Source organism: Mesorhizobium sp. M0938 (assembly GCF_040319125.1).
GTDB classification, from domain to species: Bacteria; Pseudomonadota; Alphaproteobacteria; order Rhizobiales; family Rhizobiaceae; genus Mesorhizobium; species Mesorhizobium robiniae.
In genome coordinates this window covers 341342-396842 of the sequence record NZ_JAMYNS010000006.1, presented here as the reverse complement: position 1 = coordinate 396842, position 55501 = coordinate 341342, and the positions used below count along the sequence as shown (strand labels likewise).

The window sequence follows — 55501 nt, the reverse complement described above, 5'->3', positions numbered from 1 at the left end:
TCCGATCCGACTGTCAATTTTAACGTCGTCGGGCCGTTCGGCGCCGCGAAGCGGGAATTCGACAGTGAGCCGCTGGCGCAGTTCCTGACCCAGCGCGCACTCGAAAAGGAGCAGCAGCGGGTCGAGGCCATGCAGGCGGCACTGCTTGAAAAACAGCGATTGCGGCGCGAGGTGCGTTACTACGCCGCCCTGCAGGCCGAGCGCGATAGAGCAGCCGAGGAATTGCGCAAGCGGCAGGAAGCGGCGCGGCTGCAAGCCGAAGCAGATGCCAAGGCGAAGGCTGAAGCCGAGGCAAAGGCCCAAGCCGAAGCGGAGGCGAAGGCCAAGGCGGATGCACAGGCCAAGGCGGATGCGCAGGCGAGAGCTGAGGCCGAGGCCAAGGCCAAGACCGAGGCGGACGCAAAGGCCAAAGCGGATGCCGAAGCGAAGGCTATGGCGGCTCAAAGGGCCGCCGAAGAGGTGGCGAAGGCCGAAGAACAGCAACGCCGGAAGGCGGAAGAGGCGATGCGGATCGCTTCAGAAGAAAAGGCAAAGCTCGAGGCCGAACGCAGGGCCGCCGCGGCGCGGGCCCAGAATATGGAGCGCGCGCCTCAGCCGCCGGCCAATGACAACCCGCTGCCAGCAGAATCCGCACCAAAGCCCAAGCTTGAACCTTCGTCGATCGACAATCTGCTGAAGTCGCTGGGCGGGGGGTAGATCTACCTGTGGCTACCTAGAGCCCATGCCGATAGGATCGGGACGCTGACGCGGACCTTCGGTTCGGGATCATGGTCTACAAAGAACCTTTTATCCCTTGCTTCGCCCATTCCAGGACGTAGAGCCTGAGCGCCGATGACAGGTTGGCATCGCGCGGCCGGGCCCCGTCGATTTCGGCGACGAGGGCGGCGAGCGTCAGTTTGCGAGCAGCCGCGATGGCGACGAGATCGTCGAAAAACGGTTTTTCGAGCGAATAGCTGGTGCGATGGCCGCGAATGGTCACGGAGCGTTTCTCGACCGGGCTCACCGGACCTGACTCATTCCATTTCAAGCATCGGATTTATCCGGAAACCGCGGCGCAGTTTTCGGCGCGATGCTCGGCGAAGCCGGATCGTTCGAGACTTCGCGGCGATGGCCGGCGACGAATTTTTCTGACTTGTCGGCGATCAGACTGTCACGCTCCCGGTCGGCCTTGGAACGGCCGTGCAGCGTCCGGTTCTGTTCGGCCAGGCGCTCCTTGTCGGCTCGTGCTTTCTGCTTGCGGGCCTGGCGAAGATTGACGATGTCGGCCATGTCGCGCGGCCCGTCGGATTACTTCTTGCGGAAGGCGTCGAGCGACACCACTTCGGCGCCCTTGGCGGCGGCGTCGGCCGCGGCAGGCTTCTTTTCGGCCTCAGTGGCCTTCTTCTTCTCCGGCTTTTTCTCGGCGACGATGGCCAGAGGTTCGGAAGCGGGCTGGCCGGCCAATTCCTCATCTGCCGAGGTCTCCGTCTTCACGTCGAATTCGAGCTCGAAATTGACGGACGGGTCGTAAAAGCCGCGCACGGCTGAGAACGGGATTTCCAGCTTTTCCGGCACGTCGGAGAAGGACAGCCCGACCTCGAAGCCGGTGTCGGTCACCTTCAGGTCCCAATACTGGAACTGGATGACGATGGTCATCTGTTCGGGATAGCGCTCGCGTAGGCGCGATGACACGCGCACGCCCGGGGCGCCGGTCAGGAACGTGATGAAGAAATGATGGTTGCCAGGGAGGCCGGTGCGCGCGACCTCGGCCAGGACCTTGCGCATGACGCCGCGCAATGCCTCCTGGGCCAGAATGTCGTAGCGGATGTGGTCGTCGGCCATGTAGCTGTCGGGTTCCGTTGAATCGTCCGCATAGCTGTAATCAAGCTTGAGCGCGGCGTAAACCGGATATAGACGCCGGCAGCGCAGATGCGAGAGGACATGCCTCAGATTTGATCACTCAGGCGCTGGTGACCGCGCTTTGTTTGCTCGCATCCGCCGGCTGCCGCTTGCCGAAGGCGCGTAGGAAGGTGCGCACGCCATGTGTCGCCGATTGCAGCACCTCGTCGTCATCAGGCGTGCCGCCGAGCATGAAGGTCGTCTGCAATTCGGCATTGGCAAGGGCCAGGAATTGGCGAGCCGCAACATCGGGATCATCAATGTCGAGGAAACCGGCGTGGGCGAGGCGGGCGAAACGGGCGGCGATTGCCGGCCATGTCCTGCCCGGTCCCTGTTCGCGCCATTCCGCGAAGAGTTCAGGGTAGCGTTCGCCCTCGGTCTGGATCAGCTTGCGCAGGAATTTTCCGTCGCGGTTGCAGATACAGTTGCGGTTCATGCGCACGGCGAAGCCGATCAGATCGGCTTCAAGATCCTTCGGCTGATCCGGAAAGGTGGAAATGGTGGCAAAGATGCCGGCATTGCAGCGGTCGGTGAGGTCGCGGACGATGGCGACGAAGAGTTTCTCCTTGTCGCCGTGGTGGTTGTAGATCGTCTGGCGCGAAACGCCGGCTTCGGCGGCGATCATGTCGATGTTGGCGCCGGCGAAGCTTTCGCGGCAGAAAACCTCGCCGGCAGCGTCCATGATGGAGACGCGCTTGGCCTCGTGGCCGCGTGGCGGGATGGTGTCAGGAGAAACGTTGACCTTCATAAAAACCATATAGAGGTGATTGACGAATTGGACAAGAGTGTCTAAATTTATGGACTTAATCGAAGAGGTTCCCGCCGCAGAAGAAGTCGGAATTCCAGGGGATGGAACGTCCTAGGATTACACGCCGGTCGGCGGCAAACCAGATTTGAAAGAACCTGCTACCATGAATCCCCAATTCCTCCGCATCGCGGTCGTGCTCGGCCTGTTGTCCGCGATCGGCCCGTTCGCCATCGACATGTATCTTCCGGCGCTGCCTTCGATCGGCGAGGATCTGCAGGCCAGCACCGCTGCCGTGCAGATGAGCCTGCTGATCTTCTTTCTGTCCATGGGTTTTGGACAGATCGTCGTCGGACCGATCTCCGACATGGTCGGGCGCAAGCTGCCGCTCTATGGCGGCCTCGCGCTGTTCATGGTCGGCGGCATCGGCTCGGCGCTGGCGCCCTCTGTCGAATGGCTGATCGCCTTCCGTTTCCTGCAAGGGCTCGGCGCCAGTGCAGGCATGGCGGTGCCTCGCGCCATCGTGCGTGACCTTCATACAGGCACCGACGCTGCCAAGCTGATGTCGCTCTTAATGCTGGTGTTTTCGGTGTCGCCGATCCTGGCGCCGCTGACCGGTAGCGTCATCATCGAGAATTTCGGCTGGCGTGCCGTGTTCTGGACGGTGACGGGTGGAGCGGTGCTTGCCACCGTCCTGCTGGCGACCTCGCTCAAGGAGACGCGGCCGGTCGAGGCGCGTGCAAGCAGTTCGTTCGGCACCGCGCTCTCCGCCTATCGCTTCCTGATGGGCGACCGCAACTTCCTTGGCCTGGCGTCCATCGGCGGCTTCGGGATCGCAAGCTTCTTCGTCTATCTGTCGAGCTCCTCCTTTATCCTGATCGATCATTACGGGCTGTCGCCGTCGGTCTACAGCGTGTTCTTCTCGATCAACGCGGTTGCCTTCATCGGCATGTCGCAGTTGACGGGGGTGCTGTCCGACCGGTTCGGGCTAAGGTCCGTGGTGCGGGTCGCGGTGGTCGGCTATGCGACGACAATGGTGGTGCTGTTCGCGGTGATGGCGTCCGGCGTCGACCGGCTCGACGTGATGGCGGCGCTTCTGTTCATCGGCTACGGGTTCCTCGGCCTGGTGATCCCGACGACTTCGGTGCTGGCCATGGAGGAGCATGGCGCGATCGCCGGCACGGCCTCGGCTTTGATGGGCACGCTGCATTTCGCCATCGGTGCGGTTGCCATGGGCATCGCCGGCATCTTCTTCGACGGCACGCCGCTGCCGATGGTGGCCGGCATCACGCTTTGCGCGGTGATCTCCTTCATGCTGGCTAAGGTTACGCTCGGCCGTGGGCGGGAGATTGTCGAAGCGCCTGCCGAATAAGCAATTGCTATCGGCGACAGCTAAGGCCGGGTCATTCCCGGCCTTTTTGGCGTCTGAGATCAAGCGTCAAGCCTGCCTCGGCGAAGATAAATCGCAGTCGCGCCTCGACGGGCGCCAAGGGCAACGGGACCAGTTCATAGCCCAATTCCGTGTAGACTTCGGCCAGCGCATGATAGGTGCGTTCCGCCTCGTCGAGGGTCTGCTTTCGTTCGCTGTCCTGCCGAAAAATCTCTGGCCAGGGTGGTGCGATGAAGACATGTCTGGCGTAGCGGAAGCGTCCGGCGGCGTTCCTGATATGGTCCGGCACCGGCAGTCCGGTGAGCCTGATATAGCCAAGCGTGTCCGGCACGCCACGATCGAAGAAGACGGGACCGTTCTGTTCGAGCGCAGCGTGATATGAACGCATCTCCCATGACAGCATCAGTTCGGCGAACAGTGCCGGATCGCGCCAGGGCAGGGCCGGCCCTCCTGTCGCCAACTGGTCGCGGATGATGCCGCGTCCTGCTTCGGCCGAGGTTGCAAGGCCGGCGGACCGCAAGGCTTCGATCAATGTGGTCTTGCCGGAACCCGGGCCGCCGGTCAGCACGAAGAATCGATCGGAATCGTTTTGCATTTTCAGTCCTTTTGGTGAATGCACGGTCGCTTTGCCAGCAAGACAGCTTCGCGGCTGGGCGCAGGGCAAAGACATGCGGCCGGCAAGTCTGCTGCCGTTACATATCGAAGGGGAGAAAAAGTGGGGGATCGAAGGGGAGAAATGGAGGTTTCTGTTGCCAGGTACCTCCGAACCCCGCCTAGAAGTGCGAACCACTAGGGCTTGAATTGAAGCTATCGCACCGCTTACGCGGCGAGACGTGCTTCCGCATAGTTGTCGTTGGCAACTATAAGTTTAGCCCGATAACGGTGGTACAATGCCGGGCAAAAGTACGATCTTTACACCTTCGTCGATCCTATTTCGCCCCCAGCAAAAGCCGCTCTTCGACAAGAGCGGTTTTTGGTGGAGGCGCCGGGTACCGCCCCCGGGTCCGAACGGCTTATTTCATCGCCTGTTTATCGCCATAGTCGGTCGAGCCGACGAAGCGAATATAGGGACTGGTCGTGGAAAATGAAAGGCCGGAATGGCGGTTTTGTAGCCGTGTCAAACTGCGCGTTGGAGGGTTGACTCGGAAGCGGTCTCAACCGAAGCTTTGCGGTGGTGAGGAGTTACCGACTAGCGCATATCTTGCGGCAGCGCGCCACAACCCTCATCACCGGATCCGTGGCGCCGACGAGGGGAAATTTGATGGCCGATTATCTCGCAGACGTGAAGAAATACGACGCCGCGGCAAATGCCGACGCGGTCGCCAAGATCGTGAAGCATTTGGGCATTGCGCTCAGAAATCGGGATTCCTCGCTGGTGTCCTGCACGGATCCTAAGGAACTCGATCGCGTCAAGGCCAACTGGGTTGCCAAAAAACTCGGCATCACCGACGGCAGCAAGGCGGACGCGGCCATCGAAAAGACCTGCAAGGCGATGGAGGCAGACAACACCAAGAGCCGAGTGACCTTCTACTACCTGGTTGCCAAGGACCTGGGGAAGCTCGGCGCGCTCTGAACAATCGTCCCGCATCAGTCGGAATGCTGGCGCGATTTTCGCGCCAGCCCGTAGCCGCAGGTATCTTGTCCGAACATTCTGCGCTTTGATATGTTCGGCCGGCAGCTAGTCGGTTATGGTGGTTGGTAACCCGAATCGAGCCGAAGCCGATGCGCCAATATCTCGACCTCCTGAAGCACGTGCTTGAAAACGGCGCCGATCGCGGCGACCGCACCGGTACCGGAACGCGCTCGGTGTTCGGCTACCAGATGCGCTTCGACCTTGCGCGCGGCTTTCCGGTCACCACCACCAAGAAGCTTCACCTGAAGTCGATCGTGCATGAACTTCTGTGGTTTCTGGCCGGCGACACCAACATCAAATATCTTAACGATCACGGCGTCTCGATCTGGGACGAATGGGCCGACGAGAATGGCGACCTCGGTCCGGTCTATGGCAAGCAATGGCGCTCCTGGCCGGACGGCCATGGCGGCGCCATCGACCAGATTGCCAATCTCTTGAAGGAGATACGCAAGAATCCTAATTCCCGACGGCTGATCGTTTCAGCGTGGAACCCGGCCGAAGTGGAAGCCATGGCGCTGCCGCCCTGTCATTGCCTGTTCCAGTTCTATGTCTCGGAAGGCAGGCTTTCCTGCCAGCTCTACCAGCGTTCCGGCGATATCTTTCTCGGCGTGCCGTTCAACATCGCTTCCTATGCGCTGCTCACTCTGATGGTGGCGCAGGTGACGGGGCTGAAGCCCGGCGATTTCGTCCATACGCTAGGCGACGCCCATCTTTACGCCAACCATTTCGAGCAAGCGCGCGAACAGTTGCGGCGCACGCCCAAGGCGCTGCCGACGCTGTGGATCAATCCGGAGGTGAAGGACCTCTTCGCCTTCCAGTTCGAAGATTTCCGGCTGGAAAACTACCTCGCCGATGCGACAATCAAGGCGCCGATCGCGGTGTGAGCCGCAAACATCGAGCTTTAATCGACCCTGTCTTGAAATTACTCGGTTGCTGTCCGCCCGTCGATGTCCACAACATCCGATTGTTTTGACCCACGGTATCGGCCTGTAGCGTCGCGCTGTATCCACCTCAATTGATCGCGAGCGGTGGCAACAACACGCAATGCCATTGGCCGGGCCATTATCCGGGCCAAGTCTGGCAGAAAGCCTTCCCTTGTTATATTCATGTGGATATATCGATTTGCAGACTCGCTGATCGAATTTTCAAAACCGGGGAGAGTTTCATGCTGGTGCGCAAGGGTTTCGGATTGAAGGCGGCCGCCATTGGCGGTTTCACGATGATGTTGATCGCCGCTATGCCGGCTGCCCACGCGGATGACAGACTAATCGTCTTCGCCGCGGCAAGCATGAAGAACGCCCTGGACGCCGTGAACACCGCCTGCCTGGCCGATGTCGGCGAGACGGCAACCATTTCTTATGCGGCAAGCTCCGCATTGGCCAAGCAGATCGAGGGCGGCGCGCCAGCCGATGTCTTCATCTTAGCCGACCTCGACTGGATGAAATATCTGTCCGACAAGAAGCTGACCAAGCCGGGTACGGAAGTGAAGTTGCTCGGCAACGAGATCGTGCTGGTGGCGCCGAAGGATTCGATGGTCGAAACTAAGATCGAAAACGGTTTTGATCTTGCTGGGCTTATCGGCGACGGCAGGCTTGCCATGGGCGATTTCAAGGCGGTGCCGGCCGGCAAATACGGCAAGGCGGCACTTGAATCGCTCGGCGTCTGGTCCTCGGTGGAAGGCAAGGTGGCGCAGGCCGAGAATGTGCGCGCCGCGCTCAAGCTGGTTTCGACAGGCGAAGCAGCACTCGGCATCGTCTACGCCACCGACGCCCATGCCGAGCCCGGCGTCAAAGTGATCGGCACCTTCCCGGAGGATTCGCACCCACCGATCGTCTACCCGGTTGCCCAGACGACGGATTCGAAGGACAAGGATGCGCCGGCATTCCTGAAGTGCCTGCAGTCCGCCAAGGCTGGCGTGCTCTTCAAGGCGCAGGGTTTTACGGTTCTTACGCCGAGCAACTGAGGCACGACGCCGAGAGATGAATTGGTTGCTGGACCTCACTCCCGACGAATGGAATGCGGTCCGGCTGTCTATCAAGGTGGCGACGGTGGCGATGATCGCCAGCCTGCCGCCCGGCATATTGATCGCGCTTGTGCTTGCCCGTGGACAATTCTGGGGCAAGACGCTGCTTAACGGGCTGGTGCATCTGCCGCTGATCCTGCCGCCGGTGGTTACCGGCTATCTGCTGTTGCTGTCTTTCGGCCGGCGCGGCCCGGCCGGCGCCTTCTTCGCCGAGCATTTCGGCATTGTTTTCTCTTTTCGCTGGACGGGTGCCGCACTCGCCTGCGCCATCATGGGCTTTCCCTTAATGGTGCGGGCGATCCGGCTGTCGATCGAGGCGGTCGACCGCAAAATTGAGGCGGCGGCCGGAACACTCGGCGCCAATCCGCTGTGGGTGTTTGGGACCATCACGCTGCCGCTGATCCTGCCCGGGCTGATCGCCGGTGCGATCTTGTCGTTCGCCAAGGCGATGGGCGAATTCGGTGCGACGATCACCTTCGTTTCCAACATTCCCAACGAAACGCAGACGCTGCCGTCGGCGATCTATACGTTCACCCAGGTGCCGGGCGGTGATGCCGGTGCGCTCAGGCTGACGCTTATCTCGATCGTCATCTCGATGGCAGCTCTTGTCGCATCGGAGGTGTTGGCGCGGCGCGTCGGCAAGCGGATGGACGTCGAATGACTGTAATGGTCGACATCAGCCATCGGCTTGGTGATTTCGGGGTCGATGCCCGCTTTGAGAGCTCCGGGCGGTTGACCGCGCTGTTCGGGCCTTCGGGCTCCGGCAAGACGTCGCTGATCAATATGATTGCAGGTCTGATCCGGCCCGACAAAGGGCGGATCGAGGCTGATGGCCGTGTGCTGGTCGATACGGATGCGGGCCTGTTCGTGCCGAAGCACAAGCGCCGCATCGGCATGGTGTTCCAGGACGCGCGGCTGTTTCCGCATATGAACGTGGCCAGCAATCTGCGCTACGGCCGCTGGTTCACGCCGACGGCAGAACGCTATGCGGATATAGATTCGGTCGTCGACCTGCTCGGCATCGGTCCTTTGCTTGACCGGCGGCCGGCAAAGCTCTCCGGCGGCGAGAAACAGCGCGTGGCTATCGGCCGGGCGCTGCTCGCCAGCCCGAAAATGTTGCTGATGGACGAGCCGCTGGCTTCGCTCGACGAGGCCCGCAAGGCGGAGATCCTGCCCTATATCGAGCGGCTACGCGACGAGACGAAAATCCCGATCGTGTATGTCAGCCATTCGATCTCGGAGGTGGCGCGGCTGGCAAGCGAAGTGGTGGTGCTGGCGCAAGGTAAAGTCGCTGCTTGCGGCCCGACCGGCGCGATCATGCAGCGGCTCGACCTGTTGCCGGCGGAAGAGCGCGGCGAGGGCGGCGCGGTGCTGGACACCGCGGTGCTGCGCCACGACGAAGTCTTTGGCATGACCGTGCTTGGCTCGGCGGCGGGCGAGATCCGCGTGCCGCGTCTGGCAACTCCGGTTGGCGCGCCGGTACGCATCCGCATCCGTGCCCGTGACGTGATGATCGCCACCGAACAGCCCACTGGCCTCAGCGCGCTCAACATCTTGCCGGGCACGATCGTGGCGATAGAGCCGGGCGGGGGACCTACGGTCGAGATCGGCATCGACTGCAATGGCGCAACCGTGCTTGCCCGAATCACCGAGCAATCGCGACAGACGCTGAAACTTCGGCTCGGCCGAAAGGTCTACGCGGTGGTCAAGACGGTAAGCTTCGACCGGGCGAACACGAGCGCCGGCCTGCCTGTCGAGGCGGAGGGATGACCGGCTGATGACCGTCGCTATATCGATTTGGAATAGCGGTATTGCTGGAGAGGTTCTAGTATGGCTGCGGCGTGACTGCGGAGGAGTGGAATGCCGTCGCTGAGCTTGCGGATAAACCTCGATCCAGACGGACGCATCGGGCCGGGCAAAATCGAGCTTCTGGAGCAGATAGCCGCCTTCGGCTCGATCTCGGCAGCGGCGCGCGGTATGGAAATGTCCTACAAGCACGCCTGGGATCTGGTCGAGGACATGAACCGCGTGTTCGGCAAGCCGCTGGTCGCGGCGCAGACCGGCGGGAAAAAGGGCGGCGGCGCCCAGTTAACCTCGGTGGGGCTTGCGGTGGTCAGCCGCTTTCGCGCCATCGAACGGGCTGCCGCTTCGGCGGCGGAAACGCATATGGAGGCATTACAGGCGGAAATCGACGCGGGGTGAGGTTGGTGGAATTTGTACCGGCCGGGCCTTCTACTCTTCCGGCTCGCCGAGCTTGCGCAGCAGATACGTATCCATGATCCAGCCCTTTTTCCGGCGGGCTTCCTCGCGGGTCTTTGCGATTTCGTCGCCGACGTCGCCGAGGCGGCCGGAAATGAGGATCTCGTCGGGTGTGCCGAGATAGGCTCCCCAGTGGATGACGAGGTCCTTGTCGTCCAGCGTGTTGAAGGCGCATTTGCCGTCCAGCATGACGACGGTGCTGCCGGCATTTTCGGGCAAACCTTCCTCGGTGAGCCGGCGGCCGGTGGTGAGCAAGACGGAGTCGCCGATGCGGTTCAGCGCCATTTTGTGGCTGGCGGCGAGCGCCTGGACGGCGGTGATGCCGGGAATGACGTCCAAAGCGAATTCGACATTGCCCCTGAGGCGCACGCGCTCAAGGATGCGCAGCGCGCTGTCATAGAGCGAGGGATCGCCCCAGATCAGGAAGGCGCCGCAGCCATTTTGCGAAAGCTCGTCGCGGATCAGGCCCTCATAGATCGCGGCGATCGCCTCGTGCCAGTCATCGACGGTCGAGCGATAGGAGGGCGCCGGCTCGGCCCGCGCAGGCACGTCGAATTCGACGCGACGCGAGTTTGGATTGGTGACGAATCGGTCGCAGATCTGGCGGCGCAGGTCGGCGAGATCGTTCTTCTTCGCGCCCTTGTCGGGAATGAACAGCACCTCGGCGCGGTTCAAGCCGTCGATGGCCTGCACGGTCATATGGTCGGGATTGCCGGCGCCGATGCCGATGACGAGAAGCTTGCGCATGGGCGAACTCCTGCCCGATCCGAACGTCGGTGTCCAGATAAGTCATGGCTGTGCGCAAGCGCGGAAGGGCTTTGAAGCGCGACATCGAAACGGCTAGAGTCATGCCGGTATCTCGCCAAGGGAGCTTTCATGTTCCGTTATGTCCTGACCGCAGCGCTGGCGCTCCCGGCCACGCCCGCATTCGCCAATGATTCGATCGCCGAATTGGGAACGGGCGGCCTGATCCTGTCGCGCAGCGACGCCGTCGCCATGGAGAGCGAATATCTCTACATCTCGCCGGAAAAGGTGACGGTCGACTATGTCTTCCGCAACAACACCGACAAGGACGTCGAGGCGATCGTCGCCTTTCCGATGCCCGACATCGAAGGCGACCCCAACGAGATGCCGGCGATCCCCGACGGCCAGAGCGACAATTTCCTCGGCTTCGAGGTGACGATCGACAGTGTGGCGGCAAAACCGCAGCTCGAGCAGAAGGCGTTTGCGCTCGGCATCGACATCGGCGCCGATTTGAGGGCGCAAAACGTGCCGTTTTACCCGTTCGGCGACGCGGCCAAGGCGGCATTGGCAAAGCTGCCGCAAGCGGTTGCCGACGACTGGGTCGATCGCGGCCTCATCATCGAGGACACCGCCGACGACGGTTCCGGCATGAAGACCGTTTATGTGCCGTTCTGGCAATTGCGCTCGACCTATTGGTGGCGCTCGACCTTTCCAGCCAACAAGGCAGTCCGCGTCGCCCACCGCTACAAGCCGAGCGTCGGCGGCACGTCCTCGGTCAGCTTCTTCTATGACGGCCAGTTCCAGGGCCAATATGCCGCCTACAAGACCCGCTACTGCATGGACCAGACGTTCGAGAATGCGACCCGCAAGGCAGCGAAGGGCAATCCCGATGGCACTCCGAAATATTTCGAAAACCGCATCGCCTATATCCTGACCACTGGCGGCAACTGGGCGACGGGCACGATCGGCAAATTCAAGCTGACCGTCGACAAGGGCGATCCGAAGAACCTGGTCTCGTTCTGTGGCGAAAACGTCAGGAAAGTCGGGCCGACGCGTTTCGAGATGACGGCAGAAAATTTCTATCCCGAGCGCGACATCGACATTTTGCTGCTGGTGCCTACCGGCGGCGATGGCGGGAGCGGCGGCTGATGGATGTCGCGATCTATGTCGCCATCGCCGAAAACGGCGTGATCGGGCGCGATGGCGGGTTGCCGTGGCGGCTTTCCAGCGATCTCAAGCGGTTCAAGGCCGACACGATGGGCAAACCTATCGTCATGGGTCGCAAGACCTACGAAGGCATCGGCCGGCCTTTGCCCGGAAGGCTCAACATCGTGGTGACCCGCGACGAGGCCTGGCGCGCCGAGGGTGTCGAAGTCGTGCATTCGCTCGACGACGCGATCAGTCTGGCGAAGGTGCGCGGACGCTGCATGGCCGGCGCCGACGAAATCTGCGTTATCGGCGGCGGCGAGATTTATGCCCAGGCGCTGCCGCTGGCCGACCGCTTGCATGTCACCCATATCCTTGCCGAGGTCGACGGCGACGCGCATTTCCCGCCGATCGACCCGGATTCGTGGCGCATCGTCCGCTCGCAGGACGTTCCTGCCGGTGAAAAGGACAGCCATGCGACACGCTATTCGGTTTACGAGCGACGCGGCGACGTGCATTGAGGGACGATATAAGGGTCGCGACGGTCCAAAAGGACGGCGACGACGACCGATCGCGTTGAAAGCGTGCCCTCGCATCCCTATAGAAGAACAACACTGGATTTTGCGTCGTCAGGCCGGCGCGTGAGGGAGCGAAAGGACATTCATGCCCTGGAATGACAAAAGCGGCGGAGGCGGCGGCCCGTGGGGCGGCGGCAACAATCCAGGACCCTGGGGGCAGGGACCGAAGGGGCCCAGCGGTCCGCAGGGCTCGCCTCCCGATCTCGAAGACATCATCCGGCGCGGCCAGGACAGGTTGCGGCGTGCTTTGCCGGGAGGCGGTGGCGCCAGCCCAGCCGTGTTCGGGCTGATCGCGGCAGCGCTCGTCGTGCTGTGGGCGTTCAAAGCCGTCTATACCGTGCAGCCGGACGAGGTTGCGGTCGAACTCAGATTCGGCGTGCCAAAGGCGGAGCTCTCGCAGCCCGGTCTGCATTTCCATTGGTGGCCCATCGAAACGGTCGAGACAGCCGTCATCGCCGAACAACTCGTCGATATCGGCGGCGGCACGACCTCCGGCAACGGTTCAGGCCTGATGCTTTCTGGTGACCAGAACATCGTCAATGTCCAGTTCTCTGTCGCCTATCAGGTCTCCGATCCGAGAGCCTATCTGTTCGATGTGTCCGATCCCGACGGCATGCTGCGGCAGGTCGCCGAAAGCGCCATGCGCGAAGCCGTCGGCCGTCGGCCTGCGCAGGACATCTTCCGCGATGATCGCGAGGGCATTGCGGCTTCCGTGCGCGAAATCATCCAGACGACGCTGGACGGCTATAAGGCCGGCCTGAACGTCAATGCGATTTCGATCGAGGATGCCGCGCCGCCGCGCGAAGTGGCCGACGCCTTCGACGAAGTGCAGCGCGCCGAACAGGACGAGGACAAGTTCGTCGAGCAGGCCAACCAGTATTCCAACCAGAAACTCGGTCAGGCGCGCGGCGAGGCCGCACAGATCCGCGAGGACGCGGCCGGCTATAAGAACCGGGTCGTGCAGGAGGCCGAAGGCGAGGCGCAGCGCTTCATCTCGGTCTATGACGAATACGCAAAGGCGCCTGACGTGACGCGCCAGCGGCTTTATCTGGAAACGATGGAGAGGGTTCTGAAGGATTCCAACAAGGTCATCGTCGAGCAAGGCAACGGACAGGGGATCGTTCCCTATTTACCGCTGCCGGCATTGCAGCAAAAGGCGCCGGCGCCGGTCCTCGGAGGAAACCAGTGATGGCCAACCGTCTTCCCATCATTGCCGTCATCGCCGCGGTTCTCCTGTTCCTGCTCTATTCGTCGGTTTTCGTTGTCAATGCTCGCCAGCAGGCGCTGGTGCTTAGGTTTGGCGAGATCGTCGACGTCAAGAGCCAGCCGGGCATCTATTTCAAGGCGCCGTTCGCCTTCTTCGATGCCGATAGCGTGCAGTTGATCGAAAACAGGGTGCTGCGCTTCGACCTCGACAACATCCGCGTCCAGGTTTCGGGCGGCAAGTTCTATGAGGTGGACGCCTTCATCGCCTATCGGATCTCGGATCCGCGCGTGTTCCGCTCCGCGGTGTCCGGTCAGATCGAGCTGGCCGAGGCACGGTTGAGGACGCGTCTCGACGCCGCCTTGCGCCGTGTCTACGGTCTGCGCGACTTCGAGGCAGCGCTCTCGGAAGAGCGAGCCGTGATGATGCGTGAAGTGCGCGATCAGCTGAGGCCCGACGCTACATCGCTCGGCCTGCAGATCGAGGATGTCCGCATTCGCCGTACCGATTTGACGGCGGAAGTCTCGCAACAGACATACGACCGCATGAAGGCTGAGCGTCTGGCCGAAGCCGAGCGGCTGAGGGCGCGCGGCAACGAGGCGGCGCAGCGCATCAGGGCTCGCGCCGACCGCGAAGTGGTGGAGATCGTCGCCGAGGCACGGAGGGAGTCTGAAATCCTGCGTGGTGAAGGCGAAGCTCAACGCAGCGCCACCTTCGCGAACGCCTACCAGCGCGATCCGGCCTTCTTTGATTTTTACCGATCGATGAATGCCTACGGCACGGCGCTGAACAGCACCGGAACGACGATGGTGCTGTCGCCGAATTCGGAATTCTTCCGTTTCTTCCGCAATCCCGCCGGCGGGGATACGCCGCCCGCGGCACCTGCTGCACCGGCAGCGCAGCCAGGCACCGGCCAGTAACGGCCGGTGCAGGATTTTCTGGCAGCAATAGGCCTGGTCCTCGTCGTAGAGGGCCTGGTCTATGGCGGCTTTCCCAACCTTGCCAAGAAACTTGCCAGCGAAGTTCTGACAACGCCGGAGAATGCGCTGCGGATCGCCGGGCTGGTCGCAATCGCCGTTGGCGTCGGCCTCGTCTGGCTGGTGCGCGGCGGATAACGTGATCGGTCTATGATTTCGGGATAACGCAGGATTTATCCTATGCCGATAGCCATAGCCGCAAACGTGCCGTATTTCTTGCCAACATGGCTCGACGCTGCGTTTTCGGCGAGGCGCTTTTCTTTTCAGAGACACCGGGAGACTTCTCGATGACATCCAACAGCTTTTTGCGCGCGGCGAGGCGGACGTTCACTTCGGGTGCAGCAGCACTTCTTATCGGCGCCTTTACCGTGCCGTCGCTGGTGACGCCGACAGTCGCTGCGGACGGCCCGGCCTCCGTTGCCGATCTCGCGCAGGGCCTGCTGGGTGCCGTGGTCAACATATCGACTTCGCAGAGGGTAAAGGGCACTGAGGGGCCTGGTGCTGTGCCGATGCCGCAGCTTCCGGAGGGCTCGCCCTTTCAGGATTTCTTCGACGATTTCTTCAAGAACCGTCCTGGCGAACAGGGCGATCGTTCGCAAAAGGTGCAATCGCTGGGCTCCGGTTTCGTGGTCGATGCCGAGCAGGGCATTGTGGTGACGAATAACCACGTGATCGCCGATGCCGACGATATCGAGGTGAATTTCTCCGACGGCGTGACGCTGAAGGCGACGCTGGTCGGCACCGACACCAAGACCGACGTTGCGGTGCTGAAGGTCGACCCGAAAGGGCACAAACTGACCGCGGTGAAATTCGGCGATTCCAGCAAGATGCGTGTCGGTGACTGGGTGATGGCGATCGGCAATCCGTTCGGCCTCGGCGGCACCGTGACTGTGGGCATCGTGTCGGCCCGCAACCGTGATATCAATTCCGGTCCCTATGACGATTTCATCCAGACCGATGCCGCGATCAACCGCGGCAATTCCGGCGGACCGCTGTTCAACAGCGCCGGCGAGGTGATCGGTATCAACACGGCGATCATCTCGCCGTCCGGCGGCTCGATCGGCATCGGCTTTTCGATTCCCTCGCAGCTGGCGTTGGGCGTCGTCGACCAGCTCCGCCAGTTCGGCGAGACGCGGCGCGGCTGGCTCGGCGTGCGCATTCAACCGGTGACGGAAGATATTGCCGAAAGCCTCGGCATGGCGACCGCCAAGGGCGCGCTGGTCGCTGGCGTCATCAAGGGAGGGCCGGTCGACAACGGCACCATCCTGGCGGGCGACGTCATCATCAAGTTCGACGGCAGGGACGTCAATGAAATGCGCGACCTGCCGCGCGTCGTCGCGGAAAGCTCGGTCGGCAAGGCTGTCGACGTGGTCATCGTGCGCAAAGGTGTCGAGCAGACCGTGAAGGTGACGCTCGGCCGGCTCGAAGATGGCGAAAAGCTTGCCAGCGGCGAGGACGGCAACACCGATCAGGACAATGGCGACAAGGCGCCTGCCGTTGCGACGGCCGCCGTGCTCGGCATGACCATTGGCGAGCTCAATGACGAGACGCGGACGAAATTCGGCATCGCCGCCGAAGTCTCCGGCGTCGTCATCACCGAAGTCAGCAAGGATTCGGCCGCTGCCGAACGCGGCATCCAGGCCGGCGAGGTGATCACCGAGATCGCCCAGGAATCGGTCGCCACACCCAAGGATGTCATGGACCGGATTGCTGCATTGAAGGAGCAGGGTCGCAAGAACGCGCTGCTGATGCTGGCATCGAAGTCCGGCGAATTGCGGTTTGTGACGATCAGGATGGATTGAGTCCGGTAAAGCCTGCAATGCTTTGATTTTAAAACAAAAAGGGCGGCTATCGAGCCGCCCTTTTTCTTGACTGCCAATCCCCGCGCGCGAGCCTGTAGAACACATGCCGCTTCAGCCTGGCATGGCTTTCCGGAATACCGGGATGGTCGAAATCGCTGGCCGGGTCGGCGATCATGCCCAGGCGCTGCATGACGGCGGTGGAACGGCTGTTATCCATAACGGCGAAGGATACGATTTCATCGAGGCCTAGCGTTTCGAAACCATAGGCGAGCCAGGCTTCGGCCGCCTCGGTGACGTAGCCATGGCCCCAGAATTCGGGCGCCAGCCGCCAGCCGATCTCGACTGTGCCGGCCGGCAGGAAGGGCAAATGATCGGTGTCGAGGAGGCCGACGAAGCCGATGCATTGGCGCGTTTCAATTATCTCGGCGGCAGCGAAACCATAGCCATCCTCGGCGATCCAGGCGCGGAACTCGTCCATTTTGGCGTCGGCGGCAGCGCGGTCGCGGCGAAATGGAAAGAATTCCATAACGCGTTCGTCGGAATTGATTCGATGGAAGAGCTCGCGGTCGCGATCCTCCCAATTGCGCAGGATCAGGCGCTCGGTGCGGATCGGCGTCACGCTGCAAACTCCTCCTGCCGGTAGCCCTGCAGATAGAGAAGCGCGGTCAGGTCGCCGTGGTCGATGCGGAATTTTGCCTCCGCCGCCACGACCGGTTTGGCATGAAGCGCCACACCGGTGCCGGCAAGGCGGATCATGTCGAGATCGTTGGCGCCGTCGCCGACGGCAATGGCGTCCGCGGTCGTCAGCCCGAGGCGGGCCGAAATCTCGAGCAGCGCCTCGGCTTTCGCGGCGCGCCCCAGGATCGGCTCGGCCACCAGCCCTGTGAAGCGGCCATTCAGCTCGAGCAGGCTATTGGCGCGGTTCTCCTGAAAGCCGAGCACGGCGGCAATGCGTGAGGTGAAGACGTTGAAGCCGCCCGACACCAGTGCAGTCCATGCACCGTTAGCCCGCATTGTCTGGACAAGCGCGCGGCTACCGGAGGCCAGCGTCAGGCGGTTGGCGATGATGCGGTCGACCACGGCAGCGTCGAGGCCCTTCAGCAGCGCCACTCGCTCACGCAAGGCCGGCTCGAAAGCGATCTCGCCGTTCATCGATCGCGCCGTGATGGCGGCGACGCGATCCTTGATGCCGATCTCGTCGGCAAGCTCGTCGATGCACTCCTGGTCGATGACAGTCGAATCCATATCGGCGATGAGGATTTTCTTTCGCCGTCCCTCGGCCTGCTGAACGATCACATCGACCGGCTCGGCAGCGAGCACGGCGCGCAGGCTGGCGGTCGCTTCAGCGGCTTCGGTCCCATCGGGCAAAGCGAATTCGCAAGCGATGCCATCGGCCAGCCAGCGAACAGTGCTTGCGCCGACCGACCGTGACGCCATATTCGCAAGCGCCGGCGACAATGCGCGGCCGGCGGGATGGGACACAAGCGTGGCGATCAAAGGCGTGGCGATCAGCGGCATCGAAAATTCCGGCGGGCAGGCGGGCGAGGGCCGCGTTAAGAACGCGATCCTGATAGCCGGGCCAACTGCCAGCGGCAAGTCCGCCCTTGCGCTCGATCTCGCCGAGCGCAAGGGCGGCGTCATCGTCAACACCGATTCCATGCAAGGCTACTCCGTGCTCGACGTGCTGACGGCGCGGCCGACCGCTGCCGAGCTCGCCCGCGTCCCGCATTATCTTTATGGGCATGTCCATCCCTCCACCGCATATTCCACCGGCGCCTGGCTGCGCGACGTGACGAAGCTGATCGATGAGGGCACGTTCTTCGAACGGCCGGTGATTTTCGTCGGCGGCACCGGGCTTTATTTCCGGGCGCTTGTGGAAGGCATTTCGGAAATGCCCGACATTCCGCAGCAGGTCCGCGACCGCTGGCGCTACGAGCTCCAGGAGCAGGGCGCAGCCAAGCTGCACCGCGTCTTGATGCGCGAGGATTCCGCGGCCGGGATGATGCTGAAGCCGACCGACGGCCAGCGCATCGTGCGGGCGCTGGAGGTGCTCGACGCATCGGGCCGTTCTATCCTCAAATGGCAGGCGGCGAGAGGCCGATCGCTGATCGACAGGGACAGCGCACGCTTCTTGGTGATCGAACCGGACCGGGCGGCGCTGGTGGAGCGGATCGGGGCGCGGTTCGACCGCATGCTGGAGAAGGGTGCCCTCGATGAGGTCAAGCAACTCACCAGTCTTGGTCTCGATCCCGATTTGCCGGCGATGAAAGCGATCGGCGTTCGCGAGCTCCAGACCGCAATGGCCGGGGAGCTGAGCTTTCCCGAAGCGATCGAGCGCGCAAAGATCGCGACGCGACAATATGCCAAGCGCCAGGCGACCTGGTTCAGGCATCAATTGGGTCCGGAATGGCTGAGACAGCGCCCCGGTGATCGTGTGGAATCCACGATCTCGGATCCGTTTTCCGGTGCAACCTGAAAAGTTGATCTGGAGGGGAGACTTCCCGTCGAAGTTGTCCTAATTAACCCTCCGTAAGGTCGTCCGTGCCATAAGGTCTGTGGGAATTTTCCAACGGGGAGCAGATGCGTTTTCACAAGGCGGAATCAGCCTTTTTCGTCTTCATCTTCGTAATCCTGGCCGCCGGCCTGGTGACGCTTCACGCCTATGGGCTTCTGCAGGCCTTCGCGGCCGAGATCGAGACGCCTTCCGGGATTGAGAAGATCGTCTATCTCAACAAGCTGTTGTTTGTGACCGGCGTTCTATTGGCGACTGCGCTGTTCTTCGGCATTTTCTTTATCTATCCGCTGATCCGCAGGCAGGCTACGGAAGAAGGCAAGTTGCGCGCAATGACGGTTTCGCTCAGCGCCCGTTCGGAAACGCTGGAGCATGCGGCACTGACCGACAGCCTGACCGGCATGCAGAATCGGCGCTATTTCGACGATGCACTGAAGGAATATCTCGAGGAATTCGGCCGCATCGAAAAGCCGGTCGGGCTGATGATCCTTGATCTCGACCATTTCAAGCAGGTTAACGACACCCATGGTCATGATGTCGGCGACGAGGTCTTGCGGGCGGTCGCCAACTGTCTCAAGGACATGACGCGCTATCACGATGTGGTGGCTCGGCTGGGTGGCGAGGAATTCGCGGTGGTCACGCCCAATATGGACGCCGAACTTCTGGCCAAATTCGCCGAGCGCATTCGCAAGGCGATCGCCAACATGTCGATATTGTCAGGCAATGTCCGCCTGAAGATCACGACCAGCGTGGGCCTTGCCGTCTGGGACCGCAAGGAAACCGCCGAAGAGTTCTATCGTCGCGCCGACCGCCAACTCTATGAGGCGAAGAGGCAAGGACGCAATCGCGTCTGCGCCTGAAATCCCGTCATTAAATTCGTGATGCTGGCCGTCTGGCGTCGTTTTCTGCGCTTCCGGTGCTCACGGACTAATGTCCGCTCCGCTCCGGTTCTCGAAAACGGCGCCATCCGACTCAGCCTGACGAATTTTCTGACGGGATTTGCCCTGGCTTCACAGGCTGACAAGTCTGCAACGGAAGCTTGATGGGCTGGAGGGCGCCGGCTCAATCGTTCTGCGGGCGCAGGCCGAAGGTTGCCGGTTTCAGGCCATAGCGCATGTCGAAATCGTCGTCCGGCTGGACGCGTGCGACAGTCGGGGCAGGTGGCTTGCGATAGTTGGGATCGCCGGCCTGCCGGCTGGGTTCCACGACTTCGGCGAAAGCCATCGCCTGCTGCGGTTTCGGCACGTTTCGCAGCCTTTCGACGATCGCCACCAGGTCGACATCGTTCTCGATGTTGGACAGCACGGCTTCCTCGCGTTTGGCCGTGCCGGGGATCAGATCCTCGGACAGCTTTTCGAATTTCAGCCGCATGGTCGTCGCCACCCCTTCGCCGAAGGCGATGGCTTCGCGCTGGCCCATGGAGGACAGGAACGCCAGCGTGGAGGCCGAGGAATCGGCGATCGCCGAGCGGATGATCGCCTGGTCCTGCTCGTTGGCAAGCCGCATGGCAAAAAAGGTCGAGCACTGCGACAGGATGGTGGGATCGAGCTCGCCCGGGCGCTGGGTGACGACGCCGAGATAGCAGCCATATTTGCGGCCTTCCTTGGCGATGCGCGACAGCGCGTGCCGGGTCGGCGCGAAACCAAGGCGCGGATCGGCCGGCATGTAGCGGTGGGCTTCCTCGCACAAGAACAATAGCCGCAGCCGGCCTTCGCTCCACAGCGCAAGGTCGAAGGCCAGGCGCGCCAGCACCGAGCAGACCGAATTGACCACTTCCGACGGCATGCCGGCCATCTCGAAGCAGGTCACCGGGCGGCCGTGATGCGGCACGCGAAAAATGTTGCCGATCGTCTCGTGGATGGTGTCCTCGATCAGGCGCGAACCGAACATGAAGCGGTAGCGCGGATCCGCAGCCGCCGATTCGATGCGCGTCCTCAGCGATCTGAGAGTGGGACGGTCGTTCCGGCTTTCCAGCAACCCCATGCGCTCGTCGATCTGCTTGAGGAGGTCGGCAATGCGGTAGGGCACCGGCGTGTCCGCGGTCATCGCGTCGGCGCCACGCCTGAGCGAGGTGCCCGAGTTGGGGTTGCGGTACAGGCTTTTGGCGGCGGGGATGAGATCGCGCAAGGCATCGACTTCCTCCGGCACGGTCTCACGCCCGCGAAACAGCACTTCGGCGAATTCTTCGAGCTTGAACATCCAGAAGGGCAGATCCAGCGTCGTCGAATCGACCTTGACGCAGTGTTCGGGCAAGGAGGCAGCGAACTCGTTATGCGGATCGAGGATGAGGACGCGCAGGTCGGGCCGGGCGGCGATCGACTTGCGCAAAAGCAGCGAGACGGCGGTGGACTTGCCGACGCCGGTGGTGCCGACAATGGCGAAGTGGCGCGCCAGCGTGTCGTCGATGGCGATGTTGGCGTCGATCGTCTCGTCCTGCGACAGCGTGCCGATGGTGATCGAGTGGCGCCCGGCAAGGTCGTAGACCGCCTGCAGGTCGCGGCTGCGGATGCGATGGGCAATGGCGCCGATATGTGGATAGCAGGTGATGCCGCGGTCGAAAACCGGCTTGGCGCCGGGCCCGACGCCGTCGCGCACCTCGCCGATAAGCTCGATACTGACCTCGATCGGGTTCTGGCCCTCATTGCTCCAGGCGCGATCCGACTTGCCGATCCCGTAGACCAAGCCGACGGTTCGCGTGGTGCCGAGGTTGATGGAGATCATCTTGCCGACGGTCCATTGGCCGGTGACCGTGCCTTCGGCATCCTCGGCATAGGCGCTGATGGTGGCGCGCGCACCGTCGCACTGGACGACATTGCCCAGAATGCGCTTGTCGTTCTGCTCCGCCTTGCGGCGCTCCTGCAATGTCAGCTCTCCGACGGAGGTCTCGCGCTCGACAAGCATGGACAGGCTGTTTCCCATTTCCCCAGGAGATCGACGTTACATCGGTGAGGTTAAGGCGGGGTGAGGTTGAATGGTGTAGCGGGTGTTAAGCCATTCGCGAAAATTGAACCGATCGGCCCCTTGCTCCAAACAAATATTTCGATATACCGGACGAATGACTGATGTTGCGAACGATATCTCCTCAAGCATCGGCAGGAGAATACGCTCCGAAAGAGCATTGAGGGACTGGTCGCTGGCGGAACTCGCGGACCGCTCCGGCGTATCGAAAGCCATGCTCAGCACGATAGAGCGCGGCAAGACGAGCCCGACCGCCACACTTCTGGTGCGCATCGCGGCGGCCTTCGGCATGACGCTTTCCACCCTCATCGCGCGGGCGGAGCTGCAAGGCGGCGGGCTGCTTCGCGAAGGCGGTCAGCCGGTCTGGCGCGATCCCGCCACCGGCTATATCAGGCGGCATCTTTCGCCGGTCTCGGACATGCCGCTCGAACTGATCCGGGTCCAATTGCCGGCGGGGGCCAAGGTAAGCTTTCCGGCGGCGTCCTATGCCTTCATCAGACAACAGATATGGCTGATTTCCGGACGACTGGAATTCACCGAGGGCGATATCGTCCATAGTCTCGAACCGGGGGACTGCTTGGCGCTTGGCGCGCCGTCGGATTGCACATTTCGCGCTCTTGGACCGGATGCCGCCGACTATCTGGTCGCGCTGGCAAGAGGCTGAACGCATGGCACGCCGTCCCAAACGCTCCGACAATGGGGGGCCGCCTCTCGACGAGTATGATGGCCCGCCGTGGGGCAAGGGCGACCCTTACATCTTCCTTGCCTGGCAGGCTGCGTATGCCAAGGCGTGGAAGGCGCCGAGCCGCGACGTGATGCTGATGCGGATGGAAAAGGCCGAGCGGCTGGGCCTGACCTATGAGGAATATACGCTCGAAATTCTGGAACGCGGGCTGCATCTGCAGCCAAAGGACACCGATCGCATTGCCGCGATCAAGGCAGTACGAAAGCGACGCCGAATCAGTGGTCTTGATTGACGGCTGGAACACGCCGATCGCTCCATCGCAGTCAAAGGGCATCGCACGCATGAGCTCCATCGAAATCAAGGCTCTGACCCAGGCTGCAGGAGCCCAAGCAATGCTGGGCGATATGCTGATCGAGACGGTTGCCGCCGGCGGATCGGTCAGTTTCATGCACCCGCTGGCGCCGGAAGCGGCAGGCGCCTTCTGGACCAAATCGCTTATGGCGGCGGCAAGAGGCGAACGAGCGGTGCTGGGCGCCTGGGACGGTGAGGTTCTGGTCGGCACCGTCACCTTGCTGCTCGACTGTCCCCCCAACCAGCCGCACCGGGCCGAGATCGCCAAGCTGATGACCCGCGTCGCTCGTCGCGGCCAAGGGGTGGCGACTCGCCTGATGCAAGCGGCCGAAAGCCTCGCTGTCGAGAAGGGCCGCACGCTGCTGGTGCTGGACACGGCGGCCGAGGACGGCGCTTCCGGCCTCTATGAGAGACTGGGATTCACGCTGGCCGGCGAGATACCGGACTATGCATTGAAGCCGCATGGGGGACTGACCGGTACGCTTATCTACTGGAAGCGCATCGGCCAGACCCGGTGACGCTCGGCTGTCGCAAGGCTCCGTTTGATTTTTCTACAGATAATCGCACGGGTAAGTATCTCGAATAGCATGGCCGGGCAGATAGACAGTTAAGTACTGCTTCGAGTATCTTTCGGCCTTGCGCGGTGCCGCCCTACGGCCGTCCGAAGATGCGCCGTGCGCGCATCGCCGGTTGAGCGACGCGAAGCACAAACAATACCTGTCACTAAGATTTCGTAGGATGCAACAAAACCGCCGAGCATTTGCAAGCCAGCAAGGAGCTATTCCATGTCCGATTTGATCGCCATCGTCTATTCGACCGAAGCCAAGGCGGAAAAGGTGCGCAAGCGGCTGTTCGAATTGCAGAAGGAATACCTGATCGAACTCAGCGATGCGGTGATCGCGGTGAAGCAGGAGAGCGGCGACGTCAAGCTCAATCAACTCTTCAACCCAACCACCGCTGGAGCGGTCTCCGGCAGCTTCTGGGGGCTCCTCGTCGGAATGATCTTCCTAATGCCGGTCGTAGGAGCGGCGGTTGGCGCGGCCTCGGGCGCTCTTGGCGGCGCGCTGAGCGATTTCGGCATCAACGACAAGTTCATGAAGGAACTCGGGTCAAGCCTGCAGCCCGGCAACGCGGCACTGTTCGTGCTGGTCCGCAAGATGACAGCCGACAAGGTGCTCGAGGATCTGAAAGGATCGGGCGGCACCGTGCTGAAAACCTCACTCGACCACACCAAGGAGCAGGCCCTGCGCGACGCGCTGGCAGCCACGCAGAACCAGCCGGTATCCGCACCCGACGCTCCTGCCGCCTGATTACAGAGGAGGGGGGGAATTCGCCGCGCCACCCCCTCTATGTCTTGTCCCGCCTGCTATCCCTTGTGATGGACTTGCTGCAGCCCGTAAACCGGCGTTTCGATGCCTTCGTGCCGTGCCTTCAACTGCAGGGACAGGAATTGCGAATAGTGGCGCGACTGGTGCAAATTGCCGCCATGGAACCACAGCGCCTCCTGTTGCGTCGGCTTCCACATATTGCGCAATTCGCCCTCCCAGGGGCCGGGATCCTTGGTAGTGTTGGAGCCGAGGCCCCAGCATTTTCCGACCTTATCGGCAACGTCCCTGGATATCAGGTCGGCCGCCCAGCCGTTCATCGAGCCATAGCCGGTGGCGTAGACGATGAGGTCGGCCGGCAGGTCCGATCCGTCACTAAGCAGGACCGAATGCTCCCGGACCTCCTTAACCTCGACGCCGCTTTTCAGCTTGATCGAGCCGTCGATGATGAGGTCGGAAGCGCCGACGTCGATGTAGTAGCCTGAGCCGCGCCTGAGATATTTCATGAACAGGCCGGAATCGTCATCGCCCCAGTCGAGCATGAATCCTGCCTTTTCCAGCCCCTCGTAGAATTTGGCGTCTCGCTTCTTCATCTCGGCGTAGGCCGGGATCTGGAATTCATGCAGGATCTTGTAGGGCAGGGACGCAAAGACGAGGTCGGCCTTGGCCGTGGTCATCCCGCCTTGCACGGCTTTCTCCGAGTAGAGCGAACCCAGTCCGATTTCCATCAGCGTGTCGGATCTGGAGATATGGGTGGTCGAGCGCTGCACCATGGTGACATCGGCGCCGGCCTCCCAAAGGGCTGCGGCGATGTCATGGGCTGAGTTGTTCGAGCCGATGACGACGGCGCGCTTGCCCGCATAGGCATCGGGGCCGGGGTGCTTGGAAGAATGGTGCTGATCACCCTTGAAGTTGTCCATGCCCTTGAATTTCGGCATGTTGGCCTTGCCTGACTGTCCCGTCGCCAGCACCAGATGCTTCGGCTTCAACGTGATATCCTTGCCGTCGCGATGGACGACGACCGTCCATTCCTTCTTCTCGTCGTCATAGGTGGCGCTCTTTGCCTCCGTGGAGGACCAATAGTTCAGCTCCATGACCTTGGTGTACATTTCCAGCCAGTCGCCGATCTTGTCCTTGGGCGAGAAGACCGGCCAGTTCCGGGGGAAGTCGATATAGGGCAGATGGTCGTACCAGACCGGGTCGTGCAGGCAGAGCGACTTGTAGCGCTTGCGCCATGAATCGCCGGCGCGCTCGTTCTTCTCGACGATGATGGTCGGCACGCCGAGCTGCCTCAGCCGAGCGCCTAACGCGATGCCACCCTGGCCACCGCCGATGATCAGCGTGTGGGGCTGCGTCTTGAAGCCGAGCTCGGCCGCCTCCTTCTCGCGCTCTTCCTTCCACGTCGGACGGTTCTTGCCATGGCCATGCTTGGCGCCCATCGGCCGGGCGAAGCCGGCGGGTTCCTCATGGCCCTTCAACTCGACCATGGTGGTGAGCAGCGTCCAGATCTTTCCATCCTTCAGTCTGATATGGCCGAAGCCACGTGCCACTTCCGTCTCGAAGCTGATCCAGCCCTCCAGCCCGTCGCTTTCGCTCGCGTCCTCACCCTTGGCGATCGCCCAGTTCGAGGGTTTTGTCTTGGCCAACTGGCTGATCAGCATGTCGCGCACCTGGTCGCGACCTTCCATGGTCTTGATGTTCCAGGTGAAGGTCACCAGGTCGCGCCAGTAGCAGTCTTCCTGAAAGCACCCGACCGCCTTGTCGATATCACCGGCGGCAAGCGCTGCGCCGAATTGGTCGAGCAGGTCGGACAGTTTCTTGGCTGGGGCCTTGTCGAGCATCAATTTCCTCCCGTGAAGTCCTGGTCGTCATCGTGGTTTTGCCGGACCCTCCCAGCCCGGCTGACCGGAGTATCGCGGCAAACTATGCGCCGCGTCACGTCGTCAAATAGTTTCGCGTGGTTTCAATGGTTTATCGGGACGATCATGGACTCTGGTCCTGCCGGCGGTCGTACCGGAACGGTGTCTTGTGGCGGAAACAGCTGGCTCAATGCGATGGTGGTCGACCGGCCGTCGGATACGGCCAACGGATTCAAACCCTTTGGTCTCGTGCACATTGGCCGTTGACAGCGGCGCAAAACCAATTCTATTGTCCGCCACCATGAAAAAGGCACTCATTCTCGTAGGAAAGCGCGTGGGCAAGGCGGTGTAACCGCCGGGCGAAAACCTCCCATGCGCAGACACAGGCTCCCTCGGGGGCCTTTTTTATTGCCCGAAACACGACTAAACGACCAGCAATCGCCCGATGGCGGACAGTACGGGATCAGACCGATGAGCAGTGGACATAACGAGCGGCGCGAAATGACCGGTGCCGAAATGGTGGTGCAGGCGCTGAAGGACAATGGCGTCGAGCATGTTTTCGGCTATCCGGGCGGCGCGGTTCTCCCGATCTATGACGAAATCTTTCAACAGGACGATGTCGAGCACATCCTCGTCCGTCACGAGCAAGGCGCGGGTCATGCGGCGGAGGGCTATGCGCGCTCGACCGGCAAGGCCGGGGTCATGCTGGTGACCTCCGGGCCGGGCGCCACCAATGCAGTGACGCCGCTGCAGGATGCGCTGATGGATTCGATCCCGCTGGTCTGCCTGACCGGTCAGGTGCCGACCTCGCTGATCGGCTCGGATGCCTTCCAGGAGTGCGACACGATCGGCATTACGCGGCCCTGCACCAAGCACAATTGGCTGGTGAAGGACGTCAACGAGCTCGCAGCAATCATCCACGAGGCGTTTCATGTCGCGACGACAGGACGTCCCGGTCCGGTCGTCGTCGACATCCCGAAGGATGTGCAGTTCGCCAAGGGCATCTATGTGCCACCGCAGACGGCGCCGCGCACGAGCTATCAACCTAAGGTCCAGGGCGACCTGGAAAAGATCAAGGCGGCGGTCGGACTGATGGCGGCCGCCAAAAGGCCGATCCTCTATACCGGCGGCGGTGTCATCAATTCCGGCCCGGAAGCCAGTCATCTGCTGCGCGAATTGGTCGACCTCACCGGCTTTCCGATCACCTCGACGCTGATGGGTCTTGGCGCCTATCCGGCGTCGGGCAAGAACTGGCTGGGCATGCTCGGCATGCATGGCACCTATGAAGCCAATATGGCGATGCATGATTGCGACGTCATGGTCTGCATCGGCGCGCGCTTCGACGACCGCATCACCGGCCGGCTCACCGCGTTCTCGCCGAACTCGAAGAAGATCCATATCGACATCGATCCGTCGTCGATCAACAAGAACGTCCACACCGACGTGCCCATCATCGGCGATGTCGGCCGGGTGCTGGAGGATCTCGTGCGGCTGTGGCGGGCGACCGCCAAGGCCGACAAGAAGGCGCTTCACCCGTGGTGGGAGCAGATCGCGAAATGGCGGGCGCGGGATTCGCTCGCCTACAGGATGAACCACGACGTGATCATGCCGCAATACGCCGTCCAGCGGCTTTACGCGCTGACCAAGGACATGGACACCTACATCACCACCGAGGTCGGCCAGCACCAGATGTGGGCGGCGCAGCACTATCATTTCGAGAAGCCGAACCGCTGGATGACATCGGGTGGGCTCGGCACGATGGGCTACGGCCTGCCGGCGGCGCTCGGCGTGCAGATCGCGCATCCGGATGCGCTGGTTATCGACATTGCCGGCGATGCCTCGGTGCAGATGACGATGCAGGAGATGAGCGCGGCGGTGCAGCACGACGCACCGATCAAGATCTTCATCCTCAACAACCAGTACATGGGCATGGTGCGGCAGTGGCAGCAGCTTTTGCACGGCAACCGGCTGTCGCATTCCTACACGGAAGCGATGCCGGATTTCGTCAAGCTTGCCGAAGCCTATGGCGGCCACGGCATTCGCTGCGAGAAGCCGGACGAGCTGGACGACGCGATCAAGGAGATGATTTCGGTGAAGAAGCCGGTGATCTTCGACTGCCGCGTGGCCACACTTGCCAACTGCTTCCCGATGATCCCGTCAGGCAAGGCGCACAACGAGATGCTCTTGCCGGACGAGGCGACCGACGAAGCGGTGGCCAATGCCATCGACGCCAAAGGCAGGGAACTGGTGTAGCGCGCAAGCCGAGGCAGGGCTTGTCTAGAGAAGCCGTGCGGAAACAGATAATTAGCTCAAAAGTTTGAAATCGAGATTCATGTCATGAACGCACAGCTTCAACCAACCGGTTCCGCTTACTTCATCGCCAAGGAAACTGAAAAGCCGGAGACCCACACGCTCTCCGTGCTGGTCGACAATGAGCCCGGCGTGCTTGCCCGGGTCATCGGACTGTTTTCCGGACGCGGCTACAACATCGAGAGCCTGACGGTTTCCGAAACCGAACATGAGAAGCACCTGTCGCGCATCACCATCGTGACGCGCGGCACGCCGCATGTGTTGGAGCAGATCAAGCACCAGCTCGAGCGCATCGTGCCGGTGCACCGTGTCGTCGATCTCACTGTGCGCTCGCACGAGCTCGGCCAGGACCGGCCGCTTGAACGCGAACTCGCGCTGGTGAAAGTGGCCGGCACCGGCGAAGCCCGCGTCGAGGCGCTGAGGCTGGCCGATGCCTTCCGCGCCAGCGTCATCGACGCCAACACCGAGCATTTCATCTTCGAGATCACCGGCAAGGGCTCCAAGATCGACCAGTTCATCGCCATCATGAAGCCGCTTGGCCTAGTCGAAATCTGCCGCACCGGCGTGGCGGCGTTGAACCGCGGCCCGCAAGGAATGTGATCGTCCGGCGCTTGAGTCCAGTGCTTCGGCGCCGCCTGTATTTATTCTGTCGCCTTGATCCTGATCTTCTGGCCCGGCTGCCGCCGTGAGGTGGCCTTTGTGCGTCTGAGGTAAAAGGACAATATTGCTGACCCGCCTGGAAGGAAGCCATGACCCTCGACGCATTCCTCGCCCTGCTGGTCTATGCCTTCGTGACCTCGATCACGCCGGGTCCGAACAACTTCATGCTTTTGGCTTCCGGCGTGAATTTCGGTTTCGCCAAAACCATTCCCCACATGCTGGGCATCAGCATCGGCTTTCTCGTGTTGTTGCTGGCCGTCGGCTTCGGTCTGGGCGCGGTGCTAACTGCGTTTCCGGTTCTGCACACCGGGTTGAAGATCGCGGGCGGCGCGTATTTGCTTTACCTCGCCTGGAAGATCGCCATGTCGCGTTCGCTCAGCGGCAAGGGCGAGGCCAAGGCGCGACCGATGCGTTTCATCGATGCGGCAGCGTTCCAATGGGTCAATCCCAAGGCTTGGGTCATGGCGATCACTGCCATGGCCGTCTACGCCAATCCGGAGCACCCGTTCTTGTCGGTAGCGTTGATTTCGATAGCCTTCACCATCGTCAACCTGCCGAGCGTTTCGGTGTGGGCAGATTTCGGCACGGCGCTGCGCGGCTTTCTCTCGGATCCGGTGCGGCTGAAATGGTTCAACATCGCCATGGGCGTGCTGCTCGCAGCGACGCTGTGGCCGATGCTGCGATAGCTTTCGAATTATTGTGCACTGCACATTAAATCTTCGTAATGCCGGCTTTTGGCACTTTTTCGCCTTCGGCGCCTTCTATCTATCTGGTGCACCCGCGGCACGAGGCTGCGAGTTACGCCAAGATATGACCACCGAACCACGGCGTGTCGGACAGAAGGCTTTTGACGATGCGTGGAAAGATCGTGCTTGCGATCGCCTGCCTTGTCGCGGCTGGGCTCTATCTTTCGCCCGCTGCAACGGACAAGCTTCGGCAGGTGCTGTCAGCACGGCAGGCGACGCCTGACAAACCGGCGGCCGCCGCAAATGCAGCGCGTTCGACCTCGGTGGTTGCCGCCACCGCTTCGACGGCCGACTTCCCGATCCGGCGCTATGCCATCGGCTTTGTATCCTCCCCCGCCGTGGTCAGCGTGAACGCGCGGATCTCGAGCCAGATCACATCGATCGCCGTCGAGGACGGCCAGATGGTTAGGGCTGGCGACCTTCTGTTTTCGCTGGACGATCGCGCGCTTAAGGCGCAACTGGCCCGCGACCAGGCGACGCTCGCCAAGGACCTAGCATTGCTGGCCAGTGCCACGGCCGATCTTGAACGCGCCAAGAATCTCGTCGCCAGGCAGGCCGGCACGCAGCAGACCTATGACCAGGCGATCGCCGCGCAGAAGTCCGCTGCCGCCACGGTCGATGCCGACAAGGCGACAATCGATGCGGACGAGGTCCAACTTGGCTTTGCCACGATCACGGCGCCGATTGCCGGCAGGCTTGGCGCGGTCAGCGTCGCCATCGGCGATCTCGTCACAACCAGCAACGGCAACAGCACATCGACCCCGCTGGTGACCATCACCCAGGTGGACCCGCTGCAGGTGAACTTCAGTCTTCCGGAAAGCGATCTTGCCCTTTTGCACAAGGCACTGGCGACGCCAAGGGAAGGCGCTGTCACGCTGACCCGGGACGGCAACCCGACGCCGGTTGGCAAGGGAACCCTCGATTTCGTCGATTCCAGCGTCGACACCGCCTCCGGCACGATCGCAACGAGGGCCAGCGTGCCCAATGCCGATCTTTCGCTGTGGCCGGGCCAATATGTGAATGTCGTGCTCGATGCCGGCATCATGCCGCAGATGACGTCGATTCCGACGGTCGCGGTGCAGCCCAGCCAGAAGGGACCGTTCGTCTACGTCGTCAAGTCGGACAGCACGGTGGAGATGCGGCCCGTGCAGGTGGCGCTGACCGAAGGCGAGAACAGCGCTATCGGCGAGGGGCTAAAGAGCGGCGAACGTGTCGTCGTCGAGGGCCAGACAAAGCTGAAGAACGGCTCGCCGGTCCACGAAGCCGAAGCTTCGGCCGGGCCTAGTGATCAAGCGTCTCCCAAGGTTGCCGAGACTGACGGGCCGCCCCTATGATCTCCGAGTTCTGCATCCGCAGGCCCGTCGCCACCCTGCTCATGTCCTTTGCGCTCGTGTTGGGCGGGCTGTTCGCTTACAAGTTCCTGCCAGTGGCCGCTCTGCCGAGCGCTGAGTTTCCGGTGGTCAACGTCTCGGCCTCGCTGCCCGGCGCCTCGCCGGAAACCATGGCGACCTCGGTGGCAACGCCGTTGATCAAGCAGTTCGCCACCATCGCCGGCATCGATTCGATCTCGACGACCAACTCGCTCGGCCAGACCTCGATCGCCATCCAGTTCGTGCTCGACCGCGACATCGATGCAGCCGCCGCCGACGTGCAGGCGGCGATCGCGAGAACGCAGCGGCAATTGCCGCCCGAGATGACCAGTCCGCCGAGCTACCGCAAGGTCAATCCGGCCGATGCGCCGATCCTGCTGATGTCGCTGGTCAGCGACACGGTTCCGCTGACCGACCTCGATGCCTTCGCCGAGAATGTGATCTCGCCGTCGCTGTCGACGATCGAGGGCGTTGCGCAGGTCTCGATCTTCGGCCAGCAGAAATACGCCGTACGTGTCCAGATCGATCCGACGGCGCTCGCCGCACGCGGCATTTCAATCGACCAGCTGCAGACGGCGATCGCCTCGGCCAACAGCAACACGCCGCTCGGCGTGCTGCAGAACGACAAGCAGCAGCTGACGATCACCGCCAATACTCAGCTGACCAACGCGGCGGGATTTTCCAGCATCATCATAGCCACCAGGAACGGCCATCCGGTGCGGCTCGGCGAGGTGACCCGCGTCATCGATTCGGTCGAGACCACGACGACGGCCAGCTGGTACGACGGCACCCGCGCGATCATCATGGCCGTGCAGCGCCAGCCCGATGCCAACACCGTCGACGTCGTCGATCGCGTCAAGGCGATGCTGCCGTCCTTCCAGGATCAAATGCCGGCAGCGGCCAGCATCCAGTTGCTCAACGACCGCTCGACTTCGATCCGCGAGGCGGTCGACGACGTCCAGTTCACGCTGCTGCTCACCATCGCGCTGGTGGTGATGGTGATCTTCCTGTTCCTGCGTCGGGTAACGGCGACAATCATCCCGGCGGTGGCGGTGCCGATCTCGCTCATAGCCACGCTCGGCGCCATGTTCCTGTTCGGCTTTTCGATCGACAACATCTCGCTGATGGGCCTGACGCTGGCGGTTGGCCTCGTCGTCGACGATGCGATCGTCATGCTGGAGAACATTTTTCGCCACATGGAGGAGGACGGGCTCTCGGCCTTCGACGCGGCGCTCAAGGGTGCGCGCGAAATCGGCTTCACCATCATTTCGATTTCGATCTCGCTGGTGGCTGTGTTCATACCCGTGCTTTTGATGGGCGGAGTGATCGGGCGCATCTTCAACGAATTCGCGGTGGTGGTGACGGTCGCCATCCTGGCGTCGATGTTCGTGTCGCTGACGCTGACGCCGATGCTGTGCTCGCGGCTTCTGTCTGTGAAGGCCGAGCGCAAGGCAGTGCAGGGCGAAGGTCACAGGCACAATGTCTTCATGCGGGGCTATGACTGGCTGCTTACCTTCTGCCTGCGGCACAGTTTCCTGGTTTTTCTCGTCTTCGTCGGGACGGCCGCACTGTCGGTCTGGCTGATCCAGACCTCGCCGAAGGGCTTCTTCCCGCAGGAGGATATCGGCCAGATTTCGGTGACGACCACCGCGCGCCAGGACATTTCGTTCGACGCCATGGTGAAGCTGCAGGGACAAGTGGCTGATGTCTTCACCCATTCACCTTACGTCTCGCATGTAGGGTGGTCGGTAGGCGGCGGAGACAATGCGCTCAACCAGGGCCGGCTCTATGTGCAATTGAAGGACAAGGACCAGCGCCCCGCCATCGACAAGGTGCTCTCGGATCTGCGGCGGCAACTGGCCAATGTTCCCGGCATTGAAACCTTCATGCAGCCGGTACAGAATCTACGGCTCGGCGCGCGCGCTTCGGCCAGCGCCTATCAGCTCGTCGTGCAGGGTCTCGACATCGGCGCGGCGGACGTTTGGGCGCAGAAGCTCACCGACGCGATGGCCGCTGACCATAGCGCCTTTACCGACGTCACCAATGATTTGCAGAACAACGCCTTGCAGGCGTCGCTGGTGGTCGACCGCGACAAGGCGGCGACGCTCGGCGTCGACACCGATACGTTGCGCTCCAGCCTCTATGGCGGTTTCGGCACCGAGCAGGTGTCGACCATCTTCGGTTCGGCCGATAGCTATGACGTGATCATGGAGCTCGACCCGAGAATCGAGTGGTCGCCAGAAAGAATGCTGGCGATCAAGGTGAGAACGGCCAGCGGCAGCCTGGTGCCGCTCGGCGCTTTCGCTCGTGTCGATCGGACAGCCGGCGCCTTGACCGTCAATCAGCTCGGCCAGCTTCCGGCGGTGACCATCTCCTACAATCTGCCGCAGGGCGTCGCGCTCGGCGACAGCGTGGCCCGCATCAACGCGCTGAAGGAAGAGATCGGCATGCCGGCGACGATCTCGACCACCTTTTCTGGCACGGCGAAAACGTTCCAGGATTCGCTTGCCAACCAGGGCCTGCTGATCGGCGGCGCGATCCTGACCATCTACATCGTCCTCGGCATCCTCTACGAGAGCTTTATCCACCCCCTCACCATCCTGACCGGACTGCCGTCGGCGGTGCTCGGCGCGCTTGTTGCGCTGCGGCTTGCGGGCATGGACCTTTCGGTGATCGCGGTTATCGGCATCCTGATGCTGATCGGCATCGTCAAGAAGAACGGCATCATGGTGATCGACGTCGCGCTCGAATTCAGGCGCGAAGGGATGTCGCCGCTCGAGTCCATCCACAAGGCCTGCCTGATGCGCTTCCGGCCGATCATGATGACGACGCTGGCGGCGCTGATGGGCACGATCCCGATCGCGCTCGGCACCGGCGCCAGCGCCGAATTGCGCCAGCCGCTCGGCGTGGCAGTGGTCGGCGGACTGGTCGCTTCGCAAGCGCTGACGCTGTTCGTCACGCCGGTCATCTATGTCTACATGGAGCATTTTTCCGGCTGGCTTGTCGGGCTGTGGCCGAAGCGTCGGGACGAGCAGCTACCGGTCGAAGCCGTCGACCAGCCGTCGCTGTTCGACGGCGGAGAAGCATTGAAGGGCGAGCCGCAGAAGGCGGCAGCGGAATAGAAGCCGATAGGCTGGCCCAAGCCGCGGCGCTTGCGGTGGGATGCTTGCAGTCGTAATTTGCGGCATGTCTCACAATCACGACCACGATAACGAGCTTGATCCCTTTGCCGCCCGGGTGCGCGCGCTGGAGACGATCCTTACCCAGAAAGGGCTGATCGATCCGGCCGCGATCGACGTGATCGTCGACACCTACGAGACAAAGATCGGTCCGCGCAACGGCGCCAAGGTGGTGGCGAAGGCGTGGGTCGATCCTGACTTTGCCGCTTTGCTGAAAGGCGACGCGACGGCTGCGATCGGTTCGCTCGGCTACACCGGCCGGCAAGGCGAGCACATGCAGGCCGTCTTCAACACGGCAAACACGCACAACCTCGTCGTCTGCACGCTGTGCTCGTGTTATCCGTGGTCGGTGCTCGGCCTGCCGCCGGTGTGGTACAAGGCGCCGCCCTATCGTTCGCGCGCGGTGATCGATCCGCGCGGCGTGCTCGATGAATTCGGACTGACGCTGCCGGCGACGACAAAAATCCGGGTGTGGGATTCCACCGCCGAGCTTCGCTATCTGGTCGTGCCGATGCGGCCGAAGGGCACCGACGGCTGGAGCGAGGAGCGGCTGGCGGATCTGGTGACGCGCGACGCTATGATCGGCACCGGACTGGCGCAGGAGCCGGCATGAACGGACCGCATGATCTCGGTGGGCAGATGGGGTTCGGGCCTGTCGCACCCGAAAAGGACGAGCCTTATTTCCATGCCGCCTGGGAAAGGCGGGCACTTGGCGTGACGCTCTGCGCCGGCGCCATGGGGGCGTGGAATATCGACGAGAGCCGGCATGCACGCGAATCGTTGCACCCTGCGGACTATTATGCCTCGAGCTATTATGAGATCTGGATCAAGGCGCTGGAAACCTTGCTAAAGCGGCATGGTTTCGTCAGCGATCGCGATCTGGCCGCGGGCAAGGTGGTCGACCCAGCTGCGACGCCGAAGCGGGTGCTAAAAGCCGAAAACGTGCCTGATGTGTTGGCCAAGGGCGGCCCATGCGACCGACCGATCGCTACGCCGGCGCGGTTCAAGGCAGGCGATCTGGTGCGCACGAAGAATTTCCATCCGACCGGCCACACACGGCTGCCGCGCTACGCACGCGGCAAGCAAGGCGCCGTCGAGGCGGTACGCGATGGTTTTGTCTTCCCAGACACCAATGCGCACGGCCAGGGCGAGAACCCGCAATGGGTCTATACGGTGGTTTTTGACGGCGCGGAGATCTGGGGCGAGGGCGCCGACCCGACGCTGACCGTGTCGATCGACGCCTGGGAGAGCTATCTTGAGCCGGCGTGAAGAACTGCCGGCGGGTTTCAACGAGCCGGTGTTCGCCGAGCCGTGGCAGGCGGAAGCCTTCGCCATAACGGTTGCGCTGCACGACAAGGGCCTGTTTTCCTGGAGCGAATGGGCTGACGCCTTGTCTGCTGAGGTCAAGAAGCCCGGCGCCGCAGGCGACGGCCACGATTATTACGAGCACTGGCTCGCGGCGCTGGAAAATTTGCTGTCGACCAAAGGGGTTGCCGGCAAGGGCGACGTCGATGCGCTCGCCGCTGCCTGGGAACGCGCCGCGCATGCAACGCCGCATGGCAAGCCGATTCTGCTCGAGAACGATCCCAGGTCGACCGAAGGTCGTGGCTGCCCGACCGGCTAGGTCATTGCTGACCGACGGTTTGTTCTCTTTACGTTCCGGCCTCTGCCTGATAGCTTGCATTGATGTCGGTGCGGCCCGCCGCCGATGATCTGGTGGCGGTGGCCGTCGGCCTTGTCTTTCCCTCGCGAATCCGGTCTCTCGCGCTGATGGAATTCTCTCCTCAACAGGACGATGCGCTGAAGGCGGTAGCCAACTGGCTCAAGACCGGAAAGCCGCAGCTCTTCCGGCTGTTCGGCTATGCCGGCACCGGCAAGACGACGCTGGCACGTTATTTCGCCGAGCATGTCGACGGCCAGGTGCAGTTCGCAGCCTTCACCGGCAAGGCGGCGCAGGTGCTGCGTTCCAAGGGCGCGGTCAATGCCCGCACCATCCATTCGCTGATCTACCGGCCGAAGGGCGAGGAATCGGTGGCGGACGAGGTGACCGGCAAGACCTCGATGTCGCCAACCTTTTCGCTCAACCGGCAAAGCCCGATCTCGCGGGCCAAGCTCGTCGTCATCGACGAATGCTCGATGGTCGATGAACAGCTTGGCCGCGACCTGATGAGTTTCGGCACGCCGATCCTTGTTCTTGGCGATCCCGGCCAGTTGCCGCCGATCTCGGGCGGCGGTTTCTTCACCGACCATGAACCGGACATTCTGCTCACAGAAATCCACCGCCAGGCGCGCGACAATCCGATCATCCGGCTGGCGCTCGACGTGCGCGAGGGGCGCGAATTCATGCGCGGCGACTATGGCACGGCGCAGGTGATCGGCAAGGAAGACGTCACTCAGGAGCTGGTGCTGAAGGCGGACCAGGTGCTGGTCGGCACCAACAGAACGCGGCGTCGCTATAATCAGCGGCTGCGCGAGCTGAAGGGGTTCAATGCCGATTATCCGCAGGCCGGCGACAAGCTCGTCTGCCTGCGCAACGACCCGGCCAAGGGGTTGCTCAACGGCTCGCTGTGGAAGGTGATGACCTCGTCGCGCGAGACGGTGAAGCCCGGCATCAATTTGCTGGTCTCACCGGAGGAGGACGATCCGGACCGCGGCGTTGCCAAGATCAAGCTGCTCAAAGCGGCGTTCGAGGAACCAGACGCCGATATTCCCTGGCAGCAGAAAAAGCGCTTCGACGATTTCGACTATGGCTATGCGCTGACCGTGCATAAGGCGCAGGGATCGCAATGGAACGAGATCGTGCTTTTCGACGAAAGCTGGGCGTTCAAGGAAACCCGCCAGCGCTGGCTTTATACCGCGATCACGCGTGCGGCCGAGCGGCTGACGATTGTCAGATAGGTGGAGCCGCCCGGGGACTGGAGCTGCATCACCGTGGGGCAAGCGGTTTGGCGCCGAGCCATTCCCAGGCGGATGCTTCGTCTTCTGCCTCGAAATGCCTGAGCTCGACCGGAGAGGAAGCAGACAGCAAGCTCTGCGCGTCGGGTATCCAGTTCGGCTCGCCAACCGCAGCGCAGCGGCCGACATGCTCCACGGCATGGGTCGTGCCCTGTTCAAGCGTTTCGTCCGACACATCGCCCCAATCGACGCCATCATGATCGATCAGGCGCACCAGCACGTCGATTTTCGGGTGCAACGCGTATGCCGCCTCCAGCAAACCGAACAGGTTTTCCGCGTCGGCTCCCGTTACATGGCCGACGACATCGATGGCGAACAGGTCGTCGCGGTCGGTGTCTATGCGGCGAACCGCAGGCACGGCTTCAAGGTAATTCACGGGGTCTTCCTCTTGCTGGACATCATCCGTCCCTCTGGAACACCGGAAACCCCCTGTCTGTTCCCGCCAAAGGCGGTATAGATGGCCGCTAATACATCGGACCAGAGAAGCCATGCCTGCAAAACTCTCCGTCAACCTCAATGCCATCGCCATGCTTCGCAACCGGCGAGACCTGCCATGGCCGAGCGTCACCGGGCTCGGACGCATCGCACTTGCCGCGGGTGCGCATGGACTGACGGTGCATCCGCGACCCGACGAGCGGCACACAAGGCATTCCGACCTGCCGGAGATCAGGGCGCTGATCGACGACGAATTCCCCAAGGCAGAGTTCAATATTGAGGGCTATCCGAATGAGGATTTTCTGGCGCTTGTGGAAAAGCACCAGCCGGAGCAGGTGACGCTGGTGCCGGACGACCCTGCCCAGGCTACCTCCGATCATGGTTGGAACTTCGGTGCCGACGCGGCGTTCCTGACACCGATCGTCAAGCGCCTGAAAAAGGGAGGCTTTCGCGTATCGTTGTTTTCCGATTCGGATCCGGCAGGCGTGAGGGCCGCGCGCGACACCGGCGCAGACCGGATCGAGCTCTATACGGGCCCGTATGGCAGCTATCATTCCGATTCTGCAAAAGCGGCGGAGGAGCTGGAAAGATTGGGGAAAACCGCGGATGCCGCACTTGCCGCCGGGCTTCAGGTCAATGCCGGGCACGATCTGGTGGTGAGCAACCTGCCGGCATTGGCAAAGCGCATTCCGGCATTGGCCGAAGTGTCGATCGGACATGGGTTGACAGCCGATGCGTTGGAGTATGGCATGGCCGGCACGGTCAAAAGATTTCTGAAGGCCTGTGGGTGGTAGAGATGGAAGCCTCGCTTTGCGGACATGGCAGCCATCACGTTGGGGCACTTGATATTGCATCGCAGCAAGCGTAGAGCACCGCGCGCTTATCGGAGTGTTGTCCATGGCCCTTACCAATAGTGGTAGTGAGGCAGAACCCGTCGAACAATCAAGCCATTCTGAGGTTGGACAGCACAGCACCAAGGTACTGATGCTGGGCGCACTCGGCGTGGTCTATGGCGACATCGGTACCAGCCCGATCTACGCGCTTCGCGAGGCACTGCATGCTTCGTCCGGCACCGATCCGCGCAGTGCCGTTCTGGGCATTCTGTCGCTGATCGTCTGGGCACTGACGATTATCGTGACAGTAAAATATGTCGCTTTCGTGCTTCGGGCGGACAATAACGGCGAGGGCGGCACCCTGTCGCTCATGGCGCTGGCCCGGAAAGCCTATCCGGCCGGTTCCAGCATCATTCTTGCCATTGGTCTCTGCGGAGCCGCATTGTTTTTCGGCGACGCGATCATAACGCCGGCCATCTCGGTGCTTTCAGCGGTGGAAGGCCTGAGCGTCGTGACCCCGGCGTTCGATCCGTACGTGGTTCCCATTACATTGGTGATTCTTGCCGTCTTGTTTGCCGTGCAGCGCTTCGGGACCGGTAGAGTGGCCTCCGTTTTCGGGCCGGTGACGGGGCTCTGGTTTCTGGCGATCGGCATTGCCGGATTGCTGCATATTTGGGACGATCCCTCGGTGCTTTTGGCGATCAATCCCTATTATGCAGTCGTCTACCTTGCCGAAGCCAAGGCGGGGGCATTTCTCACAGTCGGCGCGGTTTTTCTGGCGGTCACCGGTGCTGAAGCACTGTACGTCGATCTCGGCCACTTCGGTCGCCGTCCAATCGTGCTGGCCTGGTTCTGGATCGTCTTCCCCTGCCTGCTGCTTAGCTATTTTGGGCAAGGCGCATTCGTTCTTGCTCACGGGGGGCTGCCCGATAACCCGTTTTTCCAAATGCTGCCAGATTGGGCGCTGATACCGATGGTCGGGCTCGCAACAGCAGCGACGGTCATTGCAAGTCAAGCCGTTATCTCCGGGGCGTTTTCGCTGACCCGGCAGGCGGTACAGCTCAATCTTCTGCCCAGAATCGAAGTTCAGCATACTTCCGAGATGCAACTCGGCCAAATTTACATGCCGCGCGTGAATCTCATTCTCGCGCTCGGCGTAATGCTGCTGGTCGTCGGCTTTGGCAGTTCGAGTTCGCTCGCTTCCGCCTATGGAATTTCGGTGACAGGCGAAATGCTGATGACGACTATTTTGCTATTCGTGGTGATGCGCTGGCAATGGAAATGGCAGACCGCGCTCGCTGCGGCGCTCGCGCTGCTCTTTGGCACGATAGACACCGGCTTCTTCCTGGCAAATATTGTGAAATTCGTGGAAGGCGGATGGGTTTCGATCGCTGTTGCCTGCATCATGGGGCTGATCATGGGGACCTGGATACGCGGCAGTCGCTATCTATTCGACAAGACGCGCAGGAACGAGATCCCGCTCGATTTCCTTGCCGGCAATCTGTTGAAGAAGAAACCGCAGCTGGTGTCCGGTACGGCCGTGTTCCTGACCAGCGATCCCGTCAGCGCGCCGACCGCGCTGATGCACAGCCTGAAGCATTATAAGGTGCTGCACGAACAGAACGTCATCCTCTCGGTGGTGACGGCGCAGCAGCCCGTCGTGCCCGACAGTGACCGGGTCAAGATGGAAACGATCAACGAGCTGTTCATGCGGGTGACGCTGACCTTCGGCTACATGGAGCAGCCCAACATTCCGCGTGCACTGGCGATCTGCCGCAAGCAGGGCTGGAAGTTCGACATCATGACGACGTCGTTCTTCCTGTCGCGGCGCTCGCTCAAGGCATCACCCAATTCCGGCATGCCGGTGTGGCAGGACAAGCTGTTCATCGGGCTGGCGCGCACGGCAGCGGATGCGACCGAGTATTTTCAGATCCCGACCGGGCGTGTGGTTGAGATCGGAACGCAGGTGGCAATCTAGAAAAAGGCCGTGCCCTGTCGAAAGGCACGGCCTTTTTCGGAACTCCGCGGCTTTCAGCCAGCCAGAGCTGCCTTGTTCGACTCGAGGAAATTTTTCAGCAATTGCGGCTTTTTACCTGAAAGCGTCTCGATCGCATCGGTCACCATGCCGATTCGTCCCGAGCGCGTGTTGGTGTCGAAGGAAACGATGACGGGGGCGAAGCCTTCGGGAACGCCTGCCGCCTTCAGCCCTTCGGCCAGCGCCTCGTCCGAAAGTTGGATGACCTCGATGGGTTTGCCGGTGACGTCGGTCACCAGGGCTGCGATCTCGGCGACCGTGTGCGCCTGCGGACCCGTCAGCGTGTATGTCGTGCTTTCGGTCGCGCCCGAGGCAAGGCCCGCGGCGATCGCCGCGGCCATGTCGTCGCGAGCGCCATGGGCGATGCGGCCGTCCGCGGCCGATGTGTACCACTGGCCCGAGGCAATGGCGTGCGGCAGCGACATGAACAGGTTCTCCTGATACCAGCCATTGCGGAAAATCGTGTAGGGGATGCCGCTCGCCTTGATCGCCTCCTCGGTGCCGTAGTGATCGCCTGCAAACAGCACCGGCGATCCCGGCTCAGGATTGGGCATCGAGGTATAGAGCAGATGCGAAACGCCGGCCTGCTTGGCGGCTGCGACAGCGGTCTGGTGCTGCTTCAGGCGTTTGCCCTGGAGTGCGAGCTCGTCGGTTGAGATGATCAGGACCCTGTCAGCGCCCGTGAATGCCTCGACGAGCGACTCGGTATCGTCGAAATCGGCCCGCCTGATGGCGATGCCGCGCGCCGCCAGGTCGACGAGATTTGCCGGATTGCGTGTGGTGGCGATGATGCGTGCGGGCGAGACCTTGAGCGTATCCAAGAGGTGATGGATGACGCCGCGGCCGAGCTGGCCGGAAGCGCCGGTGACGAGAAGGGTTTCGGTCATGGGAGGTCCTGTCGTTGCGCCGGAGCGGCGGGTGCTTATATTGGTCTCAAAAAGAGACCAGCACTAAAATAGGAATTGACCGACCCTCGTAAAGAAGGCAGTTTTGCGGGAGGTAGGCAGGCGTAGGGAACCAGCGATGGACAGCAAGATCGTCAGTCTGAGATCGAAGCTCGAGATCTATAAATCGGGCAGCGGCGGGGGGAACATTGCGGACTGTCCGGTCCGCGACGTGATCCAGGGCATCAGCAACAAATGGAGTTCGCTGCTGATGATGGCGCTGGCCGAAAAGCCGTACCGCTTTGGCGAATTGCGGCGGCTGGTGCCTGACATTTCACAGCGCATGCTCACCCAGACGCTCCACGATTTGCAGCGCGACGGCTATGTCCATCGCGAGGTATTCCCGACCAAGCCGCCGAGCGTCGAATACAGTCTGACCGATCTCGGACGCTCGATGTTCGGGCCCCTGCAGCAGCTGCTCCAGTGGGCCGAGCTCAATCATGGCGCTGTGCGCGCCGCGCGCGCCACCTTTGACGCTGTCTAGACCTAACCCCATCGATACCAGAAGCGGCGGCTTGATTTGGCGATACTGCTGAAGGACTGTCCGGCCCGGGCGGGAAGATTCGGCGGGCAATGGGCATTTCTTTGGACATCGCGATTGCCGGGGCAGGCCCGGCTGGACTGGCCACGGCACTCTATCTGAGGCGCGCCGGGCATCGGGTCACCATCTTCGAGCGCTTCGACGAGCCAAAGCCGGTCGGATCCGGGCTGATCCTGCAGCCGACCGGGCTGACGGTGCTTGCCGATCTTGGTCTGCTCGACGACATCCTCGCGTTGGGCAGCCGCATCGACCGCCTGCATGGCGCTGATGCGAAAACCGGCCGCACCGTGCTGGACGTCCGCTATGATGCACAGCGCCGCAGTCGTTTCGGGCTGGCGGTGCACCGGGCGGCCTTGTTCGGCGTGCTTTTCCGCGCCGTCCAGCGCGAGGCGATCGTCATCGAAACCGGCGTCGAGCTCGAGACACTGGAAACCGGCGAGCGCGCAATGCTGGTCTGCGGCAACGGGCGAAGGACAGGGCCATTCGACCTGATCGTCGATGCTAGCGGGTCGCGCTCCAAATTGCGGCAGTGCGTGCAGAATCCGGGTGAACCGCGGCCGCTCGCCTATGGCGCGTTCTGGGCGTCGCTCGGCTGGCGCGGCGACGGTTTCGATGCGCACGCCCTGCTGCAGCGTACGACAGAGCGAGCGTAATGATCGGCGTGCTTCCGATCGGCCGGCCGGAGCCGGACGCCGAGGAGATGGCGGCGTTCTTTTGGAGCCTGAAGCCGGCGGACGCCGGGCAGGTGAGGGCGGCAGGCCTTGACGCGTGGAAGGCGAGGGTTGTTCGGCTTTGGCCCGAATGCGAGGCGTTCACGAGCCAGATCGACAGTTTCGAGCAGCTTTCGCTGGCGCGCTACGGCCATCACACGCTCAAGGTGCCGGCCGCAAGGCGATTGGCTGTGATCGGCGATGCGGCGCATTCGACCAGCCCGCAGCTCGGGCAAGGGGCGAACATGGCGCTGCTCGACGCGGCGGCGCTCAACTACGCGCTGCTGCAGACTGACGGCGTCGACGCGGCGCTGGAGACTTATGTCAAGGCGCGGCGGTGGCACGTCCGGGTCTTTCAGGCGCTGTCGCTGATGCTGACGCCGTTCTATCAGTCGGATTCGACCGTGATGCCGTTTGTCCGCGACAGACTGGTGGCGTCGGTGGCAAAAATTCCACCGGCGCCAAACATCCTTGCCTCGATGGTGGCTGGAACACTGGTCGATCCGTTCAGGCGGATCGGGATTGAGGAAGCGCAGTGGCTGCCTCGGTGCGGCGGATGAGTTTCGAAAGATGCGAACCCCTCGCTAGCAGGAATGCATGGAGGCGCTGTGGATAATCCGGAGTGACAGCGCCCTTCACCGACTTGCGTTCGTGCAATCCTTTGCGCCAGGCGTCGACAAGCGGCTTTCCGCTCAGGATGCCGAAATCGCCGATCCGATCGAAAGCGTCGAAATAGCGGAAGATTGGTCCATAGACAGCATCGACCAATGAAAAGCGCTCGCCGGCGAACCATGGTCCAGCCCGGCCAGCCGCCAGTTCCGCTTCGAGACGATCAAACATCGCCGACAGACCTTCGCTTTCGACAAGGAAGGCGGCCTCGGTCGGTGCGGAATAGAGTCGACCGATGGCGTTGAGGATGGCCGAGCCGTACTCGATCCAGGCGCGATCGCGGGCGCGGGCCAGCGGGTCGGCAGGGTGGAGTGGGTTGATCTGCGTTTCTTCAAGGAATTCGAGGATGACTACCGATTCGAAGATCGCAGTTTCCTCGCCATCCCGCTGCACGCGCAGCAGCGGCACCTTGCCGAGCGGCGATATCGCCTTGAACCAGGCCGGCTTGTTGGCGAGATCGATGGTGATCCGTTCGAACGGTACGTCCTTTTCGGCGAGCGAGATCGCCGCGCGCTGCACATAGGGGCAAAGGTGATGGCTGACGAGAACGAGCTTGTCGGTCGCCAGGCTGCCCGTCTCCGGGATATCGGCGATTTTGCAGATTTCATGTTTCATCGTAGTGCCTCCGGTGTCAATGCAGTTGCATCTATATAGATGCGTTTGCATGCACTGGCAAGCTTGATGCAATTGCATCTATCACCTATGCTGCAACCATGACGGAGAAAACCAATCCTTCGCCCGCGGCTATCAAGGCCTGGGCGCGCCTGATGCGCGTTTCGCGCCAGCTGGTGGAAAGAGCCGAAGACGCGCTGAAGGACAGCAGCTTACCGCCGCTTGCCTGGTACGACGTGCTGCATGAGCTTGCCGAAGCGGGCGAGGGTGGGTTGCGGCCATTCCAGCTGATTGAGCGCACATTGTTTGCGCAATACAACATCTCCCGGCTGCTGGCGCGGCTCGAAGCCGACGGGCTGGTCGAGAAACTCAGGGTTGCCGATGACGGGCGAGGACAAACTATCCGCATTACGGGCAAGGGGCGCGAGACGCGCCGCCGCATGTGGGCCGTCTACGGACGATCGATCGCGGAGCTGGTCGGCGCCAGGCTTTCCAACGACGACCTCGAAATCTTGTCGGCTCTGCTTGGGCGGCTGCGCCACCCAGCCGCCCTGGAGTGATGTAGCCATTGGCGCTGAAGGTCGATTGCAGCCGTCAGGCACTGCCCCACAGAAATGCCAATGCCGCCAGAACGCCAAGCGCGACGCGGATCAGATGCAGATTGCCCCATTTGATGATCAATGCCCGGGACTGCGGATTGACGGCGGCCGCGTCCATCGCCTCCAGCACTCGGTTTGTCGGCATCATTGCGATCAGCGTCCATGGCCAGGGCAGGATGATAAACACCGCCCCGACCAGATAGGCGAGACTGCCGGTCTGCCACCAGGCAACGACACCAAGAACACAGGCGACAACGGCGATCGACGCCTGCATAGCGGCGCCGCGCTTGTAGGAAGGCTGCCATTGCTGCAGCAACGCCCGGTCATCGAGACGAAGCCGCGCCGGCTGCTCGGCGACGCTGACATAGATGGCGGCGCCGGCGAAGGCGGCGGTAACGGTCAAGGCGAGCAGGCCGATGAGCATCTTCCCTCCGTGATACGCCGTTCCCGTAAGGGCCGTCCTATTGGAAAGCGTCAAAATGGAGATAGGGGCTTGCACCGGTTTGGACAATACGTCATAGAGTCAGAACCGTAACGTACGGTACGGTCTTCTGAATGCCGCCGTCTTCGAGCAGGAAAAGAGTTTGTTGCAGGCAAGCACCGACATCGAGACCAGCGAGGCGCTGACGGAGCGGCAGAAAGCTGTGCTCGACGCGGCCCTTCGCCTGCTGGTCGAGGAGGGTGATCAGTTGACCATGACCGCCGTGGCCCGGCGAGCGAGCTGTTCCAAGGAAACGCTCTACAAATGGTTCGGCGATCGCGATGGGCTTTTGACGGCAACGGTGCAATGGCAGGCGTCCAAGGTGCGAGTGGTGCCGGTCGACCGCAAGGGGCTCGACCTTGCCTCGTTGACGGCCAGCCTTGAGCGCTTCGCTTCGGATTGGCTCAAGGTGATTTCGAGCGACACCTCGATCGCGCTCAACCGCGTCGCGGTCAGCCACGCCGGATCCGGCAAGGACGATCTCGGCGCCATCGTGCTGGAGAATGGCCGCTTCGCGCTGGCCAGGCGCCTGAAGCCGGTGCTGGACGCAGGCCAGCAGGCCGGGCTTCTCGAGTTCTCGGATGCCGAAGCGGCATTCCGCACCTTTTTCGGGCTGGTCGCCCGCGACGTGCAGATTCGCCTTCTGCTCGGCGACCGGCTGGAAATGACTGATGCGGCGATCGGCGGCGATGCCGTCCGGGCGACGCAGCAGTTTCTCGCTCTTTACGGAGCAAAAACCGGGCCGCAAGGCCCTAGAGCCGGATGATTCAGGTCAAGTCGACCTGAAATCGGAATCCGGCTCTGAATCAAAGAGATAGAGCATGATGTCGTCCGAAAACCGCTTCACACTTTTCGGCATCATGCTCTGAAATTCACAACGGGAAGGAAGAAAAATGCGTGTCTATTACGATCGCGACGCCGATCTCAACCTGATCAAGGGCAAAAAGGTCGCCATCATCGGCTATGGCAGCCAGGGCAGGGCGCATGCGCTCAACCTCAAGGATTCCGGCGCCAAGGACATCGCCATCGGCCTCAAGGCCGGCTCGGCGACCGCCAAGAAAGTAGAAGCCGACGGGCTCAAGGTGATGAGCGTGGCGGACGCTGCCAAATGGGCCGACCTGATGATGATGGCGACGCCGGACGAATTGCAGGCCGATATTTACAAGAACGAGATCGCGCCGAACATCCGCGACGGCGCAGCGATCGCTTTTGCCCACGGCCTCAACGTGCATTTCGGCCTGATCGAGCCGAAGGCCTCGGTCGACGTCGTCATGATCGCGCCGAAGGGTCCCGGCCACACCGTGCGTGGCGAATACCAGAAGGGCGGCGGCGTGCCTTGCCTGGTTGCCATCAACCAGGACGCTTCGGGCAACGCGCTCGATCTGGCTTTGTCCTATGCCTGCGGCGTCGGCGGCGGCCGTTCGGGCATCATCGAGACCAATTTCCGCGAGGAATGCGAGACCGACCTGTTCGGCGAACAGGTTGTGTTGTGCGGCGGCTTGGTCGAGCTGATCCGCGCCGGTTTTGAGACGTTGGTGGAAGCCGGCTACGCGCCTGAGATGGCCTATTTCGAGTGCCTGCACGAGGTCAAGCTGATCGTCGACCTGATCTATGAGGGCGGCATCGCCAATATGAACTACTCGATCTCGAACACCGCCGAATGGGGCGAATATGTTTCGGGTCCGCGCATCATCACCGCCGAGACCAAGGCCGAGATGAAGCGCGTGCTGAAGGACATCCAGACGGGCAAGTTCACCTCGGAATGGATGCAGGAATACCGCGCCGGCATGTCGCGCTTCAAAGGCATCCGCCGCAACAACGACAGCCATCAGATCGAGGAAGTCGGCGCCAAGCTGCGTGCGATGATGCCGTGGATTTCGAAGAACAAGCTGGTCGACAAGGCCAAGAACTGATCGAAATCCATTCGTTCCTTGGGCGCTCTCGCGCTTCGGCCCGCGGGCGACTTCGAAGAACAAGCTCGTCGACGAGAATTAATTCGCAATTCATCATTGCACAGGAAAGCCGGCGGTACGATCCGCCGACTTTTTTGTCCTGGTTCTGTTGTTCCGGATGCGAATTTCGCTCTAGCGTTCAGCCGTAGTGCCAGTGGGGCTTTGGCTCGGTGCCGGTGAACATGACGCCGATGCGATCCTCGCGGCGCCAGCGGACCTCCGCCTTGTAGGCGACGCCGTCGGTCGGCACATAGAGCAGGAACTCGTCGGGAACGCGTGCGTCGATCGAGACCTTCAGTTCGGCGCCGCCGGCATGCATGTTGCGCAACGTGCAGGTGACCTCGGATTTTGTCATGCCAGTCAGGATCGTCGCGCCCTTGAAGACGCGTTGCCGGCGTTGATCCCTGTGTTCGTCTTCAGCCATCGCGCCCAATCCCCGGCGAGTCGTCGCATTTCATGTGGTGCGATCGGCAAGATAATTAGGCCCGCCTGATAAACATAGCGTTATCGTCGGCGGCGAAAACCATCTCGCGATGCCCCGGCCGGACAGGGAATAGTTCAGGAGAAATGGGGCAAGAAGAAACGGCGCCGCGAAGGGGGCGGCGCCGTCCGGAATGCATCAGTCGATCAGCTGTAGGGCGACCAGCACTGCTGGCGTGGACCGCCATAGGGCTGGAATGTGTTGTCCCAGGCGCGATACGAGCGATAGCGATTATAGCACCAGCGGACGTGAGCGCTCGACCCTGCACGATAATAGCGGCGCGGTGGCGGCGCATCGTAGTAATTGTAGTTGTTGTACATGCTGCCAAGGCCGAGCCCGAGGCCCAGGCCGAGAATCGCCGCACCCGCGCCATCATCATAGTAGCGGCCGCGGTAATGGCGGCGATGATGACGCCAACGCCAGTCGTCCCCGCGATTCCAGTGTCTGCGGTTCCAGTTTCGGCGGTTCCAGTCACCGCGGTCCCAATTACCCGACCTTGAGAAACGGCGGCCGTCGTGGCGACGCCATTGCCAGTTGTCGAAGCGCCGGTCGTTGCCGCCAGCCCAGCTATCGCGGACAGGTGTGATTGTCGGTGCAACGGTGCTGGCAGGCACCGAGATTTCGGGTTGCATGATCGGGCCGGCGGCGGACGGCGCCGTGATGCCGGAGATGAGACCCAGGGCTATCAGCCCGGATTTCACCGTCGAAGAAAAGAGCGAGTTCATTGCACTCTCCAAGAGCTTTCAGGCCCCACGCCCAGAATACCCCGGGGAAGAATATCATTCATGGAACCTCCCGCCTGAACGGAGGATGAACGAAAAGGTTCCGTCAACCATAACGGGCAAGGCAGGCTCTTGTTTTCGGGCGCGCTTGTGGGCAAAGGTCACCGCCATGTCGCTGCGCCTCGCCACCTTCAACGTCGAAAACCTGATGAACAGGTTTGATTTTTCCGGATACCGCAACCAGCTCAACGAAGATCGCACGCTGGCGCTCTTCGATATCCAGAGCGAGGCCGAATACAGGATGCTGGAGCAGGCGCGGGCGATCGCGCAATCCGACGATACGCGCCAGCTGACGGCGCTGGCCATTGCTGCCACCCGCGCCGACATCATCTGCATGCAGGAAGTCGACAACATCGAGGCACTGAAGGCATTCGAGTACGGTTATCTGTTCAAGATGGTCGGGCACGGCTATCGGCAGAAATACACCACCGCCGGCAATGATTCGCGCGGCATCGACGTCGCCGTGATGATGCGCAACGAGACCGCGCAGGGCCAGCCGATCGAATTCGTGCGTATGACAAGCCACGCCTATGTCACGTTCGAGCAGTTCGGCCTGCACACGCCTGAACTGGCGGCGCTTGGGCACCAGGCCAATCAGCGCATCTTCCGGCGCGACTGCCTTGAAATCGACCTGAAGGTAGGCGGCGTGCCGCTGACGCTTTATCTCGTGCACTTCAAGTCGATGGGCTCGCCCCGCAACGGTCTTGACGGGCGCGAGGCGACGATGCCGCTGCGCATTGCCGAGGCGCAAGCGGTGCGCCGGATCATCGAGGAGCGTTTCGGTGGGGATCACGCAGCCGACAAGCGCTGGGCGATCTGCGGCGACATGAACGACTATCGGCAGCGCGTAAAGGTCTCCGGCGACGCCTTTGACGGCTACCGCTTCGAGGTGATCAACGAGAGCCAGTCCTGCCTCAACGTGCTCACCGCCGGCGGCTTTTGCGAGAATGCGGTCGAGCGGCGGCCGGAGATGGACCGTTGGACTTTCTATCATACGCGCGGGCCGGAAGAGCGGCATTTATGCCAGCTCGATTACATTCTGTTGTCGAAGGCGCTGGCCAGCACGAATGCGACGGCCGTTCCCGACATCATCCGCAACGGCCAGCCATGGCGCACGATTTTTCCGGCGGGCCAGGAGGTGGACCGCTTTCCGCGTGCCGGCTGGGACCGGCCGAAGGCGTCGGACCATTGTCCGGTGGCGATCACCCTGGACATGGCATAGAGCGAAATGAGGTCGAATTGGAACTTCTCCCGGGCTGGTTTGGGCCAAATCCATCGGCCTTTGTCTTGTCCGTACTTCCGGTATGGCCTGCGACAAAGCCCTCGACCCTGACCCAAACCATCACCGGCAGAATGCTCCAATTGGACCTCATCTCGCTCCGAGGATCGCTCCGTTGAGTTTCGACCTGCCGCGCAACGTCATTCTGCCGGTCGACGCCGTCGACGTCAGGCTCGACCCCGGCCCGCACCCGTTCGAACGCGATAATGCGCAGGCGATCGCCGAGAACTGGGGCCGTGAGATCGCGGCCAACCCGGCGCTGTTCGATGGCACCGTGGTGCTGCTTTCGGCGCTGAGCTATCGCGATAACAGCCTTGTCGGCCGCTGCCATGCGGTGCGCTATTCGACCTTCATGCTTTGGCGCGGCAATCGGCAGGTGGCTGGCGCCGAGCACGCCTATGCCCATGCCATGCTGGTCGCCGGCGACAATGCGCTGGTGGCGATCCGCATGGCGCCGCACACGGTCAATGCCGGCCGCGTCTATTTCGCCGCCGGCTCATTCGAGCCGACCGATTTCCGCGACGGGCTCGTCGATGTCGACTTCAACATGATCCGCGAGGTGCGGGAAGAAACCGGCCTCGACCTTGCCGGCGTGACACGCGGCAAGCGCTACTATGCGTTGTCGACGGCCAGCGGCACGGTGATCTTTCGCCGCTATCGCGCGCCGGCATCCGCCGATGAGATCGCGCAGCGCATCAGCGCCTTTGTTGCCGCAGAGGCCGATTCAGGGGCAGAGCCGGAAATCGAAGGGCCTGTCATCATCCGCACTGCCAAAGACCTGCCGGACGGGCTGATGCCGCACATGAAGCCGCTGATCGAGTGGCATTTTGCCGGCGGGGATTAACGCATCGGCCCGAAAGTCGGAATCGATTTTCGGAAAGAGCAGATTCAAAGTGTTAGAGCGCGTTTTGTGCGTCCAACTGGACGCACGTCGCTCTAGCGACGCGTTTTGCCTGCGGTGGCTTTGCGGTCGTTGCGGGCGGCAACGAAAAACAGGACGATGCCAAGACCCAGCAAGCCCCCCATCGCAATTCCCATCGTCTGGCCGATGACTTGCTGGAAATCGGCGGTGACGCGATCGGGATTGGCCATGCCATAGCTGGCCAGATACCACCAGAGGCCTGCCAAGGCGGCCTCGACGATCACCATCGCCAGAATCAGGCGTTCTTTCTTGCTCATACTTCCCACCCCCTGAGGGTCATATTAGCCCTGACGACTATACTAGCACCGCTGGTTGAGTGACGACAGGGAGGAGGCGAAAGACCGCCAAAAGAAATTTAAACAGCCGAAACGTCGCGTGACGCACTCTATTCATGCCTCAACGCGTCGATCGGATCGAGCCTTGCTCCACGCAGAGCCGGGAAGAAGCCGAATACCATGCCGATAAGTGCGGAAAAACCGACCGCGAGCAGGATGACCGCCGGGCTTGGCGCGAACGGGATAGCCAGCGTCAACGAGGCAAGACCGGCCAGCGCCAGGCCGATCAGGATGCCGATGATGCCGCCGAAGAGCGATAGCACGGTTGCCTCGACCAGGAACTGGATGAGAATGTGCTTTTCATGCGCGCCGATGGCCAGCCTTATGCCGATCTCGCGAGTGCGTTCGGTGACCGACACCAGCATGATGTTCATGATGCCGATGCCGCCGACGAGGAGGCTGACGCCGGCGACCGCGCCTAGCATGCCGGTCATCGTCGTGGTGGCGCTCGCCATGGCGTCGGCGATCTGGGTCATGTCGCGGATGGAGAAATCGTCCTCCCTGTCCGGCGTGATGCGGCGCGTGTCGCGCAAAATGTCCTCAACGCGCGGCAGCAGCTCGGTGGCCGGCGTCCTGTCGTCGGCGGCGACGTAGATCGATTCGATATCGCGGTTGCCGGAGATGCGGCGCTGATAGGCGGCGAGCGGCATCAGCACGACATTGTCCTGGTCCTGGCCGAAGCCGGTATAGCCCTTCGGCTCGAGCAGGCCGATGATCTTGCAGGAGGTGCGATTGACGCGGATGATCTCGCCTTCGGGGTCGCCTGCGCCGAAGAACTGCTGGCGCACCGTTTCGCCGATCAGGCAGACGCCGGTGCCCGAGCGGGTCTCCGAATCGCTGAAGGGGCGGCCCGAAACCAGCTTCCAGTCGCGCGCATCGAGATAGGCGCTATCGGTGCCGGTGACACCCGACGTCAGGCTTTCCGTGCCGAAGATGACGCGGACCTGCTTTTGCGATGCCGGCGAGATGGCGCGGGCGCCGCTCAGATGGGCGACGAGCGCGGCAAGGTCCTTTTCGGCAAGCGGACGGACCACCTGGTCGAGTCCTCCCGGTCCGCCGGGCCCGGCGGGACGGCCGGAACGGACGACGAGCAGATTGCTGCCGAGCTTGGAGATATCGGCCTTTACCTTTTCGGTGGTGCCCGAGCCGATGGTGAGCATGGCGATGACGGCGGCGACGCCGATCACGATGCCGAGCAGCGTCAGAAACGAGCGCAGCACGTTGCGGCGGACCGAAAGCAGCGAGAGGCGGACGGTTTCCCAGATCATAGCGAGGCCATCTCGAGATTCACGGTGTCGGAGGCGACGTGGCCGTCGAGGAAGCGAATTGTGCGCTCGGCATAGGCCGCAACGTCGGCCTCGTGCGTGACCATTGCGATGGTGAGGCCAAGCTCGGTGTTCAGCCTGGTCAGGAGTTCCATGATCTCGTGGGTGCGGGCGGTGTCGAGGTTGCCGGTCGGCTCGTCGGCGACGAGCAGGGTCGGCCTGGTGACGATGGCGCGTGCGATCGCTACGCGCTGCTGCTGGCCGCCGGAAAGTTCGGCCGGCGTATGGTGCTCGCGGCCGATGAGACCGACTTCGGCTAGCGCTTTCATGGCGAGGTCATGGCGTTCGCGAGCGGCGACGCCGCGATAGATCAACGGCAGTTCGACATTTTCCACCGCCGTGGTGCGCGGCAGGAGATTGTAGCCCTGAAAGACGAAGCCGACATAGAGATTGCGCAGCATGGCGCGGCGGTTGCGGTCGAGACGGCCAGCATCGATGCCCATGAAGCTGTAGGTTCCGGCCGTCGGCGTGTCGAGACAGCCAATGATGTTCATCGCCGTCGACTTGCCCGAGCCCGACGGTCCCATGATGGCGACGAATTCACTGCTGCGGATCGCAAGGTCGACACCAGCCAGCGCATGGACCGTGGCCTCGCCCTGGCCATAGCTCTTCCAGACCTTGTCGAAGGTGATGAGGGTCGCGCCCGCCGCCACGGTCTTAGTTCCGCTGCTGCGCGGTAATGACTTGCGCACCCTCTTCGAGGCCGGAGGTGATCTCGGTCAGTTCGCCGTCGGTGGAGCCAGTCTTGACGTTGACCGGCCGAGGCCGGCCATTATCGAGCACGTAGAGCGTGCGTGAGCCGTCGGTAGGGGTCGTCGTCGCCTGGCGCTGGCGGTTGCCGCCCGGACGGCCCATGCGGCCCGTGAACAGGTCGCTCAGGCTCCACCCGCGGGCGGCCGTTTGCGCCGGCCGGTAACGGAAAGCCGTCGACGGCACGGTGAGCACGCCCTTGGCCTCTCTGGTGACGACGGAAACGGTGGCAGTCATGCCGGGCCGCAACAGAAGCTCGTTATTGTCGACATCGAACCGCGCGTCGTAGGTGACGACACCGTCAGTGGTGACCGAAGCATAGGAGATGTCGCGGATCTCGGCATCGAACGGCCGTTCCGGAAAGGCGTCGACGGTGAAGCGCGCATGCTGGCCGGGCTTGACCGCGCCGATGTCGGCCTCGTCGACCGCTGCCTTCAATTCCATGTTCCTGAGGTCGGCGGCGATGACGAACAGCACCGGCGCCTGCAGCGAGGAGGCGACCGTCTGGCCGGGATCGACCGAGCGCGTCAGGACGATGCCGTCGATGGGGGCATAGATGGTGCTCTTGGCAAGGTCGGTCTGCTGCGCCTTGAGGTCGGCATTGGCGATGGCAAGATTGGCTTTGGCGCTGTCGAGCGCTGCCTTGGAGCGGTCGCGCGTGGCAGTCGCCGCTTCAAGCGACTGGTCCGTCGCCATGCCGCGCTTGGTGAGTGCCGCGGCGCGCACAAGCGCTCTTTCACTTTCGGTGAGGGTTACGGTGGCGTCCTCGACATTGGCGGCCGCCGCCTTGGCGGAAGCCTCGGCGCGTTCGATCTGCACCTCCAGCTTGGCCGTGTCGAGCGCCGCCAGGACATCGCCCTTCTTCACCTGCTGGTTTTCGTTGACCGCGACCGAGCGGACGACGCCGGACAGTTCGCTCGAAATGTCGACCTGAGTGAGCGGCTGCAGCGTGCCGGTCGCCGATACCTCGACCGTGAGGTCGGCGACAGTGGCCGGCGCCGTGGTATAGTCGATCTTGGCGGGAGACCGAGCATACCATTGGTAGCCGGCGATGCCAGCCGCGACGACGATCAGAGCAAGCAGGCCATAGAGCCAGAAGCGACGCCGTTTCTTCTTTAGGCCCTGGTGGTCAAGCCCGAGCGCCGTCTCGATGGTGGAAACGGATTCCACTTTTGGCAGATTGACAATCTGGTCCACGCCGGACCCCTATAATATCAGTGATGTCCCAATCAGTGCACAGATCAGGCCTAATGGTTCAAATATCAAATTAAATTTCGCCCATGTTGGGATTGAGGCAGAAGGCTTACTACGATGCTGACCCGGAATTACTTACTTTACGACGTGTTCACGACCGAGCGGTTGGCCGGCAATCCGCTGGCCGTCGTGCTGGATAGCAAGGGCCTGGACACGGCCGCGATGCAGGCCATCGCACGCGAGTTCAACCTGTCGGAAACGGTCTTTGTGCTGCCGGCAGACAATCCCAAGCACCGCGCCCGCATCCGCATCTTCACGCCCGATTACGAAATGCCGTTCGCCGGCCACCCGACCGTCGGCTCAGCGATCGCGCTTGCCGAAATGACTGGCGATGGCGACACCGCCGGCATCTTTGTCCTGGAAGAAAACATCGGCCCTGTGCGCTGCGCCGTCAGCAAGCATGATGGCGCAGCCTTTGCCGAGTTCGACCTGGCCAAACTGCCGGAGCAGCTGGAATTGTCCGCCGACCCGGAGGCGATCGGGGCAGCGCTTGGCCTGGGGCCGCACGAAATCGGCTTCGAGAATCACCGCGTCTCGTTCTGGTCGGCCGGCGTGCCCTATGTGACCATCCCGGTCGCCGATCTGGAGGCGGCGGCGCGGATAAGACTGGACAACCAGGCGTGGTCGGAATTGGCACCCCGCAAGAGCGAATGGGCCTTCGCCAGCCCGTATGTCTACTGCCGCGAGACGGTGAACCACGACAGCGCGTTCCATGGCCGCATGATCGTGCCGGGCAATCCTTCCTATGAAGACCCGGCGACCGGTTCGGCGGCGGCGGCTTTTGCCGGCGCGATCATGCATTTCGACGGCCCGAGAGAGGGTGTTTCCCGGCGTTGGATCGAACAAGGGCTGGAGATGGGGCGGCCTTCGCGCATCCGCCTCGAACTGACGGTCGAAGGCGGCAAACTCGCCGCCGCCCGCATCGGCGGCCATGCCGTCAAGGTGGCGGAAGGCCGGTTGTTTGTCTGATCGCGATCGGCTCGAGGCGATTTGTCGGGAAATGAATCCGGCAGGGCTGGACATGGCGGATGGCGGCGGCTATATGCCCGCCGACGCTGGTTTTACCGGCGAGTGGGTGCGTAGCTCAGTTGGTAGAGCAGCTGACTCTTAATCAGCGGGTCACAGGTTCGATCCCTGTCGCACCCACCATTTAATTCGTTGATTTCCCGCTTTTTCGCTGCTTGGAAAGAGTGTTGCGAACATAGCGGTTTCCAATCCTGACGGTTGGCTTTCAATTCGCGTTCGGCTCCAGCTGCGGCGCGGGCTCGGCCCA

The 55501-nt window shown here is 62.1% G+C and carries 58 protein-coding genes, 1 tRNA gene, 1 other RNA gene and 1 pseudogene (1 of these 61 only partly in view); 40 read left to right on the top strand and 21 right to left on the bottom strand.

Going from position 1 to position 55501, the window contains the following annotated elements; genetic code table 11:
- Positions 1–696, top strand: partial view of an AsmA family protein gene (locus tag NKH73_RS13820; RefSeq protein WP_352932209.1) — the 3' end only. The gene continues 3297 nt to the left of window position 1, outside the view; only the last 696 of its 3993 coding nucleotides appear in the window; the start codon falls outside the window, past its left edge; its stop codon occupies positions 694–696.
- 76 nt (positions 697–772) lie between these two features.
- Here the strand turns inward: NKH73_RS13820 and NKH73_RS13815 are convergent, their stop codons facing one another.
- From NKH73_RS13815 to NKH73_RS13800, 4 genes are all read right to left on the bottom strand, one after another.
- Positions 773–1003 (bottom strand): ribbon-helix-helix domain-containing protein, encoded by a 231-nt coding sequence (locus NKH73_RS13815; RefSeq protein WP_352932268.1) that lies wholly within the window; start codon positions 1001–1003, stop codon positions 773–775.
- Positions 1004–1023: 20 nt separating this feature from the next.
- The gene (locus NKH73_RS13810) at positions 1024–1269 is read right to left on the bottom strand and encodes a DUF4169 family protein (protein WP_352932206.1); all 246 of its coding nucleotides are present in this window, start codon (positions 1267–1269) and stop codon (positions 1024–1026) included.
- 18 nt (positions 1270–1287) lie between these two features.
- Positions 1288–1821, bottom strand: coding sequence for an SspB family protein (locus NKH73_RS13805; protein WP_126107430.1), 534 nt, complete (start codon positions 1819–1821; stop codon positions 1288–1290).
- Between the two features lie 118 nt (positions 1822–1939).
- Entirely contained in the window at positions 1940–2626 is a 687-nt protein-coding gene (locus NKH73_RS13800; protein ID WP_352932266.1) for a TetR/AcrR family transcriptional regulator, read from the bottom strand.
- Between the two features lie 163 nt (positions 2627–2789).
- Here NKH73_RS13800 and NKH73_RS13795 point away from each other — a divergent pair, with 163 nt between their 5' ends.
- Positions 2790–3995: a multidrug effflux MFS transporter gene (locus tag NKH73_RS13795; protein WP_352932203.1), complete on the top strand. Its 1206-nt coding sequence runs from the start codon at positions 2790–2792 to the stop codon at positions 3993–3995.
- A gap of 31 nt (positions 3996–4026) precedes the next feature.
- Here NKH73_RS13795 and NKH73_RS13790 read toward each other — a convergent pair whose 3' ends face one another.
- Both NKH73_RS13790 and ssrA read right to left on the bottom strand, forming a co-directional pair.
- The gene (locus NKH73_RS13790; RefSeq protein ID WP_352932201.1) at positions 4027–4608 is read right to left on the bottom strand and encodes an AAA family ATPase; all 582 of its coding nucleotides are present in this window, start codon (positions 4606–4608) and stop codon (positions 4027–4029) included.
- Between the two features lie 140 nt (positions 4609–4748).
- Positions 4749–5107: a transfer-messenger RNA gene (ssrA, locus tag NKH73_RS13785) on the bottom strand.
- A gap of 167 nt (positions 5108–5274) precedes the next feature.
- On the opposite strand from ssrA, the gene NKH73_RS13780 reads away from it, so the two are divergent.
- The 6 genes from NKH73_RS13780 to NKH73_RS13755 all read left to right on the top strand — a co-directional run bounded on the left by NKH73_RS13780 (position 5275) and on the right by NKH73_RS13755 (position 9871).
- Positions 5275–5586 carry a DUF2853 family protein gene (locus NKH73_RS13780; protein WP_352932198.1) on the top strand — a complete coding sequence of 104 codons (312 nt, stop codon included), beginning with the start codon at positions 5275–5277 and terminating at the stop codon, positions 5584–5586.
- 149 nt (positions 5587–5735) lie between these two features.
- Positions 5736–6530 (top strand): thymidylate synthase, encoded by a 795-nt coding sequence (locus NKH73_RS13775; protein WP_352932264.1) that lies wholly within the window; start codon positions 5736–5738, stop codon positions 6528–6530.
- A gap of 281 nt (positions 6531–6811) precedes the next feature.
- Complete coding sequence (modA, locus tag NKH73_RS13770) at positions 6812–7609, top strand: molybdate ABC transporter substrate-binding protein (RefSeq protein WP_502894153.1); 798 nt, start codon at positions 6812–6814, stop codon at positions 7607–7609.
- A gap of 16 nt (positions 7610–7625) precedes the next feature.
- Positions 7626–8330, top strand: a complete 705-nt coding sequence (modB, locus tag NKH73_RS13765; RefSeq protein WP_352932196.1) for a molybdate ABC transporter permease subunit — start codon at positions 7626–7628, stop codon at positions 8328–8330.
- Positions 8327–9439, top strand: coding sequence for a molybdenum ABC transporter ATP-binding protein (gene modC / locus NKH73_RS13760; RefSeq protein WP_352932195.1), 1113 nt, complete (start codon positions 8327–8329; stop codon positions 9437–9439). Before modB ends, modC begins: the two co-directional genes overlap by 4 nt.
- A gap of 90 nt (positions 9440–9529) precedes the next feature.
- The gene (locus NKH73_RS13755; RefSeq protein ID WP_352932193.1) at positions 9530–9871 is read left to right on the top strand and encodes a winged helix-turn-helix domain-containing protein; all 342 of its coding nucleotides are present in this window, start codon (positions 9530–9532) and stop codon (positions 9869–9871) included.
- A 30-nt stretch (positions 9872–9901) separates the two neighbouring features.
- Here NKH73_RS13755 and cobF read toward each other — a convergent pair whose 3' ends face one another.
- Positions 9902–10675 carry a precorrin-6A synthase (deacetylating) gene (gene cobF, locus NKH73_RS13750; RefSeq protein WP_352932189.1) on the bottom strand — a complete coding sequence of 258 codons (774 nt, stop codon included), beginning with the start codon at positions 10673–10675 and terminating at the stop codon, positions 9902–9904.
- A 129-nt stretch (positions 10676–10804) separates the two neighbouring features.
- Between cobF and NKH73_RS13745 the strand changes: the two genes are divergently transcribed.
- The 6 genes from NKH73_RS13745 (at position 10805) to NKH73_RS13720 (ending at position 16379) form a co-directional block, all read left to right on the top strand.
- Complete coding sequence (locus NKH73_RS13745) at positions 10805–11821, top strand: DUF4424 domain-containing protein (RefSeq protein ID WP_352932187.1); 1017 nt, start codon at positions 10805–10807, stop codon at positions 11819–11821.
- Entirely contained in the window at positions 11821–12339 is a 519-nt protein-coding gene (locus tag NKH73_RS13740) for a dihydrofolate reductase (RefSeq protein ID WP_352932184.1), read from the top strand. Before NKH73_RS13745 ends, NKH73_RS13740 begins: the two co-directional genes overlap by 1 nt.
- A gap of 142 nt (positions 12340–12481) precedes the next feature.
- Complete coding sequence (hflK, locus tag NKH73_RS13735) at positions 12482–13585, top strand: FtsH protease activity modulator HflK (protein ID WP_352932182.1); 1104 nt, start codon at positions 12482–12484, stop codon at positions 13583–13585.
- Entirely contained in the window at positions 13585–14520 is a 936-nt protein-coding gene (hflC, locus tag NKH73_RS13730; RefSeq protein ID WP_352932180.1) for a protease modulator HflC, read from the top strand. Before hflK ends, hflC begins: the two co-directional genes overlap by 1 nt.
- A 6-nt stretch (positions 14521–14526) precedes the next feature.
- On the top strand, positions 14527–14715 hold the full coding sequence (locus tag NKH73_RS13725; RefSeq protein ID WP_352932178.1) for a DUF2065 domain-containing protein: 189 nt from the start codon (positions 14527–14529) through the stop codon (positions 14713–14715).
- Positions 14716–14864: 149 nt separating this feature from the next.
- Positions 14865–16379, top strand: coding sequence for a DegQ family serine endoprotease (locus NKH73_RS13720; RefSeq protein WP_352932176.1), 1515 nt, complete (start codon positions 14865–14867; stop codon positions 16377–16379).
- A 46-nt stretch (positions 16380–16425) separates the two neighbouring features.
- Here NKH73_RS13720 and NKH73_RS13715 read toward each other — a convergent pair whose 3' ends face one another.
- Together NKH73_RS13715 and serB are read right to left on the bottom strand one after the other, a co-directional pair.
- Positions 16426–16998: a GNAT family N-acetyltransferase gene (locus NKH73_RS13715; protein WP_352932174.1), complete on the bottom strand. Its 573-nt coding sequence runs from the start codon at positions 16996–16998 to the stop codon at positions 16426–16428.
- Positions 16995–17897 carry a phosphoserine phosphatase SerB gene (gene serB / locus NKH73_RS13710; RefSeq protein WP_352932172.1) on the bottom strand — a complete coding sequence of 301 codons (903 nt, stop codon included), beginning with the start codon at positions 17895–17897 and terminating at the stop codon, positions 16995–16997. Before serB ends, NKH73_RS13715 begins: the two co-directional genes overlap by 4 nt.
- Between serB and miaA the strand changes: the two genes are divergently transcribed.
- Together miaA and NKH73_RS13700 are read left to right on the top strand one after the other, a co-directional pair.
- Positions 17887–18855 (top strand): tRNA (adenosine(37)-N6)-dimethylallyltransferase MiaA, encoded by a 969-nt coding sequence (miaA, locus tag NKH73_RS13705; protein WP_352932261.1) that lies wholly within the window; start codon positions 17887–17889, stop codon positions 18853–18855. The two genes, serB and miaA, sit on opposite strands and share 11 nt — an antisense overlap.
- 104 nt (positions 18856–18959) lie before the next feature.
- Positions 18960–19751, top strand: a complete 792-nt coding sequence (locus tag NKH73_RS13700; protein WP_352932170.1) for a GGDEF domain-containing protein — start codon at positions 18960–18962, stop codon at positions 19749–19751.
- Positions 19752–19953: 202 nt separating this feature from the next.
- On the opposite strand, the gene NKH73_RS13695 is transcribed toward NKH73_RS13700, so the two are convergent.
- Positions 19954–21792 (bottom strand): ATP-binding protein, encoded by a 1839-nt coding sequence (locus tag NKH73_RS13695; protein WP_352932168.1) that lies wholly within the window; start codon positions 21790–21792, stop codon positions 19954–19956.
- 154 nt (positions 21793–21946) lie between these two features.
- Between NKH73_RS13695 and NKH73_RS13690 the strand changes: the two genes are divergently transcribed.
- The 4 genes from NKH73_RS13690 (at position 21947) to NKH73_RS13675 (ending at position 24195) form a co-directional block, all read left to right on the top strand.
- On the top strand, positions 21947–22513 hold the full coding sequence (locus tag NKH73_RS13690) for a helix-turn-helix domain-containing protein (protein ID WP_352932166.1): 567 nt from the start codon (positions 21947–21949) through the stop codon (positions 22511–22513).
- A gap of 4 nt (positions 22514–22517) precedes the next feature.
- Positions 22518–22826 carry a hypothetical protein gene (locus tag NKH73_RS13685; RefSeq protein ID WP_352932165.1) on the top strand — a complete coding sequence of 103 codons (309 nt, stop codon included), beginning with the start codon at positions 22518–22520 and terminating at the stop codon, positions 22824–22826.
- A gap of 49 nt (positions 22827–22875) precedes the next feature.
- The gene (locus tag NKH73_RS13680) at positions 22876–23403 is read left to right on the top strand and encodes a GNAT family N-acetyltransferase (RefSeq protein WP_352932163.1); all 528 of its coding nucleotides are present in this window, start codon (positions 22876–22878) and stop codon (positions 23401–23403) included.
- 267 nt (positions 23404–23670) lie between these two features.
- Positions 23671–24195, top strand: coding sequence for a DUF1269 domain-containing protein (locus NKH73_RS13675; protein WP_352932161.1), 525 nt, complete (start codon positions 23671–23673; stop codon positions 24193–24195).
- 56 nt (positions 24196–24251) lie between these two features.
- On the opposite strand, the gene NKH73_RS13670 is transcribed toward NKH73_RS13675, so the two are convergent.
- Positions 24252–26051: an NAD(P)-binding domain-containing protein gene (locus NKH73_RS13670; RefSeq protein ID WP_352932159.1), complete on the bottom strand. Its 1800-nt coding sequence runs from the start codon at positions 26049–26051 to the stop codon at positions 24252–24254.
- 489 nt (positions 26052–26540) lie between these two features.
- Between NKH73_RS13670 and NKH73_RS13665 the strand changes: the two genes are divergently transcribed.
- The 9 genes from NKH73_RS13665 to NKH73_RS13625 all read left to right on the top strand — a co-directional run bounded on the left by NKH73_RS13665 (position 26541) and on the right by NKH73_RS13625 (position 37232).
- Entirely contained in the window at positions 26541–28322 is a 1782-nt protein-coding gene (locus NKH73_RS13665) for an acetolactate synthase 3 large subunit (RefSeq protein ID WP_352932157.1), read from the top strand.
- An 84-nt stretch (positions 28323–28406) separates the two neighbouring features.
- Positions 28407–28979: an acetolactate synthase small subunit gene (gene ilvN, locus NKH73_RS13660; protein WP_095483396.1), complete on the top strand. Its 573-nt coding sequence runs from the start codon at positions 28407–28409 to the stop codon at positions 28977–28979.
- Between the two features lie 149 nt (positions 28980–29128).
- Entirely contained in the window at positions 29129–29725 is a 597-nt protein-coding gene (locus NKH73_RS13655; protein WP_352932154.1) for a LysE family translocator, read from the top strand.
- Between the two features lie 167 nt (positions 29726–29892).
- The gene (locus tag NKH73_RS13650; protein WP_352932152.1) at positions 29893–31119 is read left to right on the top strand and encodes an efflux RND transporter periplasmic adaptor subunit; all 1227 of its coding nucleotides are present in this window, start codon (positions 29893–29895) and stop codon (positions 31117–31119) included.
- The gene (locus tag NKH73_RS13645) at positions 31116–34277 is read left to right on the top strand and encodes an efflux RND transporter permease subunit (protein WP_352932149.1); all 3162 of its coding nucleotides are present in this window, start codon (positions 31116–31118) and stop codon (positions 34275–34277) included. The genes NKH73_RS13650 and NKH73_RS13645 overlap by 4 nt, the downstream gene beginning before the upstream one ends.
- Positions 34278–34341: 64 nt before the next feature.
- Positions 34342–34947 (top strand): nitrile hydratase subunit alpha, encoded by a 606-nt coding sequence (nthA, locus tag NKH73_RS13640; RefSeq protein ID WP_352932147.1) that lies wholly within the window; start codon positions 34342–34344, stop codon positions 34945–34947.
- Entirely contained in the window at positions 34944–35603 is a 660-nt protein-coding gene (nthB, locus tag NKH73_RS13635; RefSeq protein WP_352932145.1) for a nitrile hydratase subunit beta, read from the top strand. Before nthA ends, nthB begins: the two co-directional genes overlap by 4 nt.
- Entirely contained in the window at positions 35590–35958 is a 369-nt protein-coding gene (locus tag NKH73_RS13630; protein ID WP_352932142.1) for a nitrile hydratase accessory protein, read from the top strand. The genes nthB and NKH73_RS13630 overlap by 14 nt, the downstream gene beginning before the upstream one ends.
- A gap of 146 nt (positions 35959–36104) precedes the next feature.
- Positions 36105–37232 (top strand): ATP-dependent DNA helicase, encoded by a 1128-nt coding sequence (locus tag NKH73_RS13625; protein WP_352932259.1) that lies wholly within the window; start codon positions 36105–36107, stop codon positions 37230–37232.
- Between the two features lie 28 nt (positions 37233–37260).
- On the opposite strand, the gene NKH73_RS13620 is transcribed toward NKH73_RS13625, so the two are convergent.
- Positions 37261–37665 (bottom strand): SpoIIAA family protein, encoded by a 405-nt coding sequence (locus tag NKH73_RS13620; RefSeq protein WP_352932141.1) that lies wholly within the window; start codon positions 37663–37665, stop codon positions 37261–37263.
- A 112-nt stretch (positions 37666–37777) separates the two neighbouring features.
- Between NKH73_RS13620 and NKH73_RS13615 the strand changes: the two genes are divergently transcribed.
- Together NKH73_RS13615 and NKH73_RS13610 are read left to right on the top strand one after the other, a co-directional pair.
- Positions 37778–38518 carry a pyridoxine 5'-phosphate synthase gene (locus tag NKH73_RS13615; RefSeq protein ID WP_352932139.1) on the top strand — a complete coding sequence of 247 codons (741 nt, stop codon included), beginning with the start codon at positions 37778–37780 and terminating at the stop codon, positions 38516–38518.
- Positions 38519–38621: 103 nt separating this feature from the next.
- Positions 38622–40535, top strand: coding sequence for a potassium transporter Kup (locus NKH73_RS13610; protein WP_352932137.1), 1914 nt, complete (start codon positions 38622–38624; stop codon positions 40533–40535).
- Positions 40536–40588: 53 nt separating this feature from the next.
- On the opposite strand, the gene NKH73_RS13605 is transcribed toward NKH73_RS13610, so the two are convergent.
- A complete protein-coding gene (locus tag NKH73_RS13605) occupies positions 40589–41479 on the bottom strand; it encodes an SDR family oxidoreductase (protein WP_352932135.1) in 891 nt (296 codons plus the stop codon).
- 136 nt (positions 41480–41615) lie between these two features.
- Here NKH73_RS13605 and NKH73_RS13600 point away from each other — a divergent pair, with 136 nt between their 5' ends.
- Both NKH73_RS13600 and NKH73_RS13595 read left to right on the top strand, forming a co-directional pair.
- Positions 41616–42020 carry a winged helix-turn-helix transcriptional regulator gene (locus NKH73_RS13600; RefSeq protein WP_352932133.1) on the top strand — a complete coding sequence of 135 codons (405 nt, stop codon included), beginning with the start codon at positions 41616–41618 and terminating at the stop codon, positions 42018–42020.
- 89 nt (positions 42021–42109) lie between these two features.
- Positions 42110–43347, top strand: a pseudogene (locus tag NKH73_RS13595) (FAD-dependent oxidoreductase).
- On the opposite strand, the gene NKH73_RS13590 reads toward NKH73_RS13595, so the two are convergent.
- Entirely contained in the window at positions 43295–44071 is a 777-nt protein-coding gene (locus tag NKH73_RS13590; RefSeq protein WP_352932131.1) for a glutathione S-transferase family protein, read from the bottom strand. The pseudogene NKH73_RS13595 and the gene NKH73_RS13590 sit on opposite strands and share 53 nt — an antisense overlap.
- Before the next feature lie 98 nt (positions 44072–44169).
- Between NKH73_RS13590 and NKH73_RS13585 the strand changes: the two genes are divergently transcribed.
- Entirely contained in the window at positions 44170–44628 is a 459-nt protein-coding gene (locus tag NKH73_RS13585) for a MarR family winged helix-turn-helix transcriptional regulator (protein WP_352932129.1), read from the top strand.
- Between the two features lie 34 nt (positions 44629–44662).
- Here NKH73_RS13585 and NKH73_RS13580 read toward each other — a convergent pair whose 3' ends face one another.
- Positions 44663–45091, bottom strand: a complete 429-nt coding sequence (locus tag NKH73_RS13580) for an anthrone oxygenase family protein (protein ID WP_352932127.1) — start codon at positions 45089–45091, stop codon at positions 44663–44665.
- 163 nt (positions 45092–45254) lie between these two features.
- On the opposite strand from NKH73_RS13580, the gene NKH73_RS13575 reads away from it, so the two are divergent.
- Both NKH73_RS13575 and ilvC read left to right on the top strand, forming a co-directional pair.
- A complete protein-coding gene (locus NKH73_RS13575) occupies positions 45255–45914 on the top strand; it encodes a TetR/AcrR family transcriptional regulator (RefSeq protein WP_502893911.1) in 660 nt (219 codons plus the stop codon).
- Between the two features lie 127 nt (positions 45915–46041).
- The gene (ilvC, locus tag NKH73_RS13570; protein ID WP_352932123.1) at positions 46042–47061 is read left to right on the top strand and encodes a ketol-acid reductoisomerase; all 1020 of its coding nucleotides are present in this window, start codon (positions 46042–46044) and stop codon (positions 47059–47061) included.
- 178 nt (positions 47062–47239) lie between these two features.
- Here ilvC and NKH73_RS13565 read toward each other — a convergent pair whose 3' ends face one another.
- Both NKH73_RS13565 and NKH73_RS13560 read right to left on the bottom strand, forming a co-directional pair.
- Positions 47240–47524: a PilZ domain-containing protein gene (locus NKH73_RS13565; RefSeq protein WP_352932121.1), complete on the bottom strand. Its 285-nt coding sequence runs from the start codon at positions 47522–47524 to the stop codon at positions 47240–47242.
- Positions 47525–47727: 203 nt separating this feature from the next.
- Positions 47728–48306 (bottom strand): BA14K family protein, encoded by a 579-nt coding sequence (locus NKH73_RS13560; RefSeq protein WP_352932119.1) that lies wholly within the window; start codon positions 48304–48306, stop codon positions 47728–47730.
- 166 nt (positions 48307–48472) lie between these two features.
- On the opposite strand from NKH73_RS13560, the gene NKH73_RS13555 reads away from it, so the two are divergent.
- Entirely contained in the window at positions 48473–49585 is a 1113-nt protein-coding gene (locus NKH73_RS13555; RefSeq protein ID WP_352932117.1) for an endonuclease/exonuclease/phosphatase family protein, read from the top strand.
- 172 nt (positions 49586–49757) lie between these two features.
- On the top strand, positions 49758–50486 hold the full coding sequence (locus tag NKH73_RS13550) for a hypothetical protein (RefSeq protein WP_352932115.1): 729 nt from the start codon (positions 49758–49760) through the stop codon (positions 50484–50486).
- Between the two features lie 92 nt (positions 50487–50578).
- Here the strand turns inward: NKH73_RS13550 and NKH73_RS13545 are convergent, their stop codons facing one another.
- The 4 genes from NKH73_RS13545 to NKH73_RS13530 form a co-directional block, all read right to left on the bottom strand.
- Complete coding sequence (locus NKH73_RS13545) at positions 50579–50821, bottom strand: hypothetical protein (RefSeq protein ID WP_352932113.1); 243 nt, start codon at positions 50819–50821, stop codon at positions 50579–50581.
- Positions 50822–50949: 128 nt separating this feature from the next.
- Complete coding sequence (locus NKH73_RS13540; RefSeq protein WP_352932111.1) at positions 50950–52167, bottom strand: ABC transporter permease; 1218 nt, start codon at positions 52165–52167, stop codon at positions 50950–50952.
- Positions 52164–52877, bottom strand: coding sequence for an ABC transporter ATP-binding protein (locus NKH73_RS13535; RefSeq protein WP_352932108.1), 714 nt, complete (start codon positions 52875–52877; stop codon positions 52164–52166). Before NKH73_RS13535 ends, NKH73_RS13540 begins: the two co-directional genes overlap by 4 nt.
- Positions 52878–52881: 4 nt before the next feature.
- On the bottom strand, positions 52882–54171 hold the full coding sequence (locus tag NKH73_RS13530; protein WP_352932106.1) for an efflux RND transporter periplasmic adaptor subunit: 1290 nt from the start codon (positions 54169–54171) through the stop codon (positions 52882–52884).
- A gap of 114 nt (positions 54172–54285) precedes the next feature.
- On the opposite strand from NKH73_RS13530, the gene NKH73_RS13525 reads away from it, so the two are divergent.
- Positions 54286–55197, top strand: coding sequence for a PhzF family phenazine biosynthesis protein (locus NKH73_RS13525; RefSeq protein WP_352932104.1), 912 nt, complete (start codon positions 54286–54288; stop codon positions 55195–55197).
- Between the two features lie 104 nt (positions 55198–55301).
- A tRNA-Lys gene (locus tag NKH73_RS13520) sits at positions 55302–55377 on the top strand.
- The last annotated feature ends 124 nt before the right edge of the window (positions 55378–55501 follow it).

Excerpts from the sequence above, each read along its gene's own strand:
- NKH73_RS13755 (WP_352932193.1), top strand. The coding sequence starts at position 9,530 with ATGCCGTCGCTGAGCTTGCGGATAAACCTCGATCCAGACGGACGCATC.
- NKH73_RS13625 (WP_352932259.1), top strand. The coding sequence starts at position 36,105 with ATGGAATTCTCTCCTCAACAGGACGATGCGCTGAAGGCGGTAGCCAAC.
- ilvC (WP_352932123.1), top strand. The coding sequence starts at position 46,042 with ATGCGTGTCTATTACGATCGCGACGCCGATCTCAACCTGATCAAGGGC.
- NKH73_RS13600 (WP_352932133.1), top strand. The coding sequence starts at position 41,616 with ATGGACAGCAAGATCGTCAGTCTGAGATCGAAGCTCGAGATCTATAAA.
- NKH73_RS13795 (WP_352932203.1), top strand. The coding sequence starts at position 2,790 with ATGAATCCCCAATTCCTCCGCATCGCGGTCGTGCTCGGCCTGTTGTCC.
- modB (WP_352932196.1), top strand. The coding sequence starts at position 7,626 with ATGAATTGGTTGCTGGACCTCACTCCCGACGAATGGAATGCGGTCCGG.
- nthA (WP_352932147.1), top strand. The coding sequence starts at position 34,342 with ATGTCTCACAATCACGACCACGATAACGAGCTTGATCCCTTTGCCGCC.
- NKH73_RS13665 (WP_352932157.1), top strand. The coding sequence starts at position 26,541 with ATGAGCAGTGGACATAACGAGCGGCGCGAAATGACCGGTGCCGAAATG.
- NKH73_RS13675 (WP_352932161.1), top strand. The coding sequence starts at position 23,671 with ATGTCCGATTTGATCGCCATCGTCTATTCGACCGAAGCCAAGGCGGAA.
- NKH73_RS13800 (WP_352932266.1), bottom strand. The coding sequence starts at position 2,626 with ATGAAGGTCAACGTTTCTCCTGACACCATCCCGCCACGCGGCCACGAG.
- NKH73_RS13565 (WP_352932121.1), bottom strand. The coding sequence starts at position 47,524 with ATGGCTGAAGACGAACACAGGGATCAACGCCGGCAACGCGTCTTCAAG.
- NKH73_RS13670 (WP_352932159.1), bottom strand. The coding sequence starts at position 26,051 with ATGCTCGACAAGGCCCCAGCCAAGAAACTGTCCGACCTGCTCGACCAA.
- NKH73_RS13540 (WP_352932111.1), bottom strand. The coding sequence starts at position 52,167 with ATGATCTGGGAAACCGTCCGCCTCTCGCTGCTTTCGGTCCGCCGCAAC.
- NKH73_RS13605 (WP_352932135.1), bottom strand. The coding sequence starts at position 41,479 with ATGACCGAAACCCTTCTCGTCACCGGCGCTTCCGGCCAGCTCGGCCGC.
- hflK (WP_352932182.1), top strand. The coding sequence starts at position 12,482 with ATGCCCTGGAATGACAAAAGCGGCGGAGGCGGCGGCCCGTGGGGCGGC.
- serB (WP_352932172.1), bottom strand. The coding sequence starts at position 17,897 with ATGCCGCTGATCGCCACGCCTTTGATCGCCACGCTTGTGTCCCATCCC.
- NKH73_RS13690 (WP_352932166.1), top strand. The coding sequence starts at position 21,947 with ATGACTGATGTTGCGAACGATATCTCCTCAAGCATCGGCAGGAGAATA.
- NKH73_RS13560 (WP_352932119.1), bottom strand. The coding sequence starts at position 48,306 with ATGAACTCGCTCTTTTCTTCGACGGTGAAATCCGGGCTGATAGCCCTG.
- NKH73_RS13700 (WP_352932170.1), top strand. The coding sequence starts at position 18,960 with ATGCGTTTTCACAAGGCGGAATCAGCCTTTTTCGTCTTCATCTTCGTA.
- NKH73_RS13645 (WP_352932149.1), top strand. The coding sequence starts at position 31,116 with ATGATCTCCGAGTTCTGCATCCGCAGGCCCGTCGCCACCCTGCTCATG.
- NKH73_RS13545 (WP_352932113.1), bottom strand. The coding sequence starts at position 50,821 with ATGAGCAAGAAAGAACGCCTGATTCTGGCGATGGTGATCGTCGAGGCC.
- modC (WP_352932195.1), top strand. The coding sequence starts at position 8,327 with ATGACTGTAATGGTCGACATCAGCCATCGGCTTGGTGATTTCGGGGTC.
- modA (WP_502894153.1), top strand. The coding sequence starts at position 6,812 with ATGCTGGTGCGCAAGGGTTTCGGATTGAAGGCGGCCGCCATTGGCGGT.
- NKH73_RS13680 (WP_352932163.1), top strand. The coding sequence starts at position 22,876 with ATGAGCTCCATCGAAATCAAGGCTCTGACCCAGGCTGCAGGAGCCCAA.
- NKH73_RS13610 (WP_352932137.1), top strand. The coding sequence starts at position 38,622 with ATGGCCCTTACCAATAGTGGTAGTGAGGCAGAACCCGTCGAACAATCA.
- ilvN (WP_095483396.1), top strand. The coding sequence starts at position 28,407 with ATGAACGCACAGCTTCAACCAACCGGTTCCGCTTACTTCATCGCCAAG.
- NKH73_RS13805 (WP_126107430.1), bottom strand. The coding sequence starts at position 1,821 with ATGGCCGACGACCACATCCGCTACGACATTCTGGCCCAGGAGGCATTG.
- NKH73_RS13650 (WP_352932152.1), top strand. The coding sequence starts at position 29,893 with ATGCGTGGAAAGATCGTGCTTGCGATCGCCTGCCTTGTCGCGGCTGGG.
- nthB (WP_352932145.1), top strand. The coding sequence starts at position 34,944 with ATGAACGGACCGCATGATCTCGGTGGGCAGATGGGGTTCGGGCCTGTC.
- NKH73_RS13655 (WP_352932154.1), top strand. The coding sequence starts at position 29,129 with ATGACCCTCGACGCATTCCTCGCCCTGCTGGTCTATGCCTTCGTGACC.
- NKH73_RS13585 (WP_352932129.1), top strand. The coding sequence starts at position 44,170 with ATGACGGAGAAAACCAATCCTTCGCCCGCGGCTATCAAGGCCTGGGCG.
- NKH73_RS13525 (WP_352932104.1), top strand. The coding sequence starts at position 54,286 with ATGCTGACCCGGAATTACTTACTTTACGACGTGTTCACGACCGAGCGG.
- NKH73_RS13775 (WP_352932264.1), top strand. The coding sequence starts at position 5,736 with ATGCGCCAATATCTCGACCTCCTGAAGCACGTGCTTGAAAACGGCGCC.
- NKH73_RS13615 (WP_352932139.1), top strand. The coding sequence starts at position 37,778 with ATGCCTGCAAAACTCTCCGTCAACCTCAATGCCATCGCCATGCTTCGC.
- cobF (WP_352932189.1), bottom strand. The coding sequence starts at position 10,675 with ATGCGCAAGCTTCTCGTCATCGGCATCGGCGCCGGCAATCCCGACCAT.
- NKH73_RS13555 (WP_352932117.1), top strand. The coding sequence starts at position 48,473 with ATGTCGCTGCGCCTCGCCACCTTCAACGTCGAAAACCTGATGAACAGG.
- hflC (WP_352932180.1), top strand. The coding sequence starts at position 13,585 with ATGGCCAACCGTCTTCCCATCATTGCCGTCATCGCCGCGGTTCTCCTG.
- NKH73_RS13720 (WP_352932176.1), top strand. The coding sequence starts at position 14,865 with ATGACATCCAACAGCTTTTTGCGCGCGGCGAGGCGGACGTTCACTTCG.
- NKH73_RS13745 (WP_352932187.1), top strand. The coding sequence starts at position 10,805 with ATGTTCCGTTATGTCCTGACCGCAGCGCTGGCGCTCCCGGCCACGCCC.
- NKH73_RS13685 (WP_352932165.1), top strand. The coding sequence starts at position 22,518 with ATGGCACGCCGTCCCAAACGCTCCGACAATGGGGGGCCGCCTCTCGAC.
- NKH73_RS13695 (WP_352932168.1), bottom strand. The coding sequence starts at position 21,792 with ATGCTTGTCGAGCGCGAGACCTCCGTCGGAGAGCTGACATTGCAGGAG.
- NKH73_RS13590 (WP_352932131.1), bottom strand. The coding sequence starts at position 44,071 with ATGAAACATGAAATCTGCAAAATCGCCGATATCCCGGAGACGGGCAGC.
- NKH73_RS13790 (WP_352932201.1), bottom strand. The coding sequence starts at position 4,608 with ATGCAAAACGATTCCGATCGATTCTTCGTGCTGACCGGCGGCCCGGGT.
- NKH73_RS13580 (WP_352932127.1), bottom strand. The coding sequence starts at position 45,091 with ATGCTCATCGGCCTGCTCGCCTTGACCGTTACCGCCGCCTTCGCCGGC.
- NKH73_RS13740 (WP_352932184.1), top strand. The coding sequence starts at position 11,821 with ATGGATGTCGCGATCTATGTCGCCATCGCCGAAAACGGCGTGATCGGG.
- NKH73_RS13810 (WP_352932206.1), bottom strand. The coding sequence starts at position 1,269 with ATGGCCGACATCGTCAATCTTCGCCAGGCCCGCAAGCAGAAAGCACGA.
- NKH73_RS13780 (WP_352932198.1), top strand. The coding sequence starts at position 5,275 with ATGGCCGATTATCTCGCAGACGTGAAGAAATACGACGCCGCGGCAAAT.